Genomic DNA, 57,671 nt, shown 5'->3' with positions numbered 1-57,671 from the left:
TCGGCACCATTGAGGACTATACCGGCAATCTGGCACTGAGCTTTGTGGACTTCCGCCTCGACAAGGAGCCGAAGTACAGCATCAAAGAGTGCAAAGAGCGCGACGTGACCTATGCAGCGCCCCTGCGCGTCACCGCCCGTCTGCTGAACAAGGAGACCGGCGAGGTGAAGGATCAGGAGATCTTCATGGGCGACTTCCCCCTGATGACCGACGCAGGCACCTTTGTCATCAACGGTGCAGAGCGCGCCATCGTCAGCCAGCTGGTCCGTTCTCCCGGCGTATTCTACGGTGATGCCAAGGATAAGGTAGGCAACGACCTGTACAGCGCCACCATGAACCCTAACCGCGGCGCATGGCTGGAGTACGAGACCGACGCTTCCAACGTGTTCTATGTCCGCATCGACAAGAACCGCAAGCTGCCCGTCACCGTCCTCTGCCGTGCACTGGGCCTGTCCTCCAACGAGGACATCCTGAACTACTTCGGCGAGGATGAGCGCATCCTTGCCACGCTGGAGAAGGACACCACCAAGAACACCGAGGAGGGCCTGCTGGAAGTCTACCGCAAGCTGCGCCCCGGTGAGCCTCCCACGGTGGAGTCCGCCACCAGCCAGATCAATATGCTCTTCTTCGACCCCCGCCGCTACGATCTGTCCCGGTTCGGTCGTTATAAGATGAACAAGAAGCTGTCTCTGGCACGCCGCATCATGAACCACGTCGCCGCCGAGAACGTCGTCGCTCCTCTGACCGGCGAACTGCTCATCGAGAAGGATGCCAAGATCACCCGTCAGATGGCGGAGGCCGCAGATGCAGCCGGCGTCAACATCGTCGTGCTGAACGTCGAGGGCAAGAAGGTCAAGGTCATCACCAACGGCTGTGTGGATGCACAGGGCTTCTTCTCCTTCGACGTCAAGGAATGCGGCATCAACGAGCGCTGCTCCTTCGAGGAGATCAAGAAGATCCTCGACACCACCTCCGATGTGGAGGAGCAGAAGGAGATGCTGCGCCGCAACCACGACCAGCTCATCGGCCGCACCGTCACCGTGACCGACATCCTCTCCTCCATCAACTACCTGAACGGTCTGGGCCACGGCATCGGCACCACCGATGACATCGACCATCTGGGCAACCGCCGCATCCGCAGCGTCGGTGAGCTGCTGCAGAACCAGTTCCGCATCGGCTTCTCCCGCATGGAGCGCGTCATCCGTGAGCGGATGACCCTCCAGAGTCAGGACCAGAGCGTCATCACCCCGCAGGCCCTCATCAACATCCGCCCTGTGGTGGCCGCCATCAAGGAGTTCTTCGGCTCCTCTCCGCTGTCTCAGTTCATGGACCAGAACAACCCTCTGGCTGAGCTGACCCACAAGCGCCGTCTGTCTGCTCTGGGCCCCGGCGGTCTGAGCCGTGACCGCGCAGGCTTCGAAGTCCGCGACGTCCACTACAGCCACTATGGCCGTATGTGCCCCATCGAGACTCCTGAAGGCCCCAACATCGGTCTGATCTCCTATCTGGCATCTTACGCCAAGATCAACGAGTACGGCTTCGTCGAGGCTCCCTACCGCAAGGTCAAGAAGACCTACGACGAGAACGGCAACCTCATCGATCAGGTCGTCACCGACGAGGTCGAGTATATGACCGCTGACGTTGAGGACGAGTACGTCGTGGCACAGGCCAACGAGCCGCTGGACGAGACCAAGCACTTCAAGCGTGCCCGCGTCTCCGCCCGCCGCCGCGACGACATCCTCGAGATCGACGCCGAGAAGGTCGATTATATGGACGTCTCGCCCCGAATGATGGTCTCTGTCGCTACCGCCTGCATCCCCTTCCTCGAGAACGATGACTGTAACCGTGCTCTGATGGGCTCCAACATGCAGCGTCAGGCCGTGCCTCTGATGGTCACGCAGCAGCCCATCGTTGCCACCGGCATGGAGTACAAGGCTGCGACCGACTCCGGCACCGCTGTTCTGGCCAAGGCCGACGGCATCGTCGAGAAGGTGGACGCAGACCACATTGAGGTGCGCAACGCACAGGGAGCAGTGGACAACTACGCTCTGATCAAGTTCGCCCGCTCCAACGCAGGCACCTGCATCAACCAGCGCCCCATCGTCGAGGTGGGCGAGACCGTCAAGGCCGGTCAGGTGCTGGCCGACGGCCCCGCAATGCGCAACGGCGAGATCTCTCTGGGCAAGAACGCTCTGATCGGCTTCATGACCTGGGAGGGCTACAACTACGAGGACGCTGTCCTGCTGAACGAGAAGATCGTCCGCGAGGACGTTTACACCTCGATCCACATCGAGGAATATGAGACCGAGTCCCGCGACACCAAGCTGGGACCCGAAGAGATCACCCGCGACATCCCCAACGTCTCGGAGGATGCCCTGAAGGATCTGGACGAGCGCGGCATCATCCGCATCGGCGCAGAGGTCAAGAGCGGCGACATTCTGGTCGGCAAAGTTACCCCGAAGGGCGAGACCGAGCTGACCGCTGAGGAGCGCCTGCTCCGCGCCATCTTCGGCGAGAAGGCCCGCGAGGTGCGTGACACCTCTCTGCGCGTGCCCCACGGCGAGTACGGCATCATCGTGGACGTCAAGGTCTTTACCCCGGAGAACAGCGACGAGCTGCAGCCCGGCGTGCGCGAGGTCGTCCGCTGCTACATCGCTCAGAAGCGCAAGATCAGCGTCGGCGATAAGATGGCAGGCCGTCACGGCAACAAGGGTGTCGTTTCCCGCATCCTGCCGCAGGAGGATATGCCCTACCTGCCCGACGGCACCCCGCTGGACATCGTGCTGAACCCGCTGGGCGTTCCTTCCCGTATGAACATCGGTCAGGTGCTGGAAGTCAACCTCGGCTATGCAGCCAAGGCCTGCGGCATCAAGGTCATGACCCCGGTCTTCGACTCCGCCCGCGAGGCTGACATCGGCGATACCTTCGATACCGCCCGCGAGATGTGGCACGGCGAGAACGCCCCCGCTTACCCCACCAAGCTGCCGAAGCTGATGGGCGAGAAGGGCCACATCATCGACTTCTCCAAGATCGAGCTGGACCGCGACGGCAAGACCACCGTTTACGACGGCCGCACCGGTGAGAAGTTCGACAACCGCGTCACCGTCGGCTATATGTACTACCTCAAGCTGCATCACCTCGTTGACGATAAGATCCACGCCCGTTCCACCGGCCCCTACTCTCTGGTCACTCAGCAGCCTCTGGGCGGCAAGGCCCAGTTCGGCGGCCAGCGCTTCGGCGAGATGGAGGTCTGGGCTCTGGAGGCTTATGGCGCTGCTTACACCCTGCAGGAGATCCTGACCGTCAAGTCCGATGACGTCGAGGGCCGTGTCAAGACCTACGAGGCCATCGTCAAGGGCGAGCCGATCCCGCAGCCGGGCATCCCCGAATCCTTCCGCGTCATGCTCAAGGAGCTGCAGGCTCTGGGTCTGGACGTCATCGTTCAGGACAAGGACGGCAACGAGATCGATATGCGCCAGAACTTCGACGACGAAGAGACCGGCTTTGATATGCGCGATGTTGCCGGCACCGAGACCGTCGCCAACGAGAACGAGCTGCTGAACGATTACACCATCAAGGACGCCGATGCTGGTTTCGATGATCCCTCCGTGCTGGAGGATGACAGCTCTGCCGCTGCAGAGCCCGCTTCTGACGAAGTGAACATCGACGAATAAGACCCCCCTATGAGAAAGCTGCGACCCCCTGCGCGGTGCGCGTGCTGCCGCCGCAGGGCAGGGGAGGGCAGCGGGTCTTCCAACGTCAACTGTTATCATCGAGACTATAAAGATTAAGAAAGGGTTCGTTTCATGGAAAACAACGTCTTCGATTCGATCAAAATCGGCCTTGCCTCTCCGGACCAGATCCGCAACTGGAGCTACGGCGAGGTGAAGAAGCCTGAGACCATCAACTACCGCACCCTGAAGCCGGAGCGCGACGGTCTGTACTGCGAGCGCATTTTTGGACCTACCAAGGACTGGGAGTGCCACTGCGGCAAGTATAAGCGCATCCGCTACAAGGGCAAGATCTGCGACCGCTGCGGCGTCGAGGTCACCAAGGCCAAGGTCCGCCGTGAGCGCATGGGCCACATCGAGCTGGCCGCTCCTGTGAGCCATATCTGGTATTTCAAGGGCATCCCCAGCCGCATCGGCCTGATGCTGGACATCAGCCCCCGCCTGCTGGAGAAGGTGCTGTACTTTGCAAGCTATATCGTCACCGACCCCGGCCTGACCCCGCTGGAAAAGAAGCAGCTGCTGACTGAGAAAGAGTACCGCGAGATGCGGGAGCGCTACGGTGACGAGTTCGAGGCTGCAATGGGCGCTGAGGCCATTCAGGACCTGCTGAAGGAGATCGACCTCGACCAGCTCAGCGCCGAGCTGACGGCTGAGGTGGAGAAGTCCTCCGGCCAGAAGCGGGTGCGCATCCTGAAGCGTCTGGAGGCCGTCGAGGCCTTCCGCGTTTCCGGCAACCGCCCCGAGTGGATGGTCATGGATGTGCTGCCTGTGCTGCCGCCTGACCTGCGCCCCATGGTCCAGCTGGACGGCGGCCGCTTTGCCACCTCCGACCTGAATGACCTGTACCGCCGCGTCATCAACCGCAACAACCGTCTGCGCCGTCTGCTGGAGCTGGGCGCTCCCGACATCATCGTGCGCAACGAGAAGCGGATGCTGCAGGAGGCAGTTGACAGCCTGATCGACAACGGCCGCCGCGGCCGTCCGGTCACCGGCCCCAACAACCGCGCACTGAAGAGCCTTTCCGATCTGCTGAAGGGCAAGCAGGGCCGCTTCCGCCAGAACCTGCTGGGTAAGCGTGTTGACTACTCCGGCCGTTCCGTTATCGTCGTCGGCCCTGAGCTGAAGATGGACCAGTGCGGTCTGCCCAAGGAGATGGCGCTGGAGCTGTTCAAGCCCTTCGTCATGAAGGATCTGGTCGAGAAGGGCGTGGCCAACAACATCAAGTCTGCCCGCAAGATGGTCGAGCGCACCAAGCCCGAGGTCTGGGACAGCCTTGAGACGGTCATCAAGGGCCACCCCGTCCTGCTGAACCGTGCACCTACCCTGCACCGTCTGGGCATTCAGGCCTTCAACCCCGTGCTGGTCGAGGGCCGTGCCATCAAGCTGCACCCGCTGGCCTGTACCGCATTCAACGCCGACTTCGACGGTGACCAGATGGCAGTCCATCTGCCTCTGGGCGAGGATGCCTGCCGTGAGGCCAAGATGCTGATGCTGGCTTCCGGCAACCTGCTGAAGCCTTCGGATGGCGCACCTGTCACCGTGCCGACGCAGGATATGATTCTGGGCAGCTACTACCTGACCACCGTTCGTGAGAACGAGGAGGGCGCAGGCAAGGTGTTCCGCGACGAGAACGAGGCTCTGATGGCCTACGCCGAGCACGTCATCACCCTGCACGCACCCATCAAGGTGCGCCGCACCATGGTCATCGACGGCGTGGAGCGCACCGGTCTGGTGGACGCCACCGCCGGCCGCATCATCTTCAACAACCCCGTGCCCCAGAATCTGGGCTATATCGACCGCACCGACCCGGAGCACTGGCTGGAGTATGAGGTCAGCTTCCGCGTGACCAAGAAGACCCTGCCCGACATCATCTCCCGCTGCATGACCCGCAACGGCACCCGCACGTGTGCAAAGATGCTGGACGCCATCAAGGCACAGGGCTACAAGTACTCCACCCTGTCTGCCATCTCCGTCGCTGTCTGCGACGCAGTCATCCCGCCCCAGAAGGACGAGCTGATCGCCGACGCTGACAAGCAGGTCTCTCAGGTCAGCAAGCTCTTCAACCGCGGCCTGATCTCCGAGAACGAGCGCTATGCCCAGACCATCAACATCTGGCAGGCCACCACCGACAAGGTCTCCAAGGCGCTGGCTGCAAACCTGCCCGAGGACAACGAGATCTTCATGATGGCAGATTCCGGCGCCCGTGGTTCTATGAACCAGATCAAGCAGCTGGCCGGCATGCGCGGCCTGCTGGCAAACACCGCCGGTAAGACCATCGAGATGCCCATTCGTGCCAACTACCGCGAAGGTCTGAATATTCTGGAATATTTCGTTTCTGCCCGTGGTGCTCGTAAGGGTCTGGCCGATACCGCTCTGCGTACTGCTGACTCCGGCTACCTGACCCGCCGCATGGTCGATGTCTCTCAGGAGGTCATCGTCCGCGAGATCGACTGCGGCACCACCGACGGCCTCTGGGTCTCCGAGATCCACGAGGGCAAGGAGAAGATCGAGAGCTTCCGGGAGCGCATCATCGGCCGTTACGCCGTGGGCGATGTCATCGACCCCGTCACCGGCAAGGTCATCGTTCCCGAGGGCAAGATGATCGACCTCTACGATGCCAACGACATCGAGGCTGCAGGCATCACCAAGCTGAAGATCCGCAGCCTGCTGACCTGCCGCGCCAAGATCGGCGTCTGCGCACACTGCTACGGCAGCGATATGGCAAACGGTGAACCCGTCCAGCTGGGCGAGTCCATCGGCGTCATCGCTGCAGAGTCCATCGGCGAGCCGGGCACTCAGCTGACCATGCGTACCTTCCATACCGGCGGTATCGCATCGGCTGAGGATATTACGCAGGGTCTTCCCCGTGTTGAGGAGCTGTTCGAGAGCCGCCGTCCCAAGAGCATGGCCATCATGAGCGAGATCTCCGGTGTCGTCTCTCACGACGATACCAAGAAGAACGTCGTCATCAAGGTCACGGGCAAGGACGAGACCGGCGCCGAGGTCGTCAAGAGCTACTCCATCCCCTTCACCCAGCACGCACGCGTTATGCCGGGCGACCGCGTGGAGAAGGGCGATATCATCACCCGCGAGGGCGTCCTGTATCCGCAGGATATTCTGGCCATCAAGGGTCTGAGCGACGTCCAGAACTACCTCATCAGCGAGGTCCAGAAGGTCTACCGTCTGCAGGGCGTTGAGATCAACGATAAGCATATCGAGGTCATCGTCCGTCAGATGTGCCGCAAGGTCCGCGTGACCGACTCCGGTTCTTCCGACCTCATCGGCGGCGCTCTGGCAAACCGTCTGGAGGTCGAGAACATCAACGCCGAGCTGCAGAAGCGGATCGACGCAGGCGAGCAGGGCATCAAGCTGGTCGAGTATCAGCAGGTGCTGCTGGGCATCACCAAGGCTGCTCTGGCCAACGAGTCCTTCCTGTCCGCCGCTTCCTTCCAGGAGACCACCCGTGTGCTGACCGAGGCCGCCATCAAGGGCAAGGTCGATCCGCTGGCCGGTCTGAAGGAGAATGTCATCATCGGTAAGCTCATCCCCGCAGGTACCGGTCTCCCGGAGGTGCGTGAGGATCTGGCCCGCCGTGAGGCAGAGCGTGACGCCGAGGTCGCCGCTGAGCAGGCAGCTGCTGCGCAGCAGTAATGTTCCGTCACAGCATTCTGTAAAGTAAATACGAAGAGCCGTCTTTGCGGAGCGCATCCGCAGGGGCGGCTCTTTTTGTGTAAGCCAAAGGCTCCCCCTTTGGGGGAGCTGGCGCGAAGCGCCTGAGAGGGCAAGGACGCTGCCGGAAAATTGCAGGAGCTGCGATAGTATCGCTCTGACAAAAGCCAATGCATATCGCTGGGCGGATGCTCTTTGGAAACAGGCTTGCCCTCTCCGTCATCGCTGACGCGATGCCACCTCTCCCAAGGGGAGAGGCCGGAAGGGACGGGCATTTTGCCCTAAAAAATGAGCCAAGAATCATTTCGGCGAATAAAACAAAAAAATATTGGAAAAACTGTTGACATTCCTGATGAAAACGGGTATTATATAACTGTTGCGCGTCCCACACAGGGATAGTGCGGCAAAAAAGTCGGAAAATATCCGATGTTCATCATTAAGAAAGGAGAAAACCAATGCCTACTTTTAACCAGCTTGTACGCAAAGGCCGTCAGGTCCTGGCTACGAAGAGCACTGCTCCCGCCCTGCTGAAGAGCTACAATTCTCAGAAGAAACAGTATTCTGATCTGAACAGCCCCCAGAAGCGCGGTGTCTGCACTGCAGTCCGTACCATGACCCCCAAGAAGCCTAACTCTGCTCTGCGTAAGGTCGCCCGTGTCCGCCTCACGAATGGTATCGAGGTCACCTCTTACATTCCCGGTATCGGCCATAACCTGCAGGAGCACTCCGTCGTGCTGATCCGTGGCGGTCGTGTTAAGGACCTGCCCGGTGTGCGTTACCACATCATCCGTGGTACTCTGGATACCCAGGGTGTTGCAGGCCGTAATCAGGCCCGCTCCAAGTACGGCGCAAAGCGTCCTAAGGCCGGTGCTGCAAAGAAGTAATTGAGGAACGAACCGCCATAAACGGCTTTCCATTATATAAATAACAAGTCCGCAGAAAGTGCGGAGGGCAACAGTTTATGTAAGGTCAGCTCTTTGTGACACAACGGGAGTTTTATTACTTTCGAGTACCGATGATATCATTCTGTGAAGGAGGGAAGAAAGATGCCTAGAAGAGGTAACATTGCTAAGCGCGATGTCTTAGCTGATCCTATTTACAATTCCAAGATGGTCACCCGTCTGGTCAACAGCGTCATGCTGGACGGCAAGAAGGGCGTCGCTCAGAAGATCGTTTACGAGGCTTTCTCCATGATTCAGGAGAAGACCGGCAACGATCCTCTCGAGACTTTCGAGAAGGCGATGGAGAACATCATGCCCAGCCTCGAGTGCAAGACCCGCCGCGTTGGCGGTGCTAACTACCAGGTTCCTCTGGAAGTCAGCCCTGCCCGCCGCGAGACTCTGGGCCTGCGCTGGCTGACTGCTTACAGCCGCAGCCGTGGTGAGAAGACCATGGCACAGCGTCTGGCTGCTGAGATCATGGATGCTGCCAACAACACCGGCAACGCCGTGAAGAAGCGCGAGGATACCCACAAGATGGCCGAGGCCAACAAGGCTTTCGCTCATTTCCGTTATTGATCTGTTCTGTAGGAGGTTAATTTCATGGCTACTCCCAGAGAAGTTTCTCTTCAGATGACGAGAAATATCGGCATTATGGCCCACATCGATGCTGGTAAGACGACCACTACCGAGCGTATTCTGTACTACACCGGCATCAACCACAAGATCGGCGAGGTTCACGACGGCGGCGCTACCATGGACTGGATGGTTCAGGAGCAGGAGCGTGGTATCACCATCACCTCCGCAGCTACCACTTGCTACTGGAGCCACTCTGAGACTCAGAAGGATCCCGTTGCATTCAAGAAGAATCGTCACCGCATCAACATCATCGACACCCCGGGCCACGTTGACTTCACCGTTGAGGTCCAGCGTTCCCTGCGCGTTTTGGACGGCTCTGTGACCGTTCTGGCTGCTAAGGGCGGTGTCGAGCCTCAGTCTGAGACCGTCTGGCGTCAGGCTGATGAGTACAAAGTCCCCCGCATGGTGTACGTCAACAAGATGGATACCATGGGTGCTGACTTCTTCCGCTGCATCAAGATGCTGCACGATCGTCTGCACGCCAACGGCGTGGCCATCCAGCTGCCTATCGGTCAGGAGGATACCTTCCGTGGTATCGTTGACCTGGTCGATATGAACGCTGAGGTCTACTACGACGATATGGGCAACGATATGCGCACCGAGCCTATCCCTGAGGATATGCGCGAGCAGGCCGAGGAGTACCGCAACATCCTCGTTGAGGCTGTTGCTGAGAACGACGAGGCTCTGATGGAGAAGTACCTCGAGGGTGAGGAGATCACCCGTGAGGAACTGAAGGCTGCCATCCGCAAGGAGACCATCGCCAATACGCTGGTTCCCGTCGTCTGCGGCTCTTCCTACAAGAACCGCGGCGTGCAGAAGCTGCTGGACGCTATCGTTGACTATATGCCCGCACCTACCGATGTCGAGGACATCAAGGGTGTGAATCCTGAGACCGAAGAGCAGGAGACCCGTCCGTCTTCCGACGACGCTCCCTTCGCAGCTCTGGCCTTCAAGATCGCTACCGACCCCTTCGTTGGTAAGCTGGCATACTTCCGCGTCTATTCCGGTAAGGTCGAGGCAGGTACTACTGTCTACAACTCCGTGAAGGACAACAAGGAGCGTATGGGCCGCATCCTGCAGATGCACTCCAACCACCGCAAGGACATCGACTGCTGCTACGCAGGCGATATTGCTGCTGTCGTTGGTCTGAAGAACACCACCACCGGTGATACCCTGTGTGATGAGAATCATCCCATCATTCTGGAGTCCATGAAGTTCCCCGAGCCTGTTATCCGTGTCGCCATTGAGCCTAAGACCAAGGCCGGCAACGAGAAGATGGGCATCGCGCTGGCAAAGCTGGCCGAGGAGGATCCTACCTTCAAGACCTACACCGATGAGGAGACTGGTCAGACCATCATCGCCGGCATGGGCGAGCTCCATCTGGAGATCATCGTCGACCGTCTGCTCCGTGAGTTCAAGGTGGAGGCTAATGTCGGCGCACCTCAGGTCGCTTACCGTGAGACCATCCGCAAGGAGGCCAATCAGGAGACCAAGTACGCTCGTCAGTCTGGTGGTAAGGGCCAGTACGGTCACGTCAAGATCAAGATCGAGCCGAACGAGCCCGGTAAGGGTTATGAGTTCGTCAACGCCATCGTTGGCGGCGCTATCCCGAAGGAATACATCCCGGCTATCGACAACGGTATTCAGGGTGCTATGAAGTCCGGCGTTCTGGCAGGTTATCCTGTCGTTGACGTCAAGGTCACCCTGTGGGATGGTTCTTATCATGAGGTCGACTCCTCTGAGATGGCCTTCTCCATCGCAGGTTCTATGGCCTTCAAGGATGCTATGCGCAAGGCTGATCCTATCATCACTGAGCCTATCATGAAGGTTGCTGTCATCGTTCCCGATGAGTATCTGGGCGATGTCATCGGCGATCTGAATGCTCGCCGTGGTCAGATCCAGGGCATGGAGGCAATGGCTGGTACCCAGCGTGTCAACGCCTTTGTTCCTCTGGCTCAGATGTTCGGTTACGCCACCGACCTGCGCTCCAAGACGCAGGGCCGTGGCCAGTATGTCATGGAGCCGTCTCACTACGAGCCGGTGCCCAAGAACATCGCCGACCAGATCATTGCTGGCCGCACCAAGGGCTGATCGTTGAAAAACGGATAAAGATTTTGCCGGGGTAGTATAGCTCCGGCAAAATTTCCTGTAAAAACACTTGATTTTACAGGTGGAATTTAGTAGAATAGTTTTGCAATGCAATTCTGTATTAGCAGGACTGTTGTAACCAATATCAAAACCTAATTTAAGGGAGGATATTCCAATGGCTGAAAAGGCAAAGTTCGACCGTTCTAAGCCGCATGTTAACATCGGCACCATCGGTCACGTTGACCACGGCAAGACCACTCTGACTGCCGCCATCACCAAGTACCTGGCTCTGAAGGGCGACGCAGACTTCATGGACTACGCCAACATCGATAAGGCTCCTGAGGAGCGTGCTCGTGGTATCACGATCAACTCCGCTCACGTTGAGTATCAGACCGACGCTCGTCACTATGCTCACGTTGACTGCCCGGGCCATGCTGACTACGTCAAGAACATGATCACTGGTGCTGCTCAGATGGACGGCGCTATTCTGGTCGTTGCTGCTACCGACGGTCCCATGCCCCAGACCCGTGAGCACATCCTGCTGGCTCGTCAGGTCGGCGTGCCCTATATCGTTGTCTTCATGAACAAGTGCGATATGGTCGACGACGAGGAGCTGCTGGATCTGGTCGAGATGGAGATCCGTGAGCTGCTGAGCGAGTACGACTTCCCGGGCGATGACACCCCGATCATTCGTGGTTCCGCTCTGAAGGCTCTGGAGTCTGACTCCAAGGATCCCGATGCTCCCGAGTATGCTTGCATCAAGGAGCTGATGGATGCTGTTGACTCCTACATCCCCAACCCGGATCGTGAGGAGGACAAGCCCTTCCTGATGCCCATCGAGGACGTCATGACCATCTCCGGCCGTGGTACTGTTGCTACCGGTCGTGTTGAGCGTGGTATGGCCAAGGTTGGCGATGCAATGGAGATCGTCGGCATCAAGCCCGATCGTCTGAGCACCACCATCACCGGTCTGGAGATGTTCCGTAAGTCTCTGGACTTCGCTGAGGCTGGCGATAACATCGGCGCTCTGCTGCGTGGTGTTGATCGTACTCAGATCGAGCGTGGTCAGGTTCTGGCTAAGCCCGGTTCTGTGCACCCCCACAAGGTCTTCGAGTCTCAGGTCTACGTTCTGACCAAGGACGAAGGCGGCCGTCACACCCCGTTCTTCTCCAACTATCGTCCTCAGTTCTACTTCCGTACCACCGACGTGACCGGCATCATCACCCTGCCGGAAGGCACCGAGATGTGCATGCCTGGCGATAACGTCATGATGCACGTTGAGCTGCTGACCCCCGTCGCTATGGAAGAGGGCCTGCGTTTCGCTATCCGTGAGGGTGGCCGTACCGTTGGTTCCGGCGTCGTCGGCAAGATCATTGAGTGATTTTGTCCTTGAACGTCAGTTCTAAGGCGAACTAAGCACTTATAAAGTCCTTCCCATTCCGGAGAGTGGGAAGGACTTTTTTGTTTGTATCCTCTCCGATCCCAATCGCACCCTGCCGGAAAAACGGAAGACCATCCTTCGCCATCCGCTCCAAAAAGCTCCTTGTCATCCGTCTGCCGGGCCGCTATAATAAAAGAAAAAGCCGCTGTCTGGCGGCGGAAAACGAGGAATGGATATGAAGCTTCCCGAGAAGAAACAGCGCTGGGTCTACCATGCAGAGGCCCTGCCGCAGGCGGCAGGCGAGGGCGTCACCCGCCGGGTGTTGGCCTATACCGACGGTCTGATGTGCGTGGAGAACACCTTCGAGAAGGGGGCTGTGGGCGCACTCCACCATCACCCCCACACCCAGATCACCTATGTGGTGTCGGGTGCGTTCGAGTTCACGGTGGACGGCGTGACTCACACCGTGCGGGCCGGGGATACCATCCTGAAGGAGGACGGCGTGGAGCACGGCTGTGTCTGCACCGAGGCTGGCATCCTGCTGGACATCTTCACCCCCATGCGGGAAGACTTCGTGTAAAATAAAATGGGCCGCAGCCTTTCCCCTCGCGGGGTGGGCTGCGGCCCATTTTTGTGCGAAAAATCAGGCGGCAGTAGAAGAAGCGACCTCAGAGGAAGCAGCCTCAGAAGATGCAGCCTCGCTGGAGACCTCAGATGCGGCCTCAGAAGATGCAGCCTCGCTTGCAGCCTCGGAGGAAGCGCTGTTCTCCTCAGCGACAGCGGAGGAAGCGGAGGTCTCGGACTGAGCAGAAGCAGCCTCAGAGGTGGAAGCAGCGGTAGAAGAAGAGCTGCCGCAGGCAGTCATGCTGACAGCAAGGACCAGAGCAGCAACGGTAACAGCAACATTCTTGAGTTTCATATGAAAAATCTCCTCATATTTAAAAATAGTTTTGCGGGAGGGCCGTACAGGCAAGGCCCTTCTGCAAAAAGATATTCTAGTCCGTTTTCGAAAAAAATCAAGCCCTTTTTGGGCAAAGATTCTATTTGCCGGAGAGATTCTACACTTTTGTTATAACTTTTCGATAAAAGTCAAAGATTTTTGACGTTCAAAAATAAAACACAACGAGCTTTTCCGGAAGAGGAAAGCGTGGTATAATAGCTTCATGATATGCAGCGGGTGGAGGCTGTGTCCGGTAAGGGCTGTGCCGTCAAGCCATCGGCCCGCTATTCGACCCTGCAGGATCTGGACGCCGGACGCCACACCGAGATCGATATGTTCTCGGGCGCACTCATCCGGATGGGCAGGGAGCTTGGCATCCCGACGCCCTACAATGAGTTCGCTTACCACATGATAAAGGCGCTGGAAGAAAAGAATGACGGCAGATTTGACTACAGCGGCCCGGATCAGGAAATGACATGGGCAAGATGAGGAGAGAAAAGGGAATGAATATCACAGTCTATCTGGGGGCGAACGAGGGCAATGACCCGGCCCTGAAGCAGGCCGTCGAGGAGCTGGGCCGGTGGATCGGCGAGAGCGGGAACGCTCTGGTCTATGGTGGCTCCCGCAGCGGCCTGATGGGCCGCCTCGCCCACAGCGTCCTGACGGCGGGCGGCGAAGTGACCGGGGTAGAGCCGCAGTTCTTCATCGACTCGGAGGTGCAGTACGACGGCCTGACAAAGCTCATCGTCACGAAGGACATGACCGAGCGGAAGACCCGGATGATCGAGCTGGGCGACGCCTTTATCGCCTTTCCGGGCGGCACCGGCACGCTGGAAGAGATCGCCGAGGTGATGTCCAAGGTCTCGCTGGGCTATCTCGACGCGCCCTGCATCCTCTACGACCTCGACGATTACTACGCCGGACTGAAGGCCCTGCTGGCCCATATGGTCGAGACAGGCCTGTCCAGCCCCGCGCGGCAGAAGGGCATCTGTTTCGCAAAGAATTTGGACGAGATAAAAAGTCTCCTGCAAGCATAAAGAAAAAGCGCTGGAAGCCTTTAGACCGCTTCCAGCGCTTTGTTTTTGCTGTTTACATGGAGATGACGCCGAGGGCGTTGGCCACCGAGCTGACAAGGATGATGGCCGCGAAGATGGGGCAGAGATACTTTATCATAAAGTTGAAGATGCGTCTGCGGCGGAAGGGCTTGCCGTCCAGCGTGACCTCCTCTTCGATCTTCTCCACACCGATGACCCGGGACACCAGCAGGCAGGTGGTGATGGCCGCAATGGGCATCATGACGGAGTTGGTGAGGAAGTCGAAGAAGTCGAGGAACTGCATCCCGAAGACCGTGAACCGGGCCAGCGGGCCGTAACCCAGAGCCGACAGACTGCCCAGCACCAGCATGATGATGCCGATGAGGATGGTGGCCTGTTTGCGGTCCCAGCCCAGCTCGTCCTCAAAGGTGGAGACGGCGCTCTCGGTCAGAGCAATGGAGCTGGTGACAGCGGCGAAAAGCACCAGCGTAAAGAAGAGGATGCCCACCACCGTGCCGAGGCCCATGCTCTCGAACACCTTGGGGATGGTGATGAACATGAGGGCCGGGCCGGCCTGCAGAGTGTCCGGGTCGCCGCCGGAGAAGGAGAAGACCGCCGGAATGATCATCAGGCCCGCCATGATGGCGATGGCGGTATCAAAGACCTCCACGTTTTCGGTGGACTCCTCGATGGAGACGTCCTTCTTCATATAGGAGCCGAAGGTGACGAGGATGCCCATAGCGATGGAGAGGGAGTAGAACATCTGCCCCATTGCGGTCACGACGGTCATCCACGAGAAGTTGGCGATGTTGGGCACGAGGAAGTATTTCACACCCTCCAGCGCGCCCGGACGGGTGACGGAGTAGCCTGCGATGACGACGGAGAGCACCACGAGGATGGGCATCATCACCTTGGACACCCGCTCCACGCCGTTGCGCACGCCCGCAAAGATGATGGAGAGGGTAAAGACGGTAAAGATGGCGAAGCAGATCTCCGCCGACGGGCCGCTGGAAATGAAGGCGGAGAAATAGCCGTCCGCCGCCAGCTCACTGCCGTGGCCACCGATGTAGTCGGCCAGATACCGGATGACCCAGCCGCCGATGACCGAGTAGTAGGGGACGATGAGGATGGGGATGATGGCGTTGATCCAGCCGCCGAAGGAAAGCCCGCCCGTTTTGCCGAAGGAGGCGAACGCGCCCACCGGGCTTTTCTTGGTCATCCGGCCCAGCGCCGTCTCGGCCACGATCATAGTGTAGCCGAAAGTGAAGGCGAGGATGATGTAGATGAGCAGGAAGATGCCGCCGCCGTACTTGGCCGCAAGATAGGGGAAGCGCCAGATGTTGCCGAGGCCCACCGACGCGCCTGCAGCGGAGAGAACGAATCCGATCTTGCCCGAAAAGGCGCTCCGCTTGTGCTGTTTTTGATTCATTGGATTTTCCTCTTTTCACAAATTCAATACCCCCAGTGTATCACAGCCGGGGAGGGGATTCAACCGATTTTCCGATAAGAAGCAGAAGATCCATCGAAGGAATCGAAGGGTCGTATCAAAAAATGAGCACAGAAGCAGAAGCTCCTGTGCTCAGAGGGAGGCAGCGTCAGTCCACCACCGGTACATCCAGCCCGAATTCCAGCGGGCGGAAGCGGGGGCAGACGTTTTCAGTGATGCAGATGACCGAGGCGGCGAGGCGGCTGCCGATCTCGCAGGACTGGGCCAGATTCTTGCCGTAGGTCAGGCCGATGACCGTCCCCGCAAAGAAGGCATCGCCTGCGCCGGTGGTGTCGATGACGTCCACCTTCTTGGCGGGCACGACGCCGCAGGCCCCGTCGTGCTGGGCGTAGACGGCCCCCAGACCGCCCATCGTCACCACCATGCTGGTCATATTGGCGCTGTGGACGTTCCGGGCTAGTACCTGAGCCATCTGGGTGGGGGAGAGGTGGCCGTAGTCGTCCGAGAAGAGCAGCCCGGCCTCCTGCTGGTTGCAGACGAAGCAGTCGATCTGCTGCAGATAGTCGCGGCGCTCCATGGCGATGCTCATGTTGGAGACGGCGGCAAAGACCTTCTTTTTGTACTTCTTGGCGTAGTGGAGCACCTGCTTGACGGTCTCTTTCTCGAGGTCCAGCTCGATGGCGATGCTGTCGCAGTCCCGGAAGATCTCGTCGCCCTTCTCTTCCAGCAGGGTGGTCAGAGGGGTGGTGTCGGGCCGCTTGGAGATGGCCGCGTGGACGTCGCCGTCGTTGTTGAAGATGGCCAGCCATGTGCCCATGCCGTCGGGGACTTTCTGGATGTATCGGGTGTTGACCTTGTGGTTGTCCAGCTTGTCGATGACGTCCTGCCCCATGCCGCTGTCATCCACAAGGCTCACGAAGGTGGGGCGCAGCTCCACGTTGGCAATGTCCTCCGCCACGTTCCGGCTCACGCCGCCGTGCACCTGCTCCATCCGCCCGGCGTTCCGTCCGCCGGGGATGTAGGTGGAGAGAGGATAGCCCTTGATGTCCACAAAAACTGCGCCGATGACTACGATTCCCATAGTTTTGATTCCTTTCCGAAGTATAGCAGTTTGCGTTTTTAATGCATAAGCAACATCCGCAAACTGCATATCGCAAATATGCTATTTTGATAGGCACTATTTTTGAAAATTGCGATAAACGCTCTTTGGGTCTTATTATACTGTATTTTACAGGGAGAATCCATCTTTTTACCATTTCTTTGTCCGAAAAGCAGAAAATCGACCGTCCCGGCGGGATTCGAGCCAAAAAGCTGTTGACAAAACCGCCGCCCTTTGCTACAATAAACAGGTAGACGCAGGGTTAGCTCATCCGGTAGAGCGACTGCTTCCCAAGCAGTAGGCGGCGGGTTCGAGTCCCGTATCCTGCTCCACAAAAAGAGCGCTGATTCGTCAAGAATTGGCGCTCTTATCATTTCGGCGAAAGAAAACGGAGAGGGACGCCATGATCTTTGTACCCCTTTTGCACTATTTCAAGTGCAAGAACCAATACAGCGGCAACGAGGACGGGATGCGCTACCTGCTCTCGCCCGGCAAGCGCAGCGTGCCCGACCCGGACGGCGGCGAGGGCGCACAGAAGGAGGAGGCCGTCCTCACGGTGGACATCTGGCCCGACCCGTGGGCGCTGGACCGCACCGACCCGGCCCTGCGGCGGCAGAAGGTCTTTCCCCTGACGGAGGAGGGCCGGGCGGAGGCGGCGGAATACCTGTCCTCCACCTACAGCGCCGACACCGCGTACTGGAAGCAGCGGCCCTCCATTCTGGACTCAGAGCCGTGGTCGCCGCCGAAGGATGAGGAAGCAGAAAGCGAAGGAGACAAATGATCTACCGCATCAAGGAACTCAAGGGCGACACCATCCCGGTGCCGCAGCTCATCTTTTCCAAGCTGGGCATCGCCGAGGAGTATAACGTCCGGGTGGCGCTGTATGTGCTGGCCACCGGCATCACCGACCCGGACAAGCTCTGCGCAGACCTGAAGCTGCGCAGCCGCATCTCTGCCGAGAGCGCCCTCTCCTTCTGGGCCGGCGCGGGGCTGCTGGAGCGCTACGACGAGAACGCCGCCCCGGGCGCAGAGCCTTCGGCCCCCGCCCCCATGACGTGGGCGGAGATCGCCGCCGCAAGCCGCACCGACCCCATGATCTCCAGCCTCATCGACTGCGCCCAGACGGGCTTTGCCCGCCCGCTGACCCACAGCGAAATGGAAAAGCTGGTCAACCTCTATGTGCAGGAGGGCTATGCCCCCGAGACGGTCATGCTCTGCGTGGCCTATGTGGCCAGCCGGGGCAAGCGGACCATGGCCGCCGTCCTCCACGAGCTGAAGGTCTGGCGGGCCGAGGGAGTGGAGACCGGCGAACAGGCCGACGCCCACCTCAAGCTGCTGGCCCTCCGCCAGACCCGGGAGCAGTACGTCGCCTCTCTGCTGGGCATTCCGGACAGCGAGCTTACCCTCGGCGGGCGGAAGGCCATCGCCCGGTGGTATGAGGTGTACGGCTACGATGACGCCATGGTGCAGGAGGCAGCGGTGCAGGCCGGGCCGAAGCGGGACCTGTGGTACTGGAACAGCATCCTCAAGACATGGAACGCCAAGGGCCTGCGGAACATCCACGATGTGCGCAGCCCGGTGGCGTCCATCGGTGCCAGCCGGAACATCCGGGTGGACCGCGAAGCCCCCAGCGGCAACGACTTCCTCAAGAACGCCGCCCGCCGCCGCTCTCTCAAGAAAAAGCCCGAGTGACACCCGGCATAAGGAGACACTATGCGTACCAAGAACGAACTGTATCAGGAGGCCCTGCGCACCGTCGCCCGGCGGCGTCAGACGGCCCGGGCGCGGGCAGAGGATGCCCGCGCAGAGGCCGAAGCAGCCCTGCCCGGGCTGCGCCACGCCGAGGAAGAGGTGCGGGTGCGGGGCATCCGCTGCGCACTGGCCGGTGCGGCGGGCAGGGACCGCACCGAGGCCACCGCCGCCCTTGCGGACGCCCGCAGGAAGCTCTCGGAGCTGCTGGCGTCCAGCGGCCGCCCGGCTGACGCGCTGGAACCTCGCTTCACCTGTAAGCTCTGCGAGGATACCGGCGTGGTGAAGGGGCGCACCTGTGAATGCGTCCACAAGGTGATGCAGCAGCTCCGCCGGGAGGAGATCGAGGCCCTGTCCAGCCTCTCCATTTCCAGCTTCGACACCATGGAGCTGCGCTATTACCCCGACGAGAAGGACGCCGATGTCGGCGAGTCGGCGCGCAGGTACATGGCCGGACAGCTGGCCGAGCTGAAGGGCTATGCCGACGAATTTGACCGCACCAGCCCCAGTCTGGTGCTTCTGGGCAACGCCGGTCTGGGCAAGACCCACGCCGCGCTGGCCATCGCCGGAGAGGTGCTGGAAAAGGGCTTCGACGTCATCTATGTGTCCAGCCCCGATTTCTTCTCGAAGCTGGAAGCCCTGCACTTCGGGCAAGACCCCGCCGGGGAAGAGGAGACGCTCCTGCGCACCGCTGCCGGGGCCGACCTGCTCATCCTCGACGACCTCGGCTCGGAGTTCAACTCCAGCTTCCTCATCAGTACCCTCTACAGCCTGCTGAACAACCGTCTGGGCGCAAAGCTGCCCACCATCGTCACCACCAACATCACCGAAAGCGCGCTGCTGGAACGGCTCTATACCGAGAAGATCTCCAGCCGCCTCGCTTCCTTCCTGCCCTGCCTCTTTGTCGGCAAGGACATCCGGGCGCAGAAGACGGCGGAATCCTGAATCACATACCCGGAACACACCGGAGAAGCAGCTGAGCTTTTGTCAGCTGCTTCTTTTTTTGTGCAGGCCGCTCCTGTACTTTACCCATTTTTTGGAAGCGCTGAAATAAAAAGAAAACGAAATGCCGCAAAGGGGCTGCTGTTTGTCGATGTTTTTGAAAAAATGTTAAAATTCCTTGAAACCCCGGCGTTATAATGATAATATATTCTTATATTGTCATTTTGCTGTGGACGTGCCTTTCCAATGGCGTTGTGGTATTGGGGGCGTAAAACAGGATGCACACAAAGAGAGACTGCGGCGTCCTTTCCGTGAGTCGTGATGGAACAGACAAGAAGACCGAAGCAGCCTGCCGAGAGACGGCAGGCTGTCGTCGGGTCATGAGGTGAATCGTTTGATGAAGAAGAAAACACTGCGCAGCCTTTTTTCCCTGCTTATGGCACTGGTGCTGGGGGTATCCCTGCTGACCGGATGCAGCGGAAAGGCGGCAGAACGGGCGGAGATGAAGGAAGACGCTGAGACCATTCAGGTGTATCTGTGGACGAATAGCCTGTACGAGATCTATGCCCCCTATGTCCAGGCGCAGCTGCCGGACGTGAATATCGAGTTCATCGTGGGCAACAACGATCTGGACTTTTACAAATTCTTGCAGGAGAACGGCGGCCTGCCGGACATCATCACCAGCTGCCGCTTCTCGCTGCACGATGCAGCTCCCCTGAAGGACAGCCTGATGAATCTTGCTACCACCAACGAGGCGGGCGCGGTCTACAACGCCTACCTCAACAGCTTCAAAAATGAGGACGGCAGCGTGAACTGGCTGCCGGTGTGCGCCGACGCCCACGGATTCGTGGTCAACCGCAGCCTGTTCGAACAGTACGACATCCCGCTGCCTACCGATTACGACAGCTTTGTGGCGGCCTGTCAGGCCTTCGAGAAGGTAGGCATCCGCGGCTTTACCGCCGATTATGCCTACGACTACACCTGCATGGAGACGCTGCAGGGGCTTTCGGCTACCGAGCTTACCACTACGGAGGGGCGCAAGTGGCGCACCGCCTACAGCGACCGCGCCAACAGCGAGCGGGTGGGTCTGGACGACACTGTCTGGCCGGGGGCATTCGAGCGGATGGCCCAGTTCATTCAGGATACCCGCCTCACGGCGGACGACCTTGGGCTGACTTACGATGACGTGATGAACCTGTTCCGGAACGGGGAAGTGGCCATGTACTTTGGCAGCTCCGCCGGCGTGAAGATGTTTCAGGAGGAGGGCATCGACACGACCTTTCTGCCCTTCTTCAGCCAGAACGGCGAAAAGTGGATCATGACCACCCCCTATTTCCAGATCGCCCTGAACCGGGAGCTGGAGCAGGACAGCGCACGCCGCGAAAAGGCCATGAAGGTGCTGAACGTCATGCTCTCCGAGGGGGGACAGAACCACGTCATCTCCGACGGACAGGATCTGCTGAGCTACAGCCAGAACGTCAGCCTCCACCTGACCGAATACATGAAGGACATCCGCCCGGTGGTGGAAGAGAACCATATGTACATCCGCATCGCCTCCAACGATTTCTTCTCCATCTCCAAGGATGTGGTCTCCCGGATGATCGCGGGCAAGCTTACGGCAAAGCAGGCGTATCAGGACTTCAACGCCCAGCTCCTCACGGAAAAGACCACCACGGACGAGACGGTGCTGACCTCCGGGAAGAGCTATTCCAATGTCTTCCACAAAAACGGCGGCAGCGCCTCCTTCTCCGTCATGGCGAACACCCTGCGCGGCGTGTATGGCACGGATGTGCTCATCGCCGCCGCAAACAGCTTTACCGGCAGTGTGCTGCGGGCGGATTATACCAAGAAGATGGCTGTCTCCATGATTATGCCGAATGGCCTGATGGCCTACCAGCGCACCATGACCGGTGCAGAGCTGAAGGAGACCCTCCGCGCCTTTGTGGAGGGCTGTGAGGGCGGCTTTGTGCCCTTCAACCGCGGCTCTCTGCCGGTGGCCAGCGGCATCACCATGGAGGTAAAAGAGGTAGGCGGCAGCTATACCCTGACCGGCATCACCCGGAACGGCCAGCCGCTCCGGGAGGATGACACCCTCACTGTGACCTGTCTGGCCACGACAAAGCAGATGACCGCGGTGTTTGCAGACGAAAGCCGCGCCGTCACGGACGAAGGTACGTGGGTAAAGGACGCATGGCGCGATTACGTTTCCGGCGGCGGCGCAGCGCTTGCAGAGCCGGAAAACTACATGACACTGAGGTGAGCGGAATGGCAGACGAAATGCACGAACCCAAACGAAAAGGCCGCTCCCGGCGGAAATGGCTCCCTGCCGCCGCCGTCACCCTCCTGCTGCTGGGGCTGCTGGTCGGCGTCAGCTGCCAGTACATCTCGTATGTGTCGCAGACGGTCTATCAGGAGAGCACGTCGCATCTGGAAGAGGTCCTGCATAAATCCAACAATATGCTGAAGGAGCTGGTGCGCAAGAACCTGACCTATCTGCATCTGTACAACGGATTTCTGGAAAATACCTCAGACGAAGGCGAAATTCAGGCGTATGTCGAGAAGGCACAGCAGGACACCGGATTTGCCGACTTTTACTTTCTTTCCTACGACGGAAACTATATGACCGTGTCTGGCGAAACGGGCTACCTCGGCTTGCAGACCAATCTGGACGAAAAGCTCTCCGACGGCGAGGATATCGTCATGAATGCGGTACTGCCCGGCAAACCCCAGATGCTCGTGTTCATCTGTCCCAAAATACAGGGCAGCTACCGGAACTTCGACTACGATGCCATCGCCATCGCGTACTATAACGATGCTGTGCTGAAAGCGCTGGACAATTCTGCTTTTCAGGGGAGCGCCAGCAACTATGTGGTCTACTCGGACGGGCGGGTGGTCATCGACAATTCTGCAAACGCCACAGAATCGGTCTACAACTTTATCGCGGTGTTGCGCGACCACTCCGACCTTTCGGAGGAGCAGATCCTTGCCCTCTCGGATGCGTTTGAGCAGGGCAGCAGCGGAAACATGAAGGTAAAGCTGGGTGACACCAGTTATTATCTGGTCTACGAGGGCACAGCCGTCCAGAGCTGGACGATGCTGGGCCTTGTCCCGGTCAAGGTCGTCAATGCCAATCTGGACAAGCTCTGGTTCCGGACGGTGCAGATCGTGACAGGCATCGCCCTCTGCCTTGCAGTGACGATCATCCTGCTCCTCCTGCGCAAGAGCCACGATACGCTGCGCCGGAAGAACACCGAGATCCTGTACCGGGACGAGCTGTTCCAGAAGCTCTCGCTGAACGTGGACGACGTTTTCCTGATGCTGGACACAAAGACCTCCAAAGTGGATTACGTCAGCCCGAACATTGAGCGTCTGCTGGGCGTGTCGGAAGGGGAAGTCCGGCAGAATATCCATGTTCTGGATAAGCTGCGCACGAAAAACGCCCCGAAAAACGACGAAGTCTGTCTGGATGGGCTTCGCAGCGGAGGACAGCGCGAATGGGATTTTGAGTATCTGCATCAGCAGACCGGGGAGCAGCGCTGGTTCCACATCATCGCCATGGGCAGCGAGGTGGAGGGCAGAGCCAAATACATCCTCGTCATGTCCGACCGCACAGCCGACAAGCAGGTGAATCAGGCGCTTTCAGATGCAGTGGCTGCCGCCGAGACCGCCAATCGCGCCAAGAGCACCTTCCTTTCCAATATGTCCCACGATATCCGCACCCCCATGAACGCCATCATCGGCTTTACCACGCTGGCGGTCAGCAACATTGACGACAAGGAGCGGGTGAAGGATTATCTCGCCAAGACCCTTGCCTCCAGCAAGCACCTGCTCTCCCTCATCAACGACGTGCTGGACATGAGCCGCATCGAAAGCGGAAAGCTCCATCTGGAAGAGGTGGAGGTCAACCTGTCCGATGTGCTGCACGACCTGAAAACCATCGTCAGCGGGCAGATCTACGCCAAGCAGCTGGAACTCTACATGGATGCCATAGATGTGACCGACGAGGATGTCTATTGCGACAAGACCCGGCTGAATCAGGTCCTGTTGAACCTGCTGTCCAACGCCATCAAGTTTACCCCGGCGGGCGGCACGGTCTCGGTACGCATCCGGCAGTTTGCCGGAAAGGTGCGCGGCTGCGGGCAGTACGAATTTCGCATCAAGGACAACGGCATCGGCATGAGTCCGGAGTTTGCCCAGAAGATCTTCGAGCCGTTTGAGCGGGAGCGCACCTCCACAGTAAGCCGGATACAGGGCACCGGACTTGGCATGGCCATCACCAAAAACATCGTGGATATGATGGGCGGCACCATCGAAGTCCAGACGGAGCAGGGCAAGGGCACCGAGTTTATCATCCGTGTGCCGCTGCGCCCGCAGGCGGAGCACCGTCCGGTGGAAAAGATCACTGAGCTGGAGGGCCTGAAGGCACTGGTGGTGGACGACGACTTCAACACCTGCGACAGCGTGACGAAGATGCTGGTCAAGGTGGGGATGCGCGCGGAGTGGACGCTCTCCGGCAAGGAGGCAGTGCTGCGTGCACGGCAGTCCATCGAGATGAGCGACGCCTACCATGCCTATATCATCGACTGGCGGCTGCCGGACATGAACGGCATCGAAGTCACCCGCCAAATCCGCAGCCTGAACGACGATACGCCTATCATCATCCTGACCGCCTACGACTGGTCGGACATTGAGGTGGAGGCAAAGGCGGCCGGTGTGACCGCCTTCTGCTCCAAGCCCATGTTCATGTCCGACCTGCGGGAGACCCTGATGAGCGCCCTCGGCCAGAAGCAGACGGATGCAGAGCAGGAACTCTTGCCCGAAGAGAATGCGGATTTCAAGGACAAGCACATCCTGCTGGTGGAGGACAATGAGCTGAACCGTGAGATCGCGCAGGAGATCCTGCGGGAGTACGGCTTCCGGGTCGATACAGCTGAAAACGGCGCAGTGGCGGTGGAAAAGGTCAGCGCTGCTGCGCCGGGCAGCTATGATCTGATCCTAATGGACGTGCAGATGCCGGTGATGGATGGCTATACCGCAACCCGGACGATCCGCGCACTGGATGACCCGGCCCGGGCAAAGGTCCCGATCCTCGCCATGACGGCCAATGCGTTTGACGAGGACCGCCGCAACGCATTGGAGAGCGGCATGAACGGCTTTTTGTCCAAGCCCATTGTGATCGGCGACCTTGTGCAGGAGCTGCATAAGATTTTGTGAGCCTGTCCAGCCTTCATGTGGATGAAGAACCCGGCGACCGCGCCTCCGACTGCGGCGGCATCATGGAGCCGGTGGCCGTCTGGGTACGCAAGGGCGGCGATGGACGGATGCGGTAAGCCGCAGCCAAAAACGAAAAGGCCGCTGTGTCGGAGAATCGCTCTGCGACACAGCGGCTTTTTTGCAACTTATGGGGATGATTCGGATTATATCCCCCTGTGCAATAAAATCGACGAGAAACAGTTGGATTTTTTCTGACTGTTTCTTTTTTATTGCACAAATCGGCAAAAACAGCGCCGACAGCTACGCACCCAACGAAGATGAAAATGCCCAAAAAAGCTATCAAATATCGCGTTGCTCTATACAAAATATAGCAATCGGTACACGCACCACAAAATATATGCGTCATATCGTTGGTTTTTTGCATATATCCCAACTGAAAGACTGGGGGTGAGTTTTCAAAATGCCTGTTATTTATGTTGCAAAAAATCCACCCACGCACGAAGAATCACGTTCGTTTAGGACAGACGGTTGAAAAACAGCATGATCCTTGATTATTTCTATGGGGGATTCCATCAAGGTTGCAGAAGCGAGGCTGACGGAAATCGCCGTGCTAAAAACCCACATCATCAACTATGCCAAGACCCGTGAGGTGTACACTGCTTATCGGAAAACTGGGTACAGCAAAGCCTTTCTGGAGGCTCACCGGGAGGAGAACACTCTGCACAAGGCGGCAAAAGCTGCCTTTGACGAAGCCGGACTGCAAAAGCTGCCGAAGGTCAAGGTGTTGGATGCGGAGTTCGCAGAGGAAAAGGACACCACCGAGAAAACTCAGACCCGATAAGCGATACCGCCGAGGACTCTTCCCGTTTTGGGGAGATGTCCTCGGTGTTTTTTGTGTGTATAGCGAAAATCTATGACTGGATTTTCGTCAAGCACGAATTATCGCTGTATTCTTGCTAATATGAGGTGCAGAAGATCGTGCAGTAATTGCGTATGCAAAAGTACTTCATGATGCAAAGAATACGCGGCTGCGTGATGGCAAGGAATATATTTATAGTAGTTTGCGTTTTTGATGCACAAGCAACATCCGCAAACTGCATATCGCAAATATGTTGTTTTGATAGGCACTATTTCTGAAAATTGCGATAACAAAAAAGTATCCTTCACAGTGAAAATGGAGGATACCAGTTTTAAATAATATTGTCTGCATCCTCTTCATCGGCATCATCACCCAGGACGTCATCAACCAGACCAAGTCCGAATCTCTGGTGGGGTCCTTTGTGGACACCGCCGCAGCTGCCGCCGAGGTGGGCAAGATCTGCAACGCCCACAACAGCATCGACATCGACTTTACTGTGCTGCTAACCCACATCGGCTTTGAGGAGGATCGCCATCTGGCCCGCCAGCTAGACCCGGCCTGGGGGGTGGACCTGATCATCGGCGGGCACAGCCACACCCTGCCAGAGCACGCGGTGGAGGAAAACGGCGTGGTCATTGCGCAGGCGGGCACCGGCACCGACCAGATCGGGCGCTTTGACATCATTGTGGACACCGACAACAACTGCATCGATTCCTACACATGGCACACGGTGTCCATCACCGCCGAGACCTGCCCCCGCAACCCCGCCATGGAGCAGGTGCTGCACCGCTTCACCAGTCAGGTGGACGAAAAGTACAGCCACATCGTGGCGCGCTTCCGCCGGGAGCTGACCCACCCGGAGCGCACCCGGGAGACCGAGCTGGGCAACCTGTTTGCGGACATCTTCACCCGCAGCCTTGGCATCGATATTATGCTCATCGGCTCCGGCAGCATCCGGGCCGAAAAGCTGGGCCCCATTGTCACCTACGGCGACCTCATCGAGGGCTTCCCCTACGATGACGGCGTGTTCATGTTCAAGGTGACAGGCCAGCAGCTGCGCCAGATGCTCCACTATATGCTGCGGGAGGAGGCCTACACCGGCCACACCGAGTTCTACCAGCTGCCCTCCACCCTGCGGCTGCGCTACGACCGCGCCAAGGGCGACTTTGATTACTTTACCTACTGCGGCAAGGAGGTGGGCAAGGAGATCAGCGACGATGCCCTGTTTACCGTGGGCTTGCAGAACTACCACTTCAAAAACATCGAGAGCTTTTTCAACATCTCCTACGATACCATCTGCAAGCTCCAGAAGCCCCGCAGCGTGGCGACCTCCTGTCAGGATATCCTGATGGAATATTTCCGGGAGCACGAGATGCTGGATGCGGCGGTGGACGGCAGAATGACCATTCTGCCCTCTACCGCGCAGACCGGATGACCCCCGCAGGGTCAAAAACATGGTTTCGCCCCGCAAAATCTGCGGGGAACACTTTGCGAACAGAAAGGAGCACCCCATGAAACAACGATTTTCAAAACGAACACGCCTTGTCAGTGCCCTTTTGACGCTGGCGATGGTATTCACCTTTTTGCCCTTCAGCGCCTTTGCGGCAGGGGGGTGACGGGTGGTTATAGCACCATAAATGCCGGAATCGTCGTTTTAGACAAAACAGCAGGTGAAACCATAAGCATTGTGCCTAAAAATGCTGCACACGCGATTTTGCGCTGTTAAGACGAATGATGCACGATTTTGCAAAGAAAGACAAAAAGAAACGCCGTATCGTTTAACACGATACGGCGTTTTATGGATTCGAAGGGAGTCGAACCCTCGACCTTTCGGATGCGAACCGAACGCTCTCCCAGCAATATCGCTTTTGTGCACACCTTATGCACTGCGAGAAAAGAAAAATCAACGTATAGTCGTCTATATAGAATATTCTGCCATTCAAACTACCTTTCTTGGTCACAAATATGGTCTCCAAGCCGCTGATTTTCAAGATGAAGCTGTTTGGGGCGTAATATGGTTGGCGGACAAGTGAGCTACAGGCCCTTGAGATAGTACTCGCATGGGGTTCAGATGTATCACATCCCGATTCGTAATAAAATACGATGTACCGTAAAAGCGCAACCTCTGCTCTCGATGAATGGAATATGAGCTTTTTACATTTGACAACAAGTTATAGATTGACAAGCGTACACATACACGATAAACTTTATATAGTATCATGTGGATTAAAAGGAGGCCCGACCATGAGTGTCAAGTACACTACCCCTGCCCAGCACAAGAGCGACCTCCGCAATGTGTATGGAACCTTTGCCATTGAGGGCATGACCATCAGCAAAGATACACGCAGCAACCTTGATCGCATTGGCAGCGGTCAGGCCAGCTATCAGCAGGTCGTGAATGAACTGCGCGCAAAGTACGCGAAGAAGGGCCGATTATGTTCTCAAAGTATGATGTCTACACCACAGTCCATGTACTGCTATGCATTCATGAGTGTGGTGCTAAAGATTTATGGCAGTAGCACATTGCTTTTATACAAATAAAAGTGTACAATAATAACAACTTTGCAAGCAATTCCCTTCAAGGAATCAACTAGAACATGGGTGGAGACTGTACCTGTTAAGCGAAATTGTTTGAATGAATTCAATTCAACATAAAAGACAGTTGCTCATTTGTGAGTAGGAGGAATATATGATGTTTGATTGTGGTTTACAGAATATTTTCCGGCTGAAAAACGGACAGTCCCGTTCCATCAACTGGGAAAACCGGAACGGAGAAAAAGGAAAAGGCGGCATGGCATCCAGCGATCTTGGTCCGTCCAGAAAAGGTTCCCCGTGTATCCCGAAAATAGAAGCAGGAGAGACCGTAACACTTGGTGAGATCCAGGGAGAAGGCATGATTCAGCACATCTGGATCACCGTTACAGACCGTACCAGTGAACGTAACCGTTATGTTCTGCGGGATCTTGTTCTGCGCATGTACTGGGACGATGAAGAATTCCCATCCGTTGAATGCCCGCTTGGCGATTTCTTCTGCTGCGGCTTCGGTGTTTCCTACCAGGTAAACTCAGTCCCGATTGCTGTCAATCCGACCCGTGGTTTCAACAGCTATTTCCCGATGCCGTTCCGTAAAAACGCCCGTATTACCATTGAAAATCAGTGTGATGAGCCGATTCCGGCCTTCTTTTATCAGATCGACTATTGCCTGACAACGGTTCCGGAGGATGCTGCCTATTTCCATGCCCAGTGGCGTCGTCAGCGCATAACGGAAAAGGCAAAAGACTACGTTGTCCTCGACAACATCAAAGGGAAAGGCCAGTACGTTGGAACTTATCTTGCGCTTACCAGCCTCGAACGCTACTGGTACGGAGAAGGTGAGATGAAATTCTACATCGATGGAGACAAGGATTATCCAACCATTTGCGGAACCGGAACAGAAGATTACTTCGGCGGTGCCTGGAGCTTTGCAACACAGCAAAATGGCCAAACCGTTGAAAATCAGTACTGTACTCCGTATCTTGGCTATCCTTACTACTCTAGCCACGATACCTTCCTTCATAATGATTACCACAATGATGATCAGATGCCACAACGCAGCTTCTACCGCTGGCACCTTCTTGATCCTATCCTTTTTGAGAAGGACCTTAAGGTAACTCTGCAGCAGATTGGTGCCAGTCACGGAGGTCTTTTTGAACGTCAGGATGATGTCGCTACCACAGCTTACTGGTACCAGACGCATCCTCATGTACCATTCGCGCCACTCATGTCCAGAAAAGAGCGCTGGCCAAGATGATGTTTGACGCTTTTCCTATTTTATATGTTTCATGACTTTGCACATCGGCTGCAAGAGTCCGTTCCGAACAAATCTGCTTCCAACGAATTTGTCCGGAAACGGCATTGGTGCGGGACACCATTCAGATGTTCGAACGCGACATTGCAAGGGCAAAGCAGAAGCCTGATTCGTTCCGTGCAGCTGTCCTGCGAGGTATGATGCACTTTGTGGAACTGTATCACGGCGAGTTCAGCGAGGAACGGCTGGTTCGTGCGCTTGGCAGCGTCCATCCTATGGAGATTTACCGTGTTGGCAGGGATAACCCTGCAAAGCTGCCCGGATGGAAGAAATACGTTTTTCCCATCTACATGGCTTACAACGGCAAAGGCCGCAAGGACGCTCTGCCGATGAAGTTCTAAAACATATTTTCTCTGCCAAGAGGCACCTGCAAGCTGCGGGTGCCTCTTATTACATAATTATATCGCGCTATCGCTACTTTTGAAAGAAGGGCTAGATATGACCAATATGAATGTGATTCCTGTGTCGCAGGATTCGTATATCGTTAATGGCTGCAAGGTCAAGATCACCTATGCGTCTGCGGATACGGACTGTCTGGATGCAATTCAGAAGCTGCTGCAAACCACCATCCTGCGCACGGCAGGGCACACCGCCGCCTGACATCCTTGTGTTCCTTAACTGCGTGAGATAAGATAAAATCGAACTGAACCTTGAAAACCTGATATGGACAATATCCGTTTGATTTTGCTTTTCTCGCCAAAAGAAAGTGAGAATGCAATGAAAAAACGCGTTTATACATTATACCGTGTTTCGACCAAAGGACAGGTCGAAAAGGATGACATCCCCATGCAGAAAGAAGCCTGCCGCAACTTTGCAGAAAGTCAGGGCTGGGAGATCGTCAAGGAATTTTCCGAAAAAGGCGTTTCCGGCTTCAAAAATCTGCCAAAGAGCGTGACGAACTCCAGAAAATTCAACAGGCTGCGATGGAGGGCAAGTTTGACATCCTGCTGGTGTTCATGTTTGACCGTCTCGGTCGCCGTGATGATGAAACGCCCTTTATCGTGGAATGGTTCACGAAGCAGGGCATCGAGGTCTGCTCGGCACACTGGTGGTCGAAGCAAAAGATGCACTGGAAACCCTGGAAAAGTAGCTCGTGCAGGCACAGGAAGAATACGAAGAAGCCACCAAAACAACAAAGCGTAGCAACTACATCTGCAACGAGCTGTTTACATGGGCGGATGTTTACGACACCGCCAACCACAATGAACGCCGCGCCATTTTGCAGCAGTTCATTAAGGAGATTCGCGTCCGAAAAGACTATGAGATCTCGATTACGCTGAACGCCAGCTTCAATCAAGTGGAACAGCTCAAGGCTGTATCAACCTACGATGGTGCGGAGATTTTTGAAGAAATTTCCGAAAAGGGGGCATAAAAGCGATGCACTTGCCCGCAGAACTCTGCAAAATGCAAAGAAAGAAGCGTGAAACCGATGAATTTTCAAAAAGTACATTGATGACCCCGCCCGGTTCGCATCCGACTTCAGGGTTCGGAGCCCGGCACGGTCTGCCAAAGTTTTTTAGGCATAAAAAACGCCGCATCGTACAAAACGATGCGGCAAATTGGTGGACCTAGAGGGATTCGAACCCTTGACCTCTCGGATGCGAACCGAACGCTCTCCCAGCTGAGCTATAGGCCCATATGTTCTTCACAACGCAAATAGTGTAACTCTTTCGGCGGCATTTGTCAAGAGCTTTTCGTCGTGCCGTGCCGCAGGGCAGCCCCTATTATTGAGTTACACACCAAGGAATTGGCTGTGTAGCTCAATTTTTTTATTCCTCATGCTCGCTCTCGTCGGTATTGTTAGTCTCGTAATGCCAGCCTCGTTTGTTGAGGCCGCGGGGCATCTCGCCCAGACCGTAGACGATGTCCTTTTCCTGCATGGTGTATGTCCAGCCGTCGCCATCCGGCGTCAGAAAGGGGACAGGGCCGGTCTCGACGGGCAGGTTCAGCACCACGCTCTCAGTAGGGAAGGGAGTCCCGAACACAAAACGCTTTATCATAAACAGCGTGTTCCTCTCAGTCAGAAGTTGTTTTCGGAAGCGGGGCGCGCCGGGCGGCGGGTCAGAAGACCGCCCGGACGGTGCGCAATGCTGAGGAAAACCGCTTTTTGGCCTCTACCAGTATGGTACGCCCTCCAGCCCGGCAGAGCAAGAGAGAAAACCGTCAGAACGATACAACAAAACCGGCATTTTCGCCGGAAAGGAGGGCGCGGGGCTTGTTTGGGCAGGGGGAAATGGTATATAATAAGAATATTCTAGTGTATAAGGGGAGAATCATCATGTATCAGAAAGGAATCAAGCGGCTGCTGGCCGTGGTGCTGTCGGCCTGCGGGCTGCTGGTGCTGTCGCCGCTGCTGCTTCTGCTTTGCCTTGCCATCAAGCTGGACTCACCGGGGCCGATTTTCTTCCGGCAGAAGCGGGTGGGCATCCATAAGAGCTATTTCAACATCCTCAAGTTCCGCACCATGCGCATCGACACCCCCCACGATATGCCCACCCATCTGCTCCACGACCCGGAGCAGTATATCACCCGGGTGGGCCGCTTCCTGCGCAAGACCAGTCTGGACGAGCTGCCCCAGCTGTGGAACATCCTCGTGGGCGATATGGCCGTCATCGGCCCGCGTCCGGCGCTCTGGAATCAGTACGACCTGCTGGCCGAGCGGGACAAGTACGGGGCGAATGATGTCCGCCCCGGTCTGACCGGCTGGGCGCAGATCCATGGCCGGGACGAGCTGGAGATCACGGAAAAGGCCAAGCTTGATGGCTGGTATGTGGAGCATATGAGCTTCTGGCTGGATGTCAGATGCTTTTTCGGCACCATCAGGGCCGTGGCCGACCACGACGGCGTGGTGGAGGGCGGCACCGGGACGCTGCACGAGGAAGAAAAGTGATTCGTCCTTTCTCTTGATTTATCCCTCGAAAAGCGTATAATAAAACAGTATACAAGACACAGAAGGAGGATTTCCATGGAACGCACCTATATCAATGAGGTACAAAAGGAAATTGGCAGCACGGTCAAGGTGCAGGGCTTTATCGAGAACCTGCGCAACAGCAAGTATATGGCCTTCATCGTGCTGAAGGATATTACCGGCAAGCTTCAGATCACCGTCGAGAAAGAGGATCACCCCGAGCTGGTGGATACCATCGACAAGCTGACCCCGGACTCGGTCATCACCGTCACCGGCAAGGTGGTGGAGAACGACTATGTCAAGATGGGCGGCATTGAGATGATCCCCTCGGCCATCGAGATCGAGAGCATCGCCGACGCACTGCCCATCGTCCGCAAGGAGATCGCAGCCACCAAGAAAAAGAAGGCTGTGGAGCGTTCCAGCATCGACCAGCGCATCGACTACCGCTGGATCGACCTGCGCACTGACGAGAATCAGCTGATGTTCAAGGCACAGAGCTGCTTCGTCAACGCCATGCGCCAGTTCCTGCTCGAGCGTAACTTCATCGAGATCCACACCCCGAAGCTCATCGCTGCCGCCAGCGAGAGCGGCTCTGAGGTGTTCAAGGTGGACTACTTCGACCGCAACGCCTATCTGGCCCAAAGCCCTCAGTTCTACAAGCAGATGGCGATGGCTGCCGGCTTCGAACGCATCTTCGAGACCGGCCCTGTCTTCCGCGCTGAGAAGAGCTACACCAACAAGCACTCCACCGAGTTCTCCGGCTTTGACCTCGAGTTCAGCTACATCACCTCCTACAAGGACGTCATGAAGATGGAGGAGGAGCTGCTGACTGCCGGCCTCAAGGCCGTCAAGGAGCAGTACGGCGACCAGATCAAGGAGCTGTTTGGTCAGGAAGTCGTCGTCCCCACCACTCCGTTCCCCGTGGTCAAGCTGGCCGACCTGTACAAGGCTCTGGAAGAGGAGTTCGGCTACACCGTCGATGAGTCCGAGAAGGGCGACCTGACCACCGAGGCCGAGCGCCTGAGCTACGACTGGGTCAAGAAGCACTACGGCCACGAGTTCCTGTTCATCACCGACTACTCCGCCGAGAAGCGTGCATTCTACCATATGCGCGACGAGAACGGCGTGCCGCAGGGCTATGACCTCATCTGGCGCGGCGTGGAGATCACCACCGGCGCACAGCGTGAGCACCGCTATGAGGTGCTGAAGAAGCAGGCAGAGGAAAAGGGTCTGGCCGACGACGTCAAGTTCTATCTGGAGTTCTTCCAGTATGGCTGCCCCCCGCACGGCGGCTTCGGTTTGGGCATCGACCGCCTGACCATGCTGCTCTGCGGCCTGAGCATCAAGGACGCCGAGTTCCTGTTCCGCGGCCCCAACCGTCTGACTCCGTGATCTGAAACATAACAAAAAAGCCAGTGCACGACTTGTGCGCTGGCTTTTTTGGCGTCTTATGGCTTACTGGATGCCGGTGACTTTATAGTCCTGTGCCTCGACTGCATTCTTGAGCACGTCGTCGGCCACATCCTCGGTCAAGGTGACGACGGCGGTGCCGTCGGTGTGACTTGCCACGGCTTCAGAGACGCCGGGGATGGCCTCAAGAGCCTTTTTCACACGGGCCTCACAGTGGCAGCACATCATGCCTTCAACATTCAGGGTCTTTTTCATGGGATCGTCCTCCATTTTGCCATCGGGCGCTTCGGTGTCCGATGGCGTATTATTTTCTGCCGCAGGCTGTGCAGAAACAGCTGCGGGGGAAGCTTTTTTGTGGTCGTGCTCGGTGCTGTGCAGGTCGAACAGGTTCAGCCGCAGGGCGTTGCTCACGACGCAGAAGCTGGACAGGCTCATAGCGGCAGCACCGAACATGGGGTTCAGCGTCAGGCCGAAGGGGATGAACAGACCCGCTGCCAGCGGGATGCCGATGATGTTGTAGATAAACGCCCAGAACAGGTTCTCGTGGATGTTCCGCAGGGCAGCGCGGCTGAGGCGGATGGCGGCGGGCACATCCGAGAGTCTGGAGTTCATCAGGACGACATCGGCAGCGTCGATGGCCACATCGGTGCCTGCGCCGATGGCGATGCCGGTGTCAGCACGGGTCAGGGCGGGGGCGTCGTTGATGCCGTCGCCTACCATGGCTACCTTGCCGCTGGACTGAAGCTGGCGGATGACAGCCTCCTTGCCGTCGGGCAGGACGCCCGCGATGACCTCGTCCACGCCCGCCTGTCGGCCAATGGCGTCGGCGGTGCGCTGGTTGTCGCCGGTGAGCATCACCACCCGGATGCCCATATTCTGGAGCTGCCGGATGGCCTCGGGGCTGTCCTCCTTAATGGTGTCGGCCACGGCAATGACGCCCAGCAGATGGCCTGCGCCGCCGAAGAAGAGGGGCGTCTTGCCCTCAGCGGCCAGCTGTTCGGCCTGTTGTGTCAGTGCGGCAGGCAGGGAAAGTTTCGACTGGATAAAGGATGCGCTGCCGCCGAAGATGTCCACGCCGTCCAGCTTTGCGGCCAGACCGTTGCCCGGCAGGGCCGCAAAGTCTGTGACCGTCGGAGGCGTGATGTCCTTTGCCTCGGAGCAGGCCAGAACGGCCTTGGCCAGCGGATGCTCGCTGCGGCTTTCCAGTGCGGCGGCCAGCGTCAGCAGCTCGGTCTCAGAGACGCCCTCGGCGGGCAGCAGGTCAGTGACCCGGGGCGCACCCTCGGTGATGGTGCCGGTCTTGTCCAGCGCCACGATCTGAGTGCGGCCTGTGGCTTCCAGCGAGGCGGCGGTCTTGAAGAGGATGCCGTTCTTTGCGCCGAGGCCGTTGCCTACCATGATGGCCACGGGGGTCGCAAGACCCAGCGCGCAGGGGCAGCTGATGACCAATACAGAAATGCCCCGGGCCAGCGCATAGCCCAGCTCACGGCCCAGCAGGAGCCAGACGATGGTGGTGAGGACGGCGATGGAGATGACCGCCGGGACAAAGTAGCCCGATACGGTGTCGGCGATCTTGGCGATGGGAGCCTTGGTGGCGGCGGCATCGCTGACCATCTTGATGATCTGGGACAGGGTAGTGTCCTCGCCCACGCGGGTAGCCTCGCAGCGGAGGAAGCCCGACTGATTGGTGGTAGCGGCGCTGACCCTGTCGCCTGCGGCCTTATCCACCGGGATGCTCTCGCCGGTCAGGGCGCTCTCGTTCACGGCGCTGACACCCTCCAGCACCAAGCCGTCCACAGGGATGTTCTCGCCGGGGCGGACGACGAAGATGTCGCCCTTCTGCACGTCGGCGATGGAGACGGTCACTTCCGCGCCGTCCCGTACCAGCGTGGCGGTCTTGGGAGCCAGCTTCATCAGGCTCTTGAGGGCGTCGGTGGTCTTGCCCTTGGAGCGTGCTTCCAGCATCTTGCCCACCGTGATGAGGGTCAATATCATGGCGGCCGACTCGAAGTAGAACTCCATCATATAGTGCATGACCAGCGCATCATTGCCGTGGAGCTGGGCGTCGGTCATTGCAAAGAGGGCGTAGGTGCTCCACACATAGCTTGCCATGGAGCCGAGGGCCACCAGCGTATCCATGTTGGGGGCACCGTGGATGAGGCCTTTGAAGCCGCTGATGAAAAACTTCTGGTTGATGACCATGACGATGCCAGCCAGGATCAGCTGGACAAGGCCCATGGCGATGTGGTTGCCGTCGAACCAGTGAGGCAGGGGCCAGCCCCACATCATGTGGCCCATCGAGAAGTACATCAGCACCAGCAGGAAGCCCAGCGAGGCGATGAGACGGCGTTTGAGCTTGGGGGTCTCGTGGTCGGCCAGTGCGTCGAGGTCGGCATTGGTGTCCGGTGCCTTATGGGCGGCGTCCGACTTGGGGCTTGCACCATAGCCTGCCTCCTGCACCGCCGAGATGATGGCGGCAGGGGAGGCAGTGCCCTCCACGCCCATAGAGTTGGTCAGCAGGCTCACCGAGCAGCTCGTGACGCCCGGCACCTTCTTTACGGCCTTTTCCACCCGGGCAGAGCAGGCCGCGCAGCTCATGCCCGTGACATTGTATTGTTCCATTGTAGATTCCTTTCCGCTGCATAAGATGCCCGGAATGGGGTCATTTCATGAGCTTGGGCAGCAGGGTCAGCAGCTCGTCCAGCTTTTCACTGCTGTCATTCCGCAGGTCGTCAGCCACGCAGGTGCGGACGTGCTGGCCCAGCAGCTCCTTCGAAAAGCCGTTCAGTGCAGCGTTCACCGCCGCTACCTGCACCAGAATATCGGTGCAGTAAACGTCCTTTTCCACCATTGCGCGGATCCCGCGCACCTGACCCTCGATGCGGCTCAGTCGGTTGACGAGGGCACGGTACTCCTCGGGAGTGCGGTCCTTGTGGCGGCAGCAGGAGGGGGCAGTGTCCTTTTCGGCAGGCGCAGCGGCGCAGCAGGGCTTCTTTTCAGCATCAGTCATAGCAGATAGCTCCTTTCTGGGTAGTTCAATGCAGGAGGACGTACCCTGCGGGGGTAAGCCTCCCGATGATTTGATTTTACCACTTAGGGGTATCTTTTGCAAGCAGATAGAACACACTGACTGTGAAAATTTTGTGAAATCAGGAAACTGGAGAAACAGAAACGGGAGCCTCCTGCAAAGGAAAGCTCCCGTTTCTGTTTAGGATAGGAAAGAGAATGTCAGAAGTAGGGGGGTCACAGGTTGGTGTAACCCATCAGATAGCGGTCTACCTCGGCGGCACAGTCGCGGCCCTCTCGCAGACCCCAGACGATGAGGCTCTGGCCCCGGCGCATATCGCCGCAGACGAAGACTTTATCCACATTGGTGCGGAAGCTCTGGTCGGCCACATTGCCCCGGGCGTTCCGCTCCACGCCGAATGCCTCAGCGACATAGTCCTCACAGCCCACGAAACCGGCGGCGATGAAAGCCAGCTGGCAGTCGTAGGTGAACTCCTCGCCGGTGGGCACCATGCTGGTGCGGCCGGTGTCGGGGTCGCGCTGGGGCTTCAGATAGGAGATGACCGCGCCGGTCAGATTTCCGGCCTCGTCCTTCAGGAACTCCTTCACGGTGGTCTGGTAAACGCGGGGGTCCTTGCCGAACTTGGCGAGGCACTCGGTCTGGCCGTAGTCCACCTTCAGCACCCGGGGCCACTCGGGCCACGGGTTGTTCGCCGCACGCTCCTTCGGGGGCTGGGGCATCATCTCCAGCGCCATCAGGTCGGTGCAGCCCTGCCGCAGGGCCGTGCCCTGACAGTCGTTGCCGGTGTCGCCGCCGCCGATGACGAGGACATTCTTACCTGCGGCGCTGATGGCCTTGCCGTCGGCAAAGCTGCTGTCCAGCAGGCTCTTGGTCACGCTGGTGAGGTAGTCCACCGCGAGATGGACGCCCCGGGCATCCCGGCCGGGGACGTTCAGGTCCCGGGCCTTCTTTGCGCCGCAGCAGAGGACGATGGCGTCGTAGCTCTTGAGCAGCTCGGCGGCATCCACGGCCCCGCCCACGTCCATGTTGGTGCGGAACTCCACGCCTTCGGCCTGCATGATCTTGATGCGGCGCTCGATGACGGATTTGTCCAGCTTCATGTTGGGGATGCCGTACATCAGCAGACCGCCCACCCGGTCGGCCCGCTCAAAAACGGTGACGGCGTGGCCGCGGATGTTGAGGTACTCGGCCACCGACAGGCCCGAGGGGCCGCTGCCGATGACGGCCACGCTCTTGCCGGTGCGGGCCGGGGGCGGGGCGGCGTGGAGCCAGCCCTTGGCGTAGCCCGTCTCTACGATGGCGTGCTCGTTCTCCCGGACGGTGACGCTGCTGCCGGTCACATCGCCGCAGGTGCAGGCGGCTTCGCAGAGAGCCGGGCAGACCCGGCTCGTGAACTCCGGGAAACGGTTGGTGGCCCGCAGACGGCGGAGTGCCAGCTCCCACTTGCCCTGATACACGAGGTCGTTCCACTCCGGGATGAGGTTGTTCAGGGGGCAGCCGGAGGCCATGCCGCCGATCATCATGCCGGCCTGACAGAAGGGGACGCCGCAGTCCATGCAGCGTGCCGCCTGCGTCTGCTGCTCCTCCCGGGAGAGCCAGATGTGAAATTCGTTGAAATTCTCGATGCGCTCCAGCGGCGGAACATCCGTGCTGGTCTTGCGCGCGTAATCCATAAAACCAGTGAGTTTTGCCATGATGTTCCCCTCCTTACTTCTTCTTCTGCACGGCGTAGAATGCTTCGATCTGCGCCTGCTCGCCGTCGAGACCCCGCTCCTCCATGGAGGCGATGACCCGCAGCATATGGTCGTAGTCGTAGGGGAGAACTTTCTTGAACTTGGGCAGGAACTCGCTGAAGTTGTCCAGGATCTCCTTGCCGCGGGGCGAGCCGGTCAGCTCGACGTGCTCCCGGATCAGCTCCTTCAGGGTGGCGACATCGTATTTGTGCTCCACCGGCTCGAGGCTGACGGTCTCCTTATTCACCCGCTGGTAGAAGTCCCAGTTTTCGTCCAGCACATAGGCGATGCCGCCGGTCATACCGGCCGCGAAGTTCTTGCCGGTCCGACCCAGAACGACGACGGTGCCGCCGGTCATGTACTCGCAGCCGTGGTCGCCCACGCCCTCGACGACGGCCACAGCGCCCGAGTTGCGGACACAGAAGCGCTCACCGGCCACGCCGGAGACGAAGGTCTTGCCGCTGGTGGCACCGTAGAGGGCCACGTTGCCGATGATGATGTTGTCCTCGGGCTTGAAGGTGATGCCCTCGGGCGGGCGGACGATGAGCTTGCCGCCGGACAGACCCTTGCCCATGTAGTCGTTGCAGTCGCCGGTCAGCTCAAGGGTCAGGCCCTTGGGAATGAACGCGCCGAAGCTCTGGCCGCCTGCGCCGGTGCAGTGGACGGTGTAGACGTCATCCGGCAGGTCGCTGCCATACTTGCGGGTGATCTCGCTGCCGAAGATAGCACCAAAGGCGCGGTCGGTGTTGGAGACCTCCAGCTTGACGCTCTGGGGGGTCTTGCTGGACAGCTTGAACTTCTTCATCAGCACCTTCATGTCCAGCGTGTCTTCCAGATGGAAGTCATAGGTGTCCTCTTTCTGGAAGTGGACGTTGCTGTTGACGATGGCGGGGTTGTGCAGGATGCAGTCGAGGTCCATCTTGGCCAGACGGCTTCCGGCAGGGGCGGGCTTGACGTGGAGCAGGTCGGTGCGGCCCACCAGCTCGTCGATGGTGCGGATGCCCAGCTTTGCCATGTACTCCCGCAGCTCCTGCGCCACGAAGGTCAGGTAGTTGATGATGTATTCGGGCTTGCCGCGGAAATGCTTGCGCAGCTCGGGGTTCTGGGTGCAGATGCCCATGGGGCAGGTGTCGAGGTTGCAGACACGCATCATCACGCAGCCCATGGTCATCAGCAGGGAGGTGCCGAAGCCGAATTCCTCCGCACCCAGCATACAGCTGATGGCGACATCCCGGCCGGAGAGGAGCTTGGAGTCACTCTCGATGCGCACGCGGGTGCGCAGGCCGTTCAGGATCAGGGTCTGGTGGGTCTCGGCGATGCCCAGCTCCCAAGGCAGACCAGCGTCCTTGATGGAGTTGCGGGGCGCAGCGCCGGTGCCGCCGTCATAGCCCGAGACGAGGATGACCTGTGCGCCGCCCTTGGCCACACCGGCTGCGATGGTACCGACACCGGCCTCGCTCACCAGCTTGACGTTGATGTTTGCGTGACGGTTGGCGTTTTTGAGGTCATAGATCAGCTCTGCAAGGTCCTCGATGGAGTAGATGTCGTGGTGGGGCGGGGGAGAGATGAGGCCCACGCCGGTGGTGCTGTGGCGGGTCTTGGCGATCCACGGATACACCTTCGCGCCGGGCAGGTTGCCGCCCTCGCCGGGCTTTGCGCCCTGTGCCAGCTTGATCTGGATCTCCTCGGCGGAGACGAGGTATTTGCTGGTGACGCCAAAGCGGGCAGAGGCCACCTGCTTGATCTTGGAATTGCTCTCGCTGTGATAGCGCTCTTCCGGCTCGCCGCCCTCGCCGGTGTTGCTCCGGCCGCCGAGGCGGTTCAGGGCGATGGCGATGGTCTTGTGGGCCTCGCTGCTCAGTGCGCCGTAGCTCATGGCTGCAGCCTTGAACCGCTTGACGATGGAGCTGACCGGCTCCACCTCGTCCAGCGGGATGCCGCCATCGGGGGCGTAGTTGAAGTCCAGCAGGCTGCGCAGATGGATGCCGTTCCTGCCCATGTTGTCCACAGTGTGGGTGAACTGCTTGAAGGTGTCGTAGTCGCCGGTGAAGCAGGCCTTCTGGAACAGGTGGATGGTCTGAGGGTTGAACAGGTGCTCTTCCTTGCCGCTGCGGAATTTGTGGGCACCGCCGTCCTCCAGCTGCATATTGATGTCGAGGCCCAGCGGGTCGAAGGCGGCGTTGTGGAGGGCCTCCACGTCTGCCTGAATGTCCTCGAGGCCGATGCCGCCCACGCGGCTGACCGTGCCGGTGAAGTACTTGTCGATGACATCCTTGGAGATGCCGACGGCCTCAAAGATCTGGCTGCTCTGGTAGCTCTGGATGGTGGAAATGCCCATCTTGGAGGCGATCTTCACGATGCCGCCCAGCACAGCCTTGTTGTAGTCGTCCACGGCGGCGTAATAGTCCTTGTCCAGCAGGCCGTCGTCGATGAGCTGGCCGATGGTCTCATGGGCCAGATAGGGGTTGACGGCGCAGGCACCATAGCCCAGCAGGGCGGCGAAGTGGTGCACCTCGTGCGGCTCGGCGCTCTCGAGGATGAGGGCCAGTGCGGTGCTCTTCTTGGTGCGGATGAGGTACTGGGACACAGCCGACACCGCCAGCAGGCTGGGGATGGCGACATGGTACTCGTCGATGTCCCGGTCGGACAGGATGATGATGTTCGCGCCCTCTTTGTAGGCACGGTCCACCTCAAGGAAGACGCGGTCGATGGCTTTTTCGAGGCTGGTGTTCTTGTAGTAGTTGATGGAGACGGTGGACACCTTGAAGCCCGGCACATTCATGTACTTGATGCGGAGAAGGTCGGTGGAGGTGAGGATGGGGTTGTGGACCTTGAGCACCTTGCAGTTCTCGGGCTTATCCTCCAGCAGGTTGCCGTGTGCGCCCACATAGACGCTGGTGGAGGTGACGACCTTCTCACGGATGGCGTCGATGGGCGGGTTCGTCACCTGTGCGAACCGCTGCTTGAAGTAGTTGAAGAGCGGGGGGTGCTGGCCGCTGAGGACGGCCAGAGGGGTATCGGTGCCCATTGCGCCGGAAGGCTCTGCGCCCTGACGCGCCATCGGCAGGATGAGGGTGCTGATGTCCTCGTACTTGTAGCCGAACACCTTCTGCAGACGCAGCAGGTCGTCGCCGGTATAGCTGGGGGTCTTGACATTGGGGATCTTGAGGTCTTTCAGCTGGACGAGGTTGCGGTCGATCCACTCGCCGTAAGGTTCGCGGCTGGCGTAGTACTCCTTCAGCTTTTCGTCGTCCACGACCTCGCCCTTGAGGGTGTCCACAAGCAGCATCTTGCCGGGGCGGAGACGATCCTTCACCAGAATGTTCTCCGGCTCACAGGGCAGCACGCCCACCTCGGAGGAAAGGATCATCCGACCATCCTTGGTGATGTAGTACCGGCTGGGACGCAGGCCGTTGCGGTCCAGCACCGCGCCCACCACGTCGCCGTCGGAGAAGAGGATGGCCGCCGGGCCGTCCCACGGCTCCAGCATGGTGGCGTAATACTGGTAGAAATCCCGCTTTTTCTGGCTGATGTTCTTGTTGTTCTCCCACGGCTCGGGAATCGTGATCATGACGGCCAGCGGCAGATCCATGCCGTTCATCACCATGAACTCGAGGGCGTTGTCCAGCATGGCGGAGTCCGAGCCGGAGGTGTTGATGATGGGCAGGATCTTGTTCATGTCCTCCTTCATGATGGGGGAGGAGATGGTCTCCTCGCGGGCCAGCATGGCGTCGGTGTTGCCCTTGATGGTGTTGATCTCGCCGTTGTGGAGGATGAAGCGGTTGGGGTGGGCGCGCATCCAGCTGGGGTTGGTGTTGGTGGAGAAGCGGCTGTGCACCATGCCGATGGCGGACTCGTAATCCTCGTCCTGCAAGTCGAGGTAGAACAGGCGCAGGTCGTGGACGAGGAACATCCCCTTGTACACGATGGTGCGGCTGGACAGGCTGGGCACATAGGTGCCGTTGCTGGCCTGCTCAAAGACCCGGCGGACGATGTAGAGCTTGCGGTCGAAGTCGATGCCCTTGCTCACCTTGGCGGGCTTTTTGATGAAGCACTGCCAGATGGAGGGCATACAGTCACGGGCTTTCTGACCCACGGCGTCGGGGTCTACGGGCACGGCGCGCCATGCCAGAAACTCAAGGCCCTCTTTGCGGGTCACAAGCTCGAACAGCTTCATGGCCTGCGCCCGCAGATGCTCGTTCTGGGGGAAGAAGAACATACCCACGCCGTATTCGCGCTCGTTGCCGAGGCTGATGTTCAGCTCGTCGGCCACCTTCGTGAAGAAGCGGTGGCTGATCTGCAGCATGATGCCGACGCCGTCGCCGGTCTTGCCCTCGGCGTCCTTGCCAGCGCGGTGCTCAAGGCGCTCCACGATGGACAGTGCATCGCTGACGGTCTGGTGGCTCTTGCGGCCCTTGATGTCCACCACCGCGCCGATGCCGCAGGCATCGTGCTCGAACTGGGGGTCATACAGGCCGAGTGGTCGTTTTTGCTCCGTGAAATTTTCCATAGACTTTCCCATCCTTTTTCGATTTTCCGGGGGTTTATCCTAGCAGTGCTGCGGCACAATCCGCAGCGCCCCTCTGTGCCGATAAAAAGAAAAGGCGTCCCAGATGGGTCGGCAAAGACACATCTGGAACGCCCTTGTTCCGGATAACAACACTATTATACAAAGGTGTTGAAATAGATTCAAGTGACAGCTGCACCAAAGCTGGGTACACGGCGACGGTTCTTCTTGTGAAAAACAGACACGCAGAGTAGGAAATAGTATGCCTTTTCCGGCTCAGTGCCGGCCCAGACAGGCGGCAAGATCGTCCTCCGGCGTGGTGATGGGCCGGAGGTCATACTTCTCCTGCAAAACAGCGGCCACCCCGGGGGAGAGGAAGGCGGGCAGGGTGGGGCCGAGACGGATGCCCCGGATGCCCAGCGCCAGCAGGGCCATCAGCACACAGACCGCCTTCTGCTCGAACCAGCAGAGGATGATGGAGAGGGGCAGCTCGTTGACCGAGCAGTCAAAAGCTTCGGCCAGACCCAGCGCGATCCGGATGGCACTGTAGGCGTCGTTGCACTGGCCCACGTCGAGGATGCGGGGCAGACCCGCCACCGTACCCAGCGGCAGGTCGTTGAGCCGGAACTTGCCGCAGGCCAGCGTCAGGATGACGGTGTCGGGCGGGGTCAGCTTGGCAAAATCCGTGTAGTACCGGCGGGAGGGGCGGGTGCCGTCGCAGCCGCCGATGAGGAAAAAGTGCCGGATGGCACCCTCGTGGACGGCTTGGACGATCTCCTCCGCATGGCTCAATACGGCATGGTGGGCAAAGCCGGTGGCGACCACACTGCCGCCGTTCATGCCCGGGATGAGGGTGTCCTCTGGGTAGCCGCCCAGCTCAAGCGCCTTGGCAATGACCGGCGAAAAATCCCGGTCCTCCCCGATGTGGGTGACGCCGGGATAGGAGACGACAGAGGTGGTGAATACCCGGTCGGCATAGCTGGGCCGGAGGGGCATGATGCAGTTGGTGGTGAAGAGCACCGGTGCAGGGATGTCCTCAAACTCCCGCTGCTGGTTCTGCCATGCGGTGCCAAAGTTGCCTTTCAGATGAGGAAAGCGCTTTTTCAGCTCCGGGTAGCCGTGGGCAGGCAGCATCTCGGAGTGGGTGTAGACATTGATGCCCTTGCCCTCGGTCTGCTCCAACAGGCACTTGGCGTCGTAGAGGTCGTGGCCGGAGATGACGATGAAAGGCCCTTTCTCGATGGTCAGGGACACCTCCACCGGCTCCGGGTCGCCAAACGCGCCGGTGTTGGCCTTGTCCAGCTCAGCCATGACCCGGTAGGCCATCCGCCCGGTGTCCTCCACCAGCTGGAAGAGCTTGTCCTTGTCCCGCTCCTGTGCGATGGCCCGCAGCGCCGTGCAGAAAAACAGGTCGATCTCGCCATCGGTATAACCCAGCACCCGCGCGTGGTAGGAGTAAGCTGCCATGCCGCGCAGCCCAAAGAGGACAAAGGAGCACAGGCTCTTCCGGTCGGGGTCCGGCTCCTGCCACAGCTTCTGCATATCGTAGTCGGACACTGGTGCAGGTGCAGGGCTGGCCGAGGCAAAGGCTTCCTGCTTGGCCTTCCAGACCTTATCGGTCAGCTGCGCCACCGTCTGGGGGTCGAAATCAACATTGGTGATGGTGGTGAACAATCCTTCCGTCAGCAGGAGTGCCTGCGGGGGCCGGATGGGTCTGCCGATGTCCAGCAGCAGGGTGGCAAAGCCGATGAGTGCCCCGGTGAGCTTGTCCTGCGCGTCGGCTGTCTCGGCTGATTTGCCGCAGACACCCGCTTTTCCGGTGCAGGCCGTGCAGTTTGCCGCCTGCTCGCATTGATAACAGAACATCATTTCGTCCATGCAAAAACCTCTTTTCGTTTGATGAAAGGAGTATGAGCGGGGCGGCAGACGGTTATGCAGGCAGGCGGGGCAAACCAAAAAAAGCCGCACCCTCGCGGATGCGGCCCTTGCTGTTTTTTGGGGAAAAGCTTAGTAGGTGATGCCCTGAGCCATCATAGCGGTGGCGACCTTCAGGAAGCCGGCGCAGTTTGCACCGACCATCAGGTTGCCCTCGGAGCCGGCGGCCACGGATGCATCGTAGGAAGCGTGGAAGATGCCCTCCATGATGCCCTTCAGCTTTGCATCGACCTCCTCAAAGGTCCAGCTCAGACGCTCGGAGTTCTGGCTCATCTCCAGACCGGAGGTAGCCACGCCGCCGGCGTTGGAAGCCTTTGCGGGTCCGTACAGAACGCCGTTGGACAGATAGACCTCGATGGCCTCGGGAGTGCTGGGCATGTTAGCGCCCTCGCAGACCACGGTGCAGCCGCCCTTCACCAGAGCCTCTGCGGACTCCTTGTTGATCTCGTTCTGGGTAGCGCAGGGCAGGGCGATGTCGCAGGGGACAGTCCAGACCTTGGTGCAGTCAGCAACATAGGTCGCATCCTTGTGGGTCTCAGCGTACTCCTTGATGCGGCCGCGGCGGACTTCCTTCAGATCCTTGACGTAGGCCAGATCGATGCCGTTGGGGTCGTAGACATAGCCGTTGGAGTCGGACATGGTGACGACCTTGGCACCCAGCTGGGTGGCCTTCTCGCAGGCGTAGATGGCGACATTGCCGGAGCCGGAGATGACCACGGTCTTGCCCTCGAAGCTGTCGTTGCGCATACACTTCAGGGCCTCAGCGGTGAAGTAGCACAGGCCGTAGCCGGTGGCCTCGGTACGGGCCAGAGAGCCGCCGAAGGTCAGGCCCTTGCCGGTGAGCATACCGCCCTGAAAACTGTTGGTCAGGCGCTTGTACTGGCCGAACATATAGCCGACCTCGCGGCCGCCGACGCCGATGTCACCGGCGGGGCAGTCCACGAACTGGCCGATGTGGCGGTACAGCTCGGTCATGAAGCTCTGGCAGAAGCGCATGACTTCCATGTCGCTCTTGCCGTGGGGGTCGAAGTCAGAGCCGCCCTTGCCGCCGCCCATGGGCAGGGTGGTCAGGCTGTTCTTGAAGGTCTGCTCAAAGCCGAGGAACTTCAGGATGCCCTGATTGACAGAGGGGTGGAAGCGCAGGCCGCCCTTGTAGGGGCCGATGGCGCTGTTGAACTGGACGCGGTAGCCGCGGTTCACCTGAACCTTGCCCTGATCATCGACCCAAGGCACACGGAAGGAGATGATGCGCTCCGGCTCGACCAGACGCTCGATGAGGCCGGCCTTCTCGTACTCGGGGTGCTTCTCCACGACGGGCTGGATGCTCTCCAGCACCTCACGGACAGCCTGCAGGAACTCAGGCTCGTTGGCATTGCGCTTCTCGAGGCCCTCGTAGACACGCTTCAGATATTCATTCGTCAGCATAGTAAGATACTCCTTTTCCCTTAACTCTATCGTGTAGCTCTATCATGAGGCTCCGGCTCTCCCGTTTCCGCGGCGAGGACAGCGAACCTCAGCACACTTCGTTATTATAAAGCTTTATCCGCCGATTTACAAGATGGCCCGCCCTGCAAAAGCTGGAAAATCTTTCAAAAAAGCTACGGAAAAGATGAACATACTTCACAAAAAAGAACAGGTGCTTCAAAAAGCGGCGATAACGCATGATTTTGCGAAAGAATAAAAATCCCCCTGCACCGGCCCGGGAAGGGCGGTGCAGGGGGATAAGTCTTACTTCAGCAGCTTCTCGCAGGCGTCAGCGGCACCCTCGAGGAACTGTCCGCCGTAGGTCTCGATCATGCCGGCGTCGGACAGCGCGGCCAGCTGGGGGTCGATGGGGCACTTGGCCAGCACGGGCAGGTGATGCTTTGCGGCCACCTCGTCCACATGGCTGTCGCCGAACACATTGATGTGCTTGCCGCAGTCGGGGCAGACGATGTAGCTCATGTTCTCGACGATGCCCAGCATAGGCACCTTCATCATCTCGGCCATGTTCACAGCCTTGGCGACGATCATGCTTACCAGCTCCTGCGGGCTTGCCACGACGACGATGCCGTCCACAGGCAGGCTCTGGAAGACGGTCAGGGGCACATCGCCCGTTCCCGGAGGCATGTCCACGAACAGGAAATCGACGTCCTTCCAGACCACATCGGTCCAGAACTGCTTGACCGCACCGGCGATGACGGGGCCGCGCCAGACGACGGGGTCCTCTTCGTTCTCCACCAGCAGGTTGATGCTCATGACGTCGATGCCCATCCGGCTCTGGATGGGCCAGCAGCCCTTGTCGTCCGCCATGGCGCGGCCATGGATGCCGAACAGCTTCGGGATGGACGGGCCGGTGATGTCGGCGTCGAGGATGCCGCAGTGGTAGCCGCGGCGTGCCATGGCGCAGGCCAGCAGGGCGCTGGTCATGCTCTTGCCGACGCCGCCCTTGCCGGACACGACGCCGATGACCTTCTTGACCCGGCTGTGCGGGTTGGGGGCGTCATGCTGGGGTGCAGCATTGCGGGAAGAACACGCTGCCCCGCAGTTGGAGCAGTCATGGGTACATTCTTCGCTCATTGTCTCATTGCGCACGGCCGTGGTACCGGGGTGCGCTTCCTCCTTGCATTCTTAGATCCTGTCTGGCAGAAAACGCTCCGCCAGATTCAATATGTATCATATCATAAAACTGGGAAAGAAACAACCCACGCCGCCGCTCATATTTCCCAGAGCGGCGTGCATACCTATAAAAGGATACGAGCAGGAAAGGGAGGGGGCGCAGTGGGGAAGAGCTATCTGAAAAACGCGGCCCTGATGACCGGAGCAGATGTCCTGCTCCGGCTGGCAGGGATGGGGCTGCGCATCTGGCTGGCGAACGCGCTGGGCGGCGAGGGGATGGGGCTGTATCAGCTGGTGCTGGCGGTCTACTCGCTTTTCGTCACGCTGGCGACGGCAGGCGTATCGGTGGCGGCCACCCGCCTGATGGCCGAAGAGCTGGCCCGAAGCCCGGCCGAGGCCCGGGGGATGCTGCGCCGTCTTCTGCTGGCGGGGGCTGGGCTGGGGGTGGCGGCGCTGGCGGCACAGTTCGGTCTGGCCGGCCTCGCCGCACGGTGGTGGCTGGGAGATGCTCGGGCGGCGGGGGCATTGCGCGTCTCGTCGCTGGGTCTGCCGTGGATGGCGGTGTCGTCGGTGCTGCGGGGCTTTTTCATCGCCCGGCGGCGGGTCGAGCCGAATGTCCTGAGCCAGCTGGCTGAGCAGACCGTCCGCATCGGCATCGTCTGGGCCGCGCTGGGCCGGGCCGACGCTCTCGGATGGGATGCAGGGCAGCGCTGTACGGCAGTGCTGGGCGCAACGGCGGCCAGCGAGGCCGTCAGCACCGGTCTGATGGCCCTGTTCTACTGCCGGGAGGCCCGCCGCTGCTTCGGCTCACAGCCTGCACAGCGTCCCCATGACCCGGGGAGGCGGCTCTGGGACATCCTCTGGCCGGTGGAGGGCGGGCGATGTCTCGCCAGTGCCCTCCACACCGCCGAGAATATGTTGGTCCCAGCCTGTCTTGCGGTCTATCTGCAATGCTCCGGCGGGCGTGCTGAGGCTGTGACCCAGTACGGAAACCTGAAAGGGATGGCCCTGCCCCTGCTGACCTTTCCCTTCGGGCTGCTGGGGAGTCTGTCCGTCCTCCTGATGCCCGAGATCACCCAAGCCCATCTCCGGGGGCAGAGCAGGCGGCTCTCCGTCCTCATCGACCGGATGCTACGGCTCACAGGCTATTTTTCGGCGCTGGCGGGGGCGGCATTCTGGGTGTGGGGACAGCCGCTGGCCGAGGCACTCTACGGCAGCGCGGAGGCGGGCAGCTATCTCGTCATCCTCGGCCCGGCCATGCCGCTGATGTACCTCGAGAGCATGGTGGACGGCGCGATGAAGGGGATGGGAGAGCAGAAAGCCGTCTTCCGGTACAGTATGTGGGACTCCTGCCTCCGCATCGCGGGGGTGGTGCTCCTGCTGCCCCGGTTCGGGATGAAGGGGTTTCTCTTCGTGATCCTGCTGTCCAGCCTCTACACCTGCGCCGCCAACACCGGGCGGCTGCTGTCCAGCTGCGGCCTGCCGCTGCGACTGTGGCGGTGGCTGGGGGCACCGGGTCTTGCGGGGACGGCCGGTGCCGGAGCGGGGCTGGTGCTGCGGAAGCTTCTGACCCCATGGCTGGCGAGAGGAGTGCCCGCGCAGCTGGCGGCGGTGGCGCTGGGCGGTGCGGGGATGACGCTGGTCTGCTTTGCGGCGGCATGGCCGCTGGGCCTCGGCGAGGAGCTGCGGGACGTGGCGGCAGGGGAGAGAAGACACAAAAGCGCTGGACATGGGGAGAAGAATCGAGTATAATGATACAGATACGATGGGGCGATAGGCCCTTGGGTCGAAAAAACGGCGGCTGGCGTCTCTCCGACACCGGCCCTGATGCAAAAGAGGACTTTCTGTGAAGGAAAAGAAAACAAGTATGCTGCAGGTGCTGGCCCGCCGGGCCTTTTTGGTGGTGCTGGACGCAGCCATCGTAGCCTTCAGCTTTTATTTTGCGCTCCTGCTCCGCGCAGACGGCGCAGTCGAGGCCTCATGGTGGCCTCACAACCGTGCCCTGCTCTACGCGAACCTGCCGTGGATCGTGGCGGTCTATCTGCTCAGCTTCTTGGGCGGGAGGCTCTACACCATCCTCTGGAAATACGCCGGAGAGCGGGATCTCATCCGTCTGGCTGGGATGATCGCTGCCCCGACGGTCGTGGTGTATCTGGTCAACCGCTGCTTCATCCATGGCGTGCTCTTCAACTCGGCCAACGCGATGGCTTCGGTGCTCATCTTCCTGCTCGTCGGCGGGAGCCGTCTGGCGTGGCGGCTCTTCCTGAACCACCCGTTGGGCGAGCGGCTGCGGGGCAACACCAGCAAAGACCCCAACCGCCCTGTGATGATCGTGGGCGCGGGCGAGGCCGGTGCGTGGGCCATCAACGTCTGCAAGAGCAACGGCAGCTACGGCCACCCGGTGGTGGCGGTGGACGATGACCCCGCCAAGCTGGGCCAGACCATCCACGGCGTCCCGGTGAAGGGCACGCTGGAGGAGATCCCCGACCTGTGCACCCGTTACAGCATCCACACCATCATCATTGCCATCCCGACCCTGCGGGGCAGCCGCCTGAACCATGTCATCGACCTCTGCGTCTCCACCCACTGTGCGGTGCAGATGCTCAGCGACCCCCAGCTTGTGGGGGCAGGTGCACCCCAGCAGGGGGCGTTCCGAGAGCTGAATACTGCCGACTTCCTCTCCCGTGAGGAGGTCACGCTGGACACGGCCCGGATCTCGGGCTACCTCACCGGCAAGACCGTGCTGGTGACGGGCGGCGGCGGCAGTATCGGCAGCGAGCTTTGCCGTCAGGTCATGCGCTTCAAACCCGCGAAGCTGCTCATCTTCGATATTTACGAGAACTGCGCCTACGAGCTGCAGATGGAACTGCAGCAGAAGTATGGCCGCGATGTGCCCATCACAGTGCTGGTGGGTTCCATCCGGGACAAGGCCCGTCTGGACGAGGTCTTTGAGACCTACCACCCCACGGTGGTGTTCCACGCCGCGGCCCACAAGCACGTCCCGCTCATGGAGATCAGCCCCGCCGAGGCCGTCAAGAACAACGTCTTCGGCACCAAGAACCTGCTGGTCAGCGCCAGCGAGCACGGCGTGGAGCGGCTGGTGCAGCTTTCCACCGATAAGGCCGTCAACCCCACCAGCGTCATGGGCTGCACCAAGCGCCTGTGCGAGATGCTCATCCAGACCTTCGCGGGCAACACCGACATGAAGTGCGTGGCCGTCCGCTTCGGCAACGTGCTGGGCAGCCACGGCAGCGTCATCCCGCTGTTCGAGGCGCAGATCAAAAAGGGCGGCCCCGTCACCCTGACTGACCCCAACATCGAGCGCTATTTCATGACCATCCCGGAGGCCGCGCAGCTGGTGCTGCAGGCCGGCGCATTGGCTGAGAGCGGCAGCATCTATGTGCTGGATATGGGTGAGCCGGTCAAGATCATGGACCTCGCAAAGCAGCTCATTCGTTTCTACGGCTATGAGCCGGGCGTGAATATGGACATCAAGATCGTGGGTCTCCGCCCCGGCGAGAAGCTCTACGAAGAGCTGATGATGGACGAGGAACAGGACAAGATGCGCCGTACCGGCCACAATAAGATCTTCGTGGCTCCGCCCCGGAACATCGACCTTGGCGAGTTCTATCAGCAGCTTCAGGAGCTGTCTGCCGCCGCCGAGCACAACGACGACAACGTCGTGGCCCAGCTGGCCAAGATGGTGCCTACCTTTACCCCCACCCGAGAGAACCTCAAGCTGTGAACTGCTGGCTGCACGGCATTCGGCTGTGTAAAAATATATGAGAGGGATGTATATCATGGAAAAGAAACCGTTTTTGACTGAGTCGATGGCTCAGGACATCATTCAGGACGTGCCCACCCCCTTCCACGTCTACGACGAGAAAGGCATCCGGGAGAACGCCCGCCGCATCAACAAAGCCTTCAGCTGGAATAAGGGCTTCCGCGAGTATTTCGCGGTCAAGGCTCTGCCCAACCCCGTCATCCTCCAGATCCTGAAGGAAGAGGGCTGCGGCGTGGACTGCTCTTCCCTGACCGAGCTGATGCTCAGTGAGGTGTGCGGCTTCAGCGGCAGCGACATCATGTTCTCCTCCAACCAGACCCCCGTGGAGGATATGAAGAAGGCCTACGAGCTGGGCGCTTATATCAACCTCGACGACGCCACGATGGTGGACTTCCTCGACCGGGTGGCCGGTGTGCCGGAGAACATCTTCTGCCGCTACAATCCGGGCGGCACCTTCCAGCTGGGCGAGAGCAAGGAGGGCTTTCAGGTCATGGACAAGCCCGGTGATGCCAAGTACGGCATGACCGAGGAACAGATGATCGACAGCTACAAGAAGCTGGCTGCAAAGGGAGCAAAGAACTTCGGCATCCACGCCTTCCTCGCTTCCAACACCATTTCGGACGCCTACTACCCCGAGCTGGCCGCGATCCTGTTCCAGCTGGCGGTTCGCGTCCAGAAGGCCACCGGCGTCCACATCGCCTACATCAACCTGTCCGGCGGCGTGGGCATCCCGTACCGTCCTGAGCAGACTGAGAACGACATCATGGCCATCGGCGAGGGTGTCCGTAAGAAATTCGAGGAGATCCTGGTCCCTGCCGGGATGGGCGATGTCGCCATCTTCACCGAGATGGGCCGCTTCACCACCGGCCCCTACGGCGCGCTGGTGGCAACTGCCATCCACGAGAAGCACATCTACAAGGAGTACATCGGTCTGGACGCCTGTGCGGCCAACCTGATGCGCCCCGCCATGTACGGCGCTTACCATCACATCACGGTGCTGGGCAAGGAGAATGCCCCCTGCGACCACAAGTATGACGTAGTGGGCGGCCTGTGCGAGAACAACGACAAGTTTGCCATCGACCGGATGCTGCCCAAGATCGACATCGGCGACATCGTGTATATCCACGACACCGGTGCACACGGCTCTGCGATGGGCTACAACTACAACGGCAAGCTGCGCAGCGCCGAAGTCCTGCTCTGCGAGGACGGCTCCCACCGTCTCATCCGCCGCGCCGAGACCCCCCGCGATTACTTTGCAACGCTGGACTTCCTGCCCTTCATGAAGCCGCTGCTGGGCGAGTACGACGACTAAGCGGTCTTCTGAGACCATTACACCAGAATAAAGCGAGGAACGACGCAGATGTTTTTTGGATTCCAACTCACCTGTGGCCTGATGCTGGTCTTTTACGGGTATTCGGTCATGAAAAATCCCCGGGTCTGGGGCGATCAGGGCCGTCAGGCCGTCAAGGCTGAAAATTTCCCCGAGTACTGCCGTCAGAACGGACTTTTCTTCCTGAAGGCGGGCTTTCTTATGGCCCTCATCGGTGCACTGGACGCACTGGTAACGCTTTCGGGCCTGCTGTACGTCCTGCTGTACCTGTTCGGGCTGGCTTTCGCGTTCTATCCGCTCACTCGCTGGTGCAAAGAGAACGAGGGCTTTTCGTGGCCATGGCCTCGTGTTGAGAGCGAGAAAAAGCGCATCAAAAAGCTGCGTCAGCAGCAGGAGGCCGAAAAGGCGGAACGAGAAGAAAAGTAAATAGCAAAAAAGAGGCCGCTGTAAAAGCAACCTCTCAGTCTCACTTCGTTCGACAGCTCCCCTACCGAGGGGGAGCCTCTGGCGAAGAGATTGGGCTTTCTGCCATGCCAAAGCCTCCCCTCGGTAGGGGAGGTGGCACGGCGAAGCCGTGACGGAGAGGTTGAACACAGCGGCCTCTTTTTGTTTTCTTAAATCAAACCATTTTCTTTGCAGTAGTGGTAAATACCATCCTCTGCACAGGTGCCGCAGACCTCGCTGGCGATGGCTTTCAAATCGGCAGAAGCGTTGCCCATGGCCACACTGTGGCCGACGGCCTGAAACATTTCTATATCGTTGTTCCCATCGCCGAAGGCCATGGCATCTTCCTTTGTCAGGCCGTAGTGGGCCAGTACCTTCCGGATGCCTGCGCCCTTGCCGCCCGAGGTGGGGATGATGTCTACGGCCCTGTCCCACCACGCGGCGATCTTTGCGCCGGTGGTGCCCTTGAGGATGGCAGGCCAGTCCCGCTCGCGGCAGCCCATCAGCAGCTGGAAAACTTCACCTCGGGAGACTTCATCGAACTTATCGGAAATGACCGGCGCTCGTCCGCCGATGGCATAATAAGCCGTCAGATCGTCGTCTGTGCCGTTGGAGAGCAGCTGCGTCCGGCCCGCGACCGAAACGGGCCGCCCCAGAGCAGCCGCATTTTTGAGGATGGTCTGCACATCCTGCGGCGGGATGGGGCTGGCAAAAATATCTCCGCGGCGGTCGTAGCAGTAGGAGCCGTTGTAGGTAAGAAAGACGTCGAACTCCACGCCGTCGAATCTCGGCACAATGAGCGGGGAACGCCCGGTGGCGATGGCCAGCAGGATGCCGTTTTGCTGTAAGCGGCGCAGAGCGTCTAAAGTCGGCTTGGTGATGCGCTTTTTCTCCATGTCGATGAGAGTACCGTCGATGTCGAAAAAGATGATGCGGGGCTTGCGCATAATGTGTGACTCCTGTAAAATATTGAATTTATATTAGACCATGAGAAATAAGAAATTCTTTGGCTTGCTTATACGCGTAGGTGCGTTTACTTCCACCGGAAAGTGAATAACCAAGTGATTGGGAATATTTGGAACCAAAAAAACGCAAATCAGCGCCATAATAATTCTCATCAAGAGATTTATGAAATTTTGAATCATCCTTCACGGATTCGGCAAAAGAATAAAAAAGATCTTTATAACGGCAACGATTTAAATTTCCACTGACTGAATGATCGATGTCGCGATATACACAGAAAATAAAAAATGCTGTACGGTTCAGCTCATCTAACTGTGCGAAAACAATATCGTATAGCATTCGTTTTCCACTATAGTAAGAAACACTAATGTGCATTTCATCAGCAAAATGAAAAAGCTCTGGATTAGGAATCCTATCATGATCGACATATCTGGAAATCAAAGCGGATGCATCATAAAAAGACAAAACAGCTGGAACAGAATTACCGTGATCTAGCGCGAGATCATAGAGATAATCTAGTTGAGCTGTGCTTGGAGAAGATGGAATTTCACGGGAATAGGTTATGGGCTGTTCATATCCTAATTTAATAATACTGTATAATACATCTTCATCTTTGAAAATCCGGATATGGCGTTTAGTGCGCATTCTTCCGGTTTTGGTAAACTTCCCAGAAAAGGTATAATCGGAGTAGTTAAGATTGCAGTCAGATAAATCGGAATAAAGCTGAGGATAAGAATCGTAATAATCGTTATCGTCATCAAATTTATTTGGTGATGATTTAGAATAAGAAACGGTTTTTTGGGAACTGGATGAAGAGAAAAAAGTGTTGAATAGAGAAGAAAAGAACCCCATAAAAACATCCCTTCCAATTTAATCTGGCTTACTTATGGGCCGTGGGCTGGCCCACGATGTCGTAGATGTCACGCCCGGCAAGCGCCTCAAAATGCGCCTTGATGGCGAGGTTGATGTCCCACTTGTTCTGCGGATAATCGCCATAGCGGCGACGGACATCCTCCATCCGCTCGATGATGTCCATTACGCCGTCAGCTCCGGCCAGCGAGTCGCAAAGCTGAATCAGGCGGTCGTATTCGTCGTAGACCATTGTTGCAAGGAGGTTTTCAATGAGCGCCGTTTCTTCGGGGCTGGTGTCTCGATTGCCGACGTAATCCTCCAGCGACTGGTTGTTGAAGGAGTGGCTCAGGCAGACCCGAGCCACCTCGTCGTACCCCAGCGAGAGCATATAGCGGCAGCCGTCCACGACGTGGCCGAGATGCCGCTTACCGTACCGGCGCCCGATGTCGTGGAGGAGGCCCAACACATAGGCCTTGTCCGCGTCCAGTCCGCAGGCGGCGGCGATGGCCTCGGCGCAGTGGGCTGCTGTGCGGCTGTGGTCGCCCCACGGGCCGGGGTTGTGCGGCTCGGCCTCTGTCAAAAGGGCCTCGGCGGTCTTGCGGTCAGGATACATCAGAATGCTTCCTTATAGTGCGTTGATGTCGGCCTGTAGTTTCTCGTAGAATTTCCCCAGATGGAGACCGTCGATGAAGCGGTGATTGACCTCCACCGACATCCCCAATTTCTTGCGGCCATTTTCCTCGCCATATCTGCCCCATGTGATGCGGGGGATGTTGTCGTCCCGGTCAAAATCCCGCTCGTTGGTGCAGCCGGTCAAATCAAACCACGGTGTGCAGGAGATATAGATGAGGTTGTCGTTCTCTTCGTCCTGGTCAAGAAGGGTCTTCTGGGCAGCGCTTCTCGCCTGTGCGGAGGCACAGAACTCCGCAATGCCACCGACTTTTGGCAGGGTGACGATGTGAAACTGCTCACTGCCGGGTTTCAGGTCGGTCAGACTGGGAATGCGCTCATCCAGCAGCCACACCTCGCCGTCCCGGATGGCGTAGCGGAAATTCTTCACACTGTTCACGGCGTCCGTCACGAGATACCCCATCGCGTAATAAAACGACAAATGCCGCTCCTTGACATAGCGGTAAAGGTTTGTTGCATCCACCCGGAAGGTGACGCTGTAAAAAGGGTGGGAAACAGCGGAGAAAAACTCGAACAATTCAGCCCGCTCCCAGTGGGTCCTATCGACTTTTTCCATCTTACTTCTCCTCGGCGGGGGCCTGCTTATTTTTATCCAGCGCGTCGAACTGCTTTACGATCTGCGGTTCTTTCAGTTTGATGACCTTGCCGGAGAGGTAGTGGAGGGTATTTTCCTCAGGGATGTCGAGGAAGCTGATACGGACGGCGCAGAGGGCCTGCGTCTTGGTGCCGGTGCGCTCGTTCATCTTCCGGTTGCCGTATTTGATGTCGCCCAGCACCGGCTTGCCCAGATAGGCCAGATGGGCACGGATCTGATGGGTGCGGCCGGTGATGAGGCCGATGCGGCAGAGGGCGAAGGGGCCTGCCGTCCGCAGCACATCCACATCGGTGATGATCTGCTTGCGGCGCTCGTCCTGTGACTGGTGGGCGTGGATGCTCACCTTGTTGTTCTTTTCGTCGTGCTCCCACCACGCGGTGAATCGTCCGCTTTGGGGGATGCCCACGGTAATGGTGTAATACTCTTTTTTGAGCAGGTCGGTGCGGATGATCTCGTTCATGTCCCGGAGGGCGGCGTAGCTCTTGGCCGCGATGACGAGGCCCTCGGTGCCCCGGTCGAGGCGGTTGCAGATGCCGGGCTTGAAGCGGTTCTCGCCCTGCGGGTCGTACTCGCCTTTTTGGGCCAGATACTGGGTAAATGCGTCCACGAGATTCGCGTCGCCGGTGCGGTCGCTGTGGCAGAGCAGGTGGGTGGGCTTGTAGAGGACGGCGATGTTCTCATCCTCGTAGATGACCGTCACCTTGGGCTGGTTCTGCTGTTTCTTGGGGACAGGTTTATGGGCAGGCTTTGCACCCTCCGGCGGGAAGAACTCGTCGTTGATGTACAGCTCGATGAGGTCGCCGGCCTTGATACGGTCTTCGGGCGCACCCTTTTTGCCGTTGACCTTGATGCGCTTGTTGCGGAAGCTCTTGTATAAGAGGCTGGTAGGGAAGTCGCGGGTCACGCTCTGGACAAAGCGGGAGAGGCGGACGCCCTCGTCGTTGGCGGTGGCAGTGTATTGTTTCATAAAAGCATATCCTTTTTTGTTTTCTGAAAAGATGTCGTTTGTCTTTTTGCCGAAGCCCCCCTACAAGGGAAGCTGGAGAGGAGCCTGCGATGAGACTGAGAGGGCTGCTTCTACCTTATAATAATCTACTCTCCCCATGAAGTCAACGCAGAATATTTTCGGTCGGCTCTTGTCTTTTGCTGAAAATGGGGTACTATAAAAGAAACGACTGCAATGCAAAGGAGCACAGCTATGGCGGGACAGAACATAAGCCACGAGGGACACCGACAGCGGATGCGCACCCGGGTGGAACAGTACGGGCTGGAAAGCCTCGCACCCCACGAAGTGCTGGAATACCTGCTCTACATCAC

Annotated in this window: 45 protein-coding genes, 2 tRNA genes and 2 pseudogenes (2 of these 49 only partly in view); 32 read left to right on the top strand and 17 right to left on the bottom strand. The window is 58.7% G+C overall.

What is annotated here, in order from left to right:
* The 7 genes from rpoB to LKD23_RS01515 all read left to right on the top strand — a co-directional run.
* A protein-coding gene (gene rpoB / locus LKD23_RS01545) for a DNA-directed RNA polymerase subunit beta (protein ID WP_227620039.1) crosses the window boundary here: on the top strand, positions 1-3,674 show its 3' portion. 154 nt of this gene lie to the left of the window's left edge; 3,674 of the gene's 3,828 nt are visible here — the last part of the coding sequence; the start codon falls outside the window, past its left edge; its stop codon occupies positions 3,672-3,674.
* 132 nt (positions 3,675-3,806) lie between these two features.
* Positions 3,807-7,382, top strand: a complete 3,576-nt coding sequence (rpoC, locus tag LKD23_RS01540) for a DNA-directed RNA polymerase subunit beta' (RefSeq protein ID WP_227620038.1) — start codon at positions 3,807-3,809, stop codon at positions 7,380-7,382.
* A gap of 473 nt (positions 7,383-7,855) precedes the next feature.
* Entirely contained in the window at positions 7,856-8,284 is a 429-nt protein-coding gene (gene rpsL / locus LKD23_RS01535) for a 30S ribosomal protein S12 (RefSeq protein ID WP_005940205.1), read from the top strand.
* 162 nt (positions 8,285-8,446) lie between these two features.
* Complete coding sequence (gene rpsG, locus LKD23_RS01530) at positions 8,447-8,917, top strand: 30S ribosomal protein S7 (protein ID WP_005930552.1); 471 nt, start codon at positions 8,447-8,449, stop codon at positions 8,915-8,917.
* Between the two features lie 24 nt (positions 8,918-8,941).
* A complete protein-coding gene (gene fusA / locus LKD23_RS01525; RefSeq protein WP_227620037.1) occupies positions 8,942-11,068 on the top strand; it encodes an elongation factor G in 2,127 nt (708 codons plus the stop codon).
* A gap of 172 nt (positions 11,069-11,240) precedes the next feature.
* A complete protein-coding gene (tuf, locus tag LKD23_RS01520) occupies positions 11,241-12,446 on the top strand; it encodes an elongation factor Tu (RefSeq protein WP_227620036.1) in 1,206 nt (401 codons plus the stop codon).
* A 229-nt stretch (positions 12,447-12,675) separates the two neighbouring features.
* Positions 12,676-13,026: a cupin domain-containing protein gene (locus LKD23_RS01515; protein ID WP_347475308.1), complete on the top strand. Its 351-nt coding sequence runs from the start codon at positions 12,676-12,678 to the stop codon at positions 13,024-13,026.
* A 63-nt stretch (positions 13,027-13,089) separates the two neighbouring features.
* On the opposite strand, the gene LKD23_RS01510 is transcribed toward LKD23_RS01515, so the two are convergent.
* Entirely contained in the window at positions 13,090-13,365 is a 276-nt protein-coding gene (locus LKD23_RS01510; protein WP_227620035.1) for a hypothetical protein, read from the bottom strand.
* Positions 13,366-13,614: 249 nt separating this feature from the next.
* Here LKD23_RS01510 and LKD23_RS01505 point away from each other — a divergent pair, with 249 nt between their 5' ends.
* Both LKD23_RS01505 and LKD23_RS01500 read left to right on the top strand, forming a co-directional pair.
* Positions 13,615-13,875, top strand: a complete 261-nt coding sequence (locus LKD23_RS01505; RefSeq protein WP_349138488.1) for a ketopantoate reductase family protein — start codon at positions 13,615-13,617, stop codon at positions 13,873-13,875.
* Between the two features lie 14 nt (positions 13,876-13,889).
* Positions 13,890-14,423, top strand: coding sequence for an LOG family protein (locus LKD23_RS01500; protein ID WP_227620034.1), 534 nt, complete (start codon positions 13,890-13,892; stop codon positions 14,421-14,423).
* 52 nt (positions 14,424-14,475) lie between these two features.
* On the opposite strand, the gene LKD23_RS01495 is transcribed toward LKD23_RS01500, so the two are convergent.
* Positions 14,476-15,849, bottom strand: coding sequence for a sodium-dependent transporter (locus LKD23_RS01495; RefSeq protein ID WP_227620033.1), 1,374 nt, complete (start codon positions 15,847-15,849; stop codon positions 14,476-14,478).
* A gap of 166 nt (positions 15,850-16,015) precedes the next feature.
* Positions 16,016-16,948, bottom strand: coding sequence for a carbohydrate kinase family protein (locus LKD23_RS01490; protein ID WP_227620032.1), 933 nt, complete (start codon positions 16,946-16,948; stop codon positions 16,016-16,018).
* A 274-nt stretch (positions 16,949-17,222) separates the two neighbouring features.
* Between LKD23_RS01490 and LKD23_RS01485 the strand changes: the two genes are divergently transcribed.
* From LKD23_RS01485 to LKD23_RS01410, 16 genes and pseudogenes are all read left to right on the top strand, one after another.
* Positions 17,223-17,298, top strand: a tRNA-Gly gene (locus tag LKD23_RS01485).
* A 71-nt stretch (positions 17,299-17,369) separates the two neighbouring features.
* On the top strand, positions 17,370-17,747 hold the full coding sequence (locus tag LKD23_RS01480) for a hypothetical protein (RefSeq protein ID WP_227620031.1): 378 nt from the start codon (positions 17,370-17,372) through the stop codon (positions 17,745-17,747).
* Positions 17,744-18,658 carry a DnaD domain-containing protein gene (locus LKD23_RS01475; protein WP_227620030.1) on the top strand — a complete coding sequence of 305 codons (915 nt, stop codon included), beginning with the start codon at positions 17,744-17,746 and terminating at the stop codon, positions 18,656-18,658. Before LKD23_RS01480 ends, LKD23_RS01475 begins: the two co-directional genes overlap by 4 nt.
* Before the next feature lie 21 nt (positions 18,659-18,679).
* Positions 18,680-19,660 carry an ATP-binding protein gene (locus LKD23_RS01470; protein WP_227620029.1) on the top strand — a complete coding sequence of 327 codons (981 nt, stop codon included), beginning with the start codon at positions 18,680-18,682 and terminating at the stop codon, positions 19,658-19,660.
* A 39-nt stretch (positions 19,661-19,699) separates the two neighbouring features.
* Entirely contained in the window at positions 19,700-19,855 is a 156-nt protein-coding gene (locus LKD23_RS01465) for a hypothetical protein (protein ID WP_227620028.1), read from the top strand.
* Between the two features lie 199 nt (positions 19,856-20,054).
* Positions 20,055-21,917 carry an ABC transporter substrate-binding protein gene (locus tag LKD23_RS01460; RefSeq protein WP_227620027.1) on the top strand — a complete coding sequence of 621 codons (1,863 nt, stop codon included), beginning with the start codon at positions 20,055-20,057 and terminating at the stop codon, positions 21,915-21,917.
* Between the two features lie 5 nt (positions 21,918-21,922).
* A complete protein-coding gene (locus tag LKD23_RS01455; protein WP_227620026.1) occupies positions 21,923-24,871 on the top strand; it encodes a hybrid sensor histidine kinase/response regulator in 2,949 nt (982 codons plus the stop codon).
* Entirely contained in the window at positions 24,868-24,987 is a 120-nt protein-coding gene (locus LKD23_RS01450) for an RNHCP domain-containing protein (protein WP_431834211.1), read from the top strand. The genes LKD23_RS01455 and LKD23_RS01450 overlap by 4 nt, the downstream gene beginning before the upstream one ends.
* Positions 24,988-25,430: 443 nt before the next feature.
* A pseudogene (locus tag LKD23_RS01445) lies at positions 25,431-25,712 on the top strand (relaxase/mobilization nuclease domain-containing protein); the annotation flags it as partial.
* 427 nt (positions 25,713-26,139) lie between these two features.
* On the top strand, positions 26,140-27,165 hold the full coding sequence (locus LKD23_RS12930; RefSeq protein ID WP_227620025.1) for a 5'-nucleotidase C-terminal domain-containing protein: 1,026 nt from the start codon (positions 26,140-26,142) through the stop codon (positions 27,163-27,165).
* Positions 27,166-27,974: 809 nt separating this feature from the next.
* Positions 27,975-28,271: an antitoxin VbhA family protein gene (locus LKD23_RS01435; protein WP_227620024.1), complete on the top strand. Its 297-nt coding sequence runs from the start codon at positions 27,975-27,977 to the stop codon at positions 28,269-28,271.
* 148 nt (positions 28,272-28,419) lie between these two features.
* Positions 28,420-29,520, top strand: a complete 1,101-nt coding sequence (locus tag LKD23_RS01430; protein ID WP_341474293.1) for a glycoside hydrolase family 172 protein — start codon at positions 28,420-28,422, stop codon at positions 29,518-29,520.
* Positions 29,521-29,645: 125 nt separating this feature from the next.
* Positions 29,646-29,918 carry a DUF6551 family protein gene (locus LKD23_RS01425; RefSeq protein ID WP_227620023.1) on the top strand — a complete coding sequence of 91 codons (273 nt, stop codon included), beginning with the start codon at positions 29,646-29,648 and terminating at the stop codon, positions 29,916-29,918.
* 97 nt (positions 29,919-30,015) lie between these two features.
* Positions 30,016-30,177 carry a hypothetical protein gene (locus LKD23_RS01420; protein WP_227620022.1) on the top strand — a complete coding sequence of 54 codons (162 nt, stop codon included), beginning with the start codon at positions 30,016-30,018 and terminating at the stop codon, positions 30,175-30,177.
* Positions 30,178-30,294: 117 nt separating this feature from the next.
* Positions 30,295-30,620 (top strand): annotated as a pseudogene (locus LKD23_RS01415) (recombinase family protein); the annotation flags it as partial.
* A gap of 50 nt (positions 30,621-30,670) precedes the next feature.
* Entirely contained in the window at positions 30,671-30,949 is a 279-nt protein-coding gene (locus LKD23_RS01410; protein ID WP_227620080.1) for a hypothetical protein, read from the top strand.
* Positions 30,950-31,137: 188 nt separating this feature from the next.
* On the opposite strand, the gene LKD23_RS01405 is transcribed toward LKD23_RS01410, so the two are convergent.
* Positions 31,138-31,213, bottom strand: a tRNA-Ala gene (locus LKD23_RS01405).
* A 133-nt stretch (positions 31,214-31,346) separates the two neighbouring features.
* Entirely contained in the window at positions 31,347-31,577 is a 231-nt protein-coding gene (locus LKD23_RS01400; protein ID WP_227620021.1) for a hypothetical protein, read from the bottom strand.
* A gap of 278 nt (positions 31,578-31,855) precedes the next feature.
* Between LKD23_RS01400 and LKD23_RS01395 the strand changes: the two genes are divergently transcribed.
* Both LKD23_RS01395 and aspS read left to right on the top strand, forming a co-directional pair.
* Entirely contained in the window at positions 31,856-32,467 is a 612-nt protein-coding gene (locus LKD23_RS01395) for a sugar transferase (protein WP_227620020.1), read from the top strand.
* Positions 32,468-32,542: 75 nt separating this feature from the next.
* Complete coding sequence (aspS, locus tag LKD23_RS01390) at positions 32,543-33,877, top strand: aspartate--tRNA(Asn) ligase (RefSeq protein WP_227620019.1); 1,335 nt, start codon at positions 32,543-32,545, stop codon at positions 33,875-33,877.
* 63 nt (positions 33,878-33,940) lie between these two features.
* Here aspS and LKD23_RS01385 read toward each other — a convergent pair whose 3' ends face one another.
* The 7 genes from LKD23_RS01385 to LKD23_RS01355 all read right to left on the bottom strand — a co-directional run bounded on the left by LKD23_RS01385 (position 33,941) and on the right by LKD23_RS01355 (position 47,657).
* Positions 33,941-36,517, bottom strand: coding sequence for a heavy metal translocating P-type ATPase (locus LKD23_RS01385; RefSeq protein WP_227620018.1), 2,577 nt, complete (start codon positions 36,515-36,517; stop codon positions 33,941-33,943).
* 40 nt (positions 36,518-36,557) lie between these two features.
* The gene (locus tag LKD23_RS01380) at positions 36,558-36,905 is read right to left on the bottom strand and encodes a metal-sensing transcriptional repressor (RefSeq protein WP_227620017.1); all 348 of its coding nucleotides are present in this window, start codon (positions 36,903-36,905) and stop codon (positions 36,558-36,560) included.
* A 233-nt stretch (positions 36,906-37,138) separates the two neighbouring features.
* Positions 37,139-38,617 carry a glutamate synthase subunit beta gene (locus tag LKD23_RS01375; protein WP_227620016.1) on the bottom strand — a complete coding sequence of 493 codons (1,479 nt, stop codon included), beginning with the start codon at positions 38,615-38,617 and terminating at the stop codon, positions 37,139-37,141.
* 13 nt (positions 38,618-38,630) lie between these two features.
* Entirely contained in the window at positions 38,631-43,166 is a 4,536-nt protein-coding gene (gene gltB, locus LKD23_RS01370) for a glutamate synthase large subunit (protein WP_227620015.1), read from the bottom strand.
* A gap of 273 nt (positions 43,167-43,439) precedes the next feature.
* Entirely contained in the window at positions 43,440-45,041 is a 1,602-nt protein-coding gene (hcp, locus tag LKD23_RS01365) for a hydroxylamine reductase (protein WP_158397159.1), read from the bottom strand.
* Between the two features lie 129 nt (positions 45,042-45,170).
* Entirely contained in the window at positions 45,171-46,523 is a 1,353-nt protein-coding gene (gene gdhA / locus LKD23_RS01360; protein ID WP_227620014.1) for an NADP-specific glutamate dehydrogenase, read from the bottom strand.
* A 303-nt stretch (positions 46,524-46,826) separates the two neighbouring features.
* Positions 46,827-47,657: an Mrp/NBP35 family ATP-binding protein gene (locus LKD23_RS01355; RefSeq protein ID WP_227620079.1), complete on the bottom strand. Its 831-nt coding sequence runs from the start codon at positions 47,655-47,657 to the stop codon at positions 46,827-46,829.
* Between the two features lie 201 nt (positions 47,658-47,858).
* Between LKD23_RS01355 and LKD23_RS01350 the strand changes: the two genes are divergently transcribed.
* The 4 genes from LKD23_RS01350 (at position 47,859) to LKD23_RS01335 (ending at position 53,236) form a co-directional block, all read left to right on the top strand.
* A complete protein-coding gene (locus LKD23_RS01350; RefSeq protein ID WP_227620013.1) occupies positions 47,859-49,448 on the top strand; it encodes an oligosaccharide flippase family protein in 1,590 nt (529 codons plus the stop codon).
* Positions 49,449-49,542: 94 nt separating this feature from the next.
* On the top strand, positions 49,543-51,441 hold the full coding sequence (locus tag LKD23_RS01345; protein ID WP_227620012.1) for a polysaccharide biosynthesis protein: 1,899 nt from the start codon (positions 49,543-49,545) through the stop codon (positions 51,439-51,441).
* 55 nt (positions 51,442-51,496) lie between these two features.
* Entirely contained in the window at positions 51,497-52,792 is a 1,296-nt protein-coding gene (locus LKD23_RS01340) for a diaminopimelate decarboxylase (protein WP_227620011.1), read from the top strand.
* A gap of 48 nt (positions 52,793-52,840) precedes the next feature.
* The gene (locus LKD23_RS01335) at positions 52,841-53,236 is read left to right on the top strand and encodes a hypothetical protein (RefSeq protein ID WP_227620010.1); all 396 of its coding nucleotides are present in this window, start codon (positions 52,841-52,843) and stop codon (positions 53,234-53,236) included.
* A gap of 188 nt (positions 53,237-53,424) precedes the next feature.
* Here LKD23_RS01335 and LKD23_RS01330 read toward each other — a convergent pair whose 3' ends face one another.
* The 5 genes from LKD23_RS01330 to LKD23_RS01310 are packed head-to-tail and all read right to left on the bottom strand — an operon-like array spanning position 53,425 to position 57,321.
* Positions 53,425-54,201, bottom strand: coding sequence for a Cof-type HAD-IIB family hydrolase (locus tag LKD23_RS01330; RefSeq protein WP_227620009.1), 777 nt, complete (start codon positions 54,199-54,201; stop codon positions 53,425-53,427).
* A gap of 28 nt (positions 54,202-54,229) precedes the next feature.
* Positions 54,230-55,069 (bottom strand): hypothetical protein, encoded by an 840-nt coding sequence (locus tag LKD23_RS01325; protein WP_227620008.1) that lies wholly within the window; start codon positions 55,067-55,069, stop codon positions 54,230-54,232.
* A 28-nt stretch (positions 55,070-55,097) separates the two neighbouring features.
* Entirely contained in the window at positions 55,098-55,682 is a 585-nt protein-coding gene (locus tag LKD23_RS01320; RefSeq protein ID WP_227620007.1) for an HD domain-containing protein, read from the bottom strand.
* Between the two features lie 12 nt (positions 55,683-55,694).
* Positions 55,695-56,315 carry a CatA-like O-acetyltransferase gene (locus LKD23_RS01315; protein WP_227620006.1) on the bottom strand — a complete coding sequence of 207 codons (621 nt, stop codon included), beginning with the start codon at positions 56,313-56,315 and terminating at the stop codon, positions 55,695-55,697.
* Between the two features lies 1 nt (position 56,316).
* On the bottom strand, positions 56,317-57,321 hold the full coding sequence (locus LKD23_RS01310; protein WP_227620005.1) for an RluA family pseudouridine synthase: 1,005 nt from the start codon (positions 57,319-57,321) through the stop codon (positions 56,317-56,319).
* A gap of 231 nt (positions 57,322-57,552) precedes the next feature.
* Here LKD23_RS01310 and LKD23_RS01305 point away from each other — a divergent pair, with 231 nt between their 5' ends.
* On the top strand, positions 57,553-57,671 hold the 5' portion of the coding sequence (locus LKD23_RS01305) for a JAB domain-containing protein (RefSeq protein ID WP_227620004.1). 616 nt of this gene lie beyond the right edge of the window; the window shows 119 of its 735 coding nt (coding positions 1-119); its start codon is at positions 57,553-57,555; its stop codon lies beyond the right edge, outside the window.

Origin of the sequence: Faecalibacterium butyricigenerans, from assembly GCF_020687345.1 — a bacterium.
Taxonomy (GTDB): Bacteria; Bacillota; Clostridia; order Oscillospirales; family Ruminococcaceae; genus Faecalibacterium; species Faecalibacterium butyricigenerans.
The sequence above is the reverse complement of the archived record's forward strand: the minus strand, read 5'-3'. Positions and strand labels throughout refer to the sequence as shown.

Coding starts and splice junctions, on each gene's coding strand:
- rpoC (WP_227620038.1), top strand. CDS start 3,807: ATGGAAAACAACGTCTTCGATTCGATCAAAATCGGCCTTGCCTCTCCG.
- rpsL (WP_005940205.1), top strand. CDS start 7,856: ATGCCTACTTTTAACCAGCTTGTACGCAAAGGCCGTCAGGTCCTGGCT.
- rpsG (WP_005930552.1), top strand. CDS start 8,447: ATGCCTAGAAGAGGTAACATTGCTAAGCGCGATGTCTTAGCTGATCCT.
- fusA (WP_227620037.1), top strand. CDS start 8,942: ATGGCTACTCCCAGAGAAGTTTCTCTTCAGATGACGAGAAATATCGGC.
- tuf (WP_227620036.1), top strand. CDS start 11,241: ATGGCTGAAAAGGCAAAGTTCGACCGTTCTAAGCCGCATGTTAACATC.
- LKD23_RS01515 (WP_347475308.1), top strand. CDS start 12,676: ATGGATATGAAGCTTCCCGAGAAGAAACAGCGCTGGGTCTACCATGCA.
- LKD23_RS01510 (WP_227620035.1), bottom strand. CDS start 13,365: ATGAAACTCAAGAATGTTGCTGTTACCGTTGCTGCTCTGGTCCTTGCT.
- LKD23_RS01505 (WP_349138488.1), top strand. CDS start 13,615: ATGCAGCGGGTGGAGGCTGTGTCCGGTAAGGGCTGTGCCGTCAAGCCA.
- LKD23_RS01500 (WP_227620034.1), top strand. CDS start 13,890: ATGAATATCACAGTCTATCTGGGGGCGAACGAGGGCAATGACCCGGCC.
- LKD23_RS01495 (WP_227620033.1), bottom strand. CDS start 15,849: ATGAATCAAAAACAGCACAAGCGGAGCGCCTTTTCGGGCAAGATCGGA.
- LKD23_RS01490 (WP_227620032.1), bottom strand. CDS start 16,948: ATGGGAATCGTAGTCATCGGCGCAGTTTTTGTGGACATCAAGGGCTAT.
- LKD23_RS01480 (WP_227620031.1), top strand. CDS start 17,370: ATGATCTTTGTACCCCTTTTGCACTATTTCAAGTGCAAGAACCAATAC.
- LKD23_RS01475 (WP_227620030.1), top strand. CDS start 17,744: ATGATCTACCGCATCAAGGAACTCAAGGGCGACACCATCCCGGTGCCG.
- LKD23_RS01470 (WP_227620029.1), top strand. CDS start 18,680: ATGCGTACCAAGAACGAACTGTATCAGGAGGCCCTGCGCACCGTCGCC.
- LKD23_RS01460 (WP_227620027.1), top strand. CDS start 20,055: ATGAAGAAGAAAACACTGCGCAGCCTTTTTTCCCTGCTTATGGCACTG.
- LKD23_RS01455 (WP_227620026.1), top strand. CDS start 21,923: ATGGCAGACGAAATGCACGAACCCAAACGAAAAGGCCGCTCCCGGCGG.
- LKD23_RS01435 (WP_227620024.1), top strand. CDS start 27,975: ATGAGTGTCAAGTACACTACCCCTGCCCAGCACAAGAGCGACCTCCGC.
- LKD23_RS01430 (WP_341474293.1), top strand. CDS start 28,420: ATGATGTTTGATTGTGGTTTACAGAATATTTTCCGGCTGAAAAACGGA.
- LKD23_RS01425 (WP_227620023.1), top strand. CDS start 29,646: ATGTTCGAACGCGACATTGCAAGGGCAAAGCAGAAGCCTGATTCGTTC.
- LKD23_RS01420 (WP_227620022.1), top strand. CDS start 30,016: ATGACCAATATGAATGTGATTCCTGTGTCGCAGGATTCGTATATCGTT.
- LKD23_RS01400 (WP_227620021.1), bottom strand. CDS start 31,577: ATGATAAAGCGTTTTGTGTTCGGGACTCCCTTCCCTACTGAGAGCGTG.
- LKD23_RS01395 (WP_227620020.1), top strand. CDS start 31,856: ATGTATCAGAAAGGAATCAAGCGGCTGCTGGCCGTGGTGCTGTCGGCC.
- aspS (WP_227620019.1), top strand. CDS start 32,543: ATGGAACGCACCTATATCAATGAGGTACAAAAGGAAATTGGCAGCACG.
- LKD23_RS01385 (WP_227620018.1), bottom strand. CDS start 36,517: ATGGAACAATACAATGTCACGGGCATGAGCTGCGCGGCCTGCTCTGCC.
- LKD23_RS01380 (WP_227620017.1), bottom strand. CDS start 36,905: ATGACTGATGCTGAAAAGAAGCCCTGCTGCGCCGCTGCGCCTGCCGAA.
- LKD23_RS01375 (WP_227620016.1), bottom strand. CDS start 38,617: ATGGCAAAACTCACTGGTTTTATGGATTACGCGCGCAAGACCAGCACG.
- gltB (WP_227620015.1), bottom strand. CDS start 43,166: ATGGAAAATTTCACGGAGCAAAAACGACCACTCGGCCTGTATGACCCC.
- hcp (WP_158397159.1), bottom strand. CDS start 45,041: ATGGACGAAATGATGTTCTGTTATCAATGCGAGCAGGCGGCAAACTGC.
- gdhA (WP_227620014.1), bottom strand. CDS start 46,523: ATGCTGACGAATGAATATCTGAAGCGTGTCTACGAGGGCCTCGAGAAG.
- LKD23_RS01355 (WP_227620079.1), bottom strand. CDS start 47,657: ATGAGCGAAGAATGTACCCATGACTGCTCCAACTGCGGGGCAGCGTGT.
- LKD23_RS01340 (WP_227620011.1), top strand. CDS start 51,497: ATGGAAAAGAAACCGTTTTTGACTGAGTCGATGGCTCAGGACATCATT.
- LKD23_RS01335 (WP_227620010.1), top strand. CDS start 52,841: ATGTTTTTTGGATTCCAACTCACCTGTGGCCTGATGCTGGTCTTTTAC.
- LKD23_RS01330 (WP_227620009.1), bottom strand. CDS start 54,201: ATGCGCAAGCCCCGCATCATCTTTTTCGACATCGACGGTACTCTCATC.
- LKD23_RS01325 (WP_227620008.1), bottom strand. CDS start 55,069: ATGGGGTTCTTTTCTTCTCTATTCAACACTTTTTTCTCTTCATCCAGT.
- LKD23_RS01320 (WP_227620007.1), bottom strand. CDS start 55,682: ATGTATCCTGACCGCAAGACCGCCGAGGCCCTTTTGACAGAGGCCGAG.
- LKD23_RS01315 (WP_227620006.1), bottom strand. CDS start 56,315: ATGGAAAAAGTCGATAGGACCCACTGGGAGCGGGCTGAATTGTTCGAG.
- LKD23_RS01310 (WP_227620005.1), bottom strand. CDS start 57,321: ATGAAACAATACACTGCCACCGCCAACGACGAGGGCGTCCGCCTCTCC.